The sequence below is a fragment of the Bradyrhizobium australiense genome, from assembly GCF_013114825.1.
Taxonomy (GTDB): domain Bacteria; phylum Pseudomonadota; class Alphaproteobacteria; order Rhizobiales; family Xanthobacteraceae; genus Bradyrhizobium; species Bradyrhizobium australiense.
In genome coordinates this window covers 55,445-110,357 of record NZ_JAAVLX010000016.1, presented here as the reverse complement: position 1 = coordinate 110,357, position 54,913 = coordinate 55,445, and the positions used below count along the sequence as shown (strand labels likewise).

At 62.3% G+C, this 54,913-nt stretch carries 54 protein-coding genes, 1 tRNA gene and 1 pseudogene (1 of these 56 only partly in view); 28 read left to right on the top strand and 28 right to left on the bottom strand.

Going from position 1 to position 54,913, the window contains the following annotated elements; translation table 11 throughout:
* The first annotated feature begins 42 nt into the window (after positions 1-42).
* Entirely contained in the window at positions 43-480 is a 438-nt protein-coding gene (locus tag HCN58_RS33695; RefSeq protein ID WP_171583650.1) for a hypothetical protein, read from the top strand.
* Between the two features lie 560 nt (positions 481-1,040).
* Here the strand turns inward: HCN58_RS33695 and HCN58_RS33690 are convergent.
* Positions 1,041-2,072, bottom strand: a complete 1,032-nt coding sequence (locus HCN58_RS33690; RefSeq protein ID WP_171583649.1) for a YcjF family protein — start codon at positions 2,070-2,072, stop codon at positions 1,041-1,043.
* Entirely contained in the window at positions 2,069-3,532 is a 1,464-nt protein-coding gene (locus HCN58_RS33685) for a YcjX family GTP-binding protein (RefSeq protein ID WP_171583648.1), read from the bottom strand. Before HCN58_RS33685 ends, HCN58_RS33690 begins: the two co-directional genes overlap by 4 nt.
* A 272-nt stretch (positions 3,533-3,804) precedes the next feature.
* Between HCN58_RS33685 and trhA the strand changes: the two genes are divergently transcribed.
* The 3 genes from trhA to HCN58_RS33670 all read left to right on the top strand — a co-directional run bounded on the left by trhA (position 3,805) and on the right by HCN58_RS33670 (position 6,055).
* Positions 3,805-4,503 (top strand): PAQR family membrane homeostasis protein TrhA, encoded by a 699-nt coding sequence (gene trhA / locus HCN58_RS33680; protein WP_171583647.1) that lies wholly within the window; start codon positions 3,805-3,807, stop codon positions 4,501-4,503.
* 26 nt (positions 4,504-4,529) lie between these two features.
* Positions 4,530-5,324: an SDR family oxidoreductase gene (locus HCN58_RS33675; RefSeq protein WP_171583646.1), complete on the top strand. Its 795-nt coding sequence runs from the start codon at positions 4,530-4,532 to the stop codon at positions 5,322-5,324.
* 125 nt (positions 5,325-5,449) lie between these two features.
* Positions 5,450-6,055 (top strand): hypothetical protein, encoded by a 606-nt coding sequence (locus tag HCN58_RS33670; RefSeq protein WP_171583645.1) that lies wholly within the window; start codon positions 5,450-5,452, stop codon positions 6,053-6,055.
* A 150-nt stretch (positions 6,056-6,205) separates the two neighbouring features.
* Here the strand turns inward: HCN58_RS33670 and mdlC are convergent, their stop codons facing one another.
* The 4 genes from mdlC to HCN58_RS33650 form a co-directional block, all read right to left on the bottom strand.
* On the bottom strand, positions 6,206-7,834 hold the full coding sequence (gene mdlC / locus HCN58_RS33665; RefSeq protein ID WP_171583644.1) for a benzoylformate decarboxylase: 1,629 nt from the start codon (positions 7,832-7,834) through the stop codon (positions 6,206-6,208).
* 114 nt (positions 7,835-7,948) lie between these two features.
* Positions 7,949-8,803, bottom strand: a complete 855-nt coding sequence (locus HCN58_RS33660; RefSeq protein WP_171583643.1) for an HTD2 family dehydratase — start codon at positions 8,801-8,803, stop codon at positions 7,949-7,951.
* Positions 8,800-9,930, bottom strand: coding sequence for a CaiB/BaiF CoA transferase family protein (locus HCN58_RS33655; protein ID WP_171583642.1), 1,131 nt, complete (start codon positions 9,928-9,930; stop codon positions 8,800-8,802). Before HCN58_RS33655 ends, HCN58_RS33660 begins: the two co-directional genes overlap by 4 nt.
* 10 nt (positions 9,931-9,940) lie before the next feature.
* Positions 9,941-11,107: an acyl-CoA dehydrogenase family protein gene (locus tag HCN58_RS33650; RefSeq protein ID WP_171583641.1), complete on the bottom strand. Its 1,167-nt coding sequence runs from the start codon at positions 11,105-11,107 to the stop codon at positions 9,941-9,943.
* Positions 11,108-11,232: 125 nt separating this feature from the next.
* Here HCN58_RS33650 and HCN58_RS33645 point away from each other — a divergent pair, with 125 nt between their 5' ends.
* The gene (locus HCN58_RS33645; RefSeq protein ID WP_171583640.1) at positions 11,233-12,156 is read left to right on the top strand and encodes a LysR family transcriptional regulator; all 924 of its coding nucleotides are present in this window, start codon (positions 11,233-11,235) and stop codon (positions 12,154-12,156) included.
* A 482-nt stretch (positions 12,157-12,638) separates the two neighbouring features.
* A complete protein-coding gene (locus tag HCN58_RS33640; RefSeq protein WP_171583639.1) occupies positions 12,639-13,730 on the top strand; it encodes a TRAP transporter substrate-binding protein in 1,092 nt (363 codons plus the stop codon).
* A 68-nt stretch (positions 13,731-13,798) separates the two neighbouring features.
* On the opposite strand, the gene HCN58_RS33635 is transcribed toward HCN58_RS33640, so the two are convergent.
* From HCN58_RS33635 to HCN58_RS33610, 6 genes are all read right to left on the bottom strand, one after another.
* Positions 13,799-14,587 (bottom strand): SRPBCC family protein, encoded by a 789-nt coding sequence (locus tag HCN58_RS33635; RefSeq protein ID WP_210266281.1) that lies wholly within the window; start codon positions 14,585-14,587, stop codon positions 13,799-13,801.
* Positions 14,588-14,611: 24 nt separating this feature from the next.
* Entirely contained in the window at positions 14,612-15,187 is a 576-nt protein-coding gene (locus tag HCN58_RS33630) for a winged helix-turn-helix domain-containing protein (RefSeq protein ID WP_171583638.1), read from the bottom strand.
* Between the two features lie 286 nt (positions 15,188-15,473).
* Positions 15,474-15,992 carry a septal ring lytic transglycosylase RlpA family protein gene (locus HCN58_RS37595; RefSeq protein ID WP_171583637.1) on the bottom strand — a complete coding sequence of 173 codons (519 nt, stop codon included), beginning with the start codon at positions 15,990-15,992 and terminating at the stop codon, positions 15,474-15,476.
* Between the two features lie 545 nt (positions 15,993-16,537).
* Positions 16,538-18,007 carry an FAD-dependent monooxygenase gene (locus tag HCN58_RS33620; protein WP_171583661.1) on the bottom strand — a complete coding sequence of 490 codons (1,470 nt, stop codon included), beginning with the start codon at positions 18,005-18,007 and terminating at the stop codon, positions 16,538-16,540.
* A gap of 310 nt (positions 18,008-18,317) precedes the next feature.
* A complete protein-coding gene (locus tag HCN58_RS33615) occupies positions 18,318-19,592 on the bottom strand; it encodes a cytochrome P450 (RefSeq protein WP_171583636.1) in 1,275 nt (424 codons plus the stop codon).
* Between the two features lie 31 nt (positions 19,593-19,623).
* Positions 19,624-20,895, bottom strand: coding sequence for a cytochrome P450 (locus tag HCN58_RS33610; protein WP_171583635.1), 1,272 nt, complete (start codon positions 20,893-20,895; stop codon positions 19,624-19,626).
* A 222-nt stretch (positions 20,896-21,117) separates the two neighbouring features.
* Between HCN58_RS33610 and HCN58_RS33605 the strand changes: the two genes are divergently transcribed.
* The 3 genes from HCN58_RS33605 to HCN58_RS33595 all read left to right on the top strand — a co-directional run bounded on the left by HCN58_RS33605 (position 21,118) and on the right by HCN58_RS33595 (position 24,762).
* The gene (locus HCN58_RS33605; RefSeq protein ID WP_171583634.1) at positions 21,118-22,290 is read left to right on the top strand and encodes an isovaleryl-CoA dehydrogenase; all 1,173 of its coding nucleotides are present in this window, start codon (positions 21,118-21,120) and stop codon (positions 22,288-22,290) included.
* Between the two features lie 196 nt (positions 22,291-22,486).
* Complete coding sequence (locus HCN58_RS33600) at positions 22,487-23,638, top strand: DUF898 family protein (protein WP_171583633.1); 1,152 nt, start codon at positions 22,487-22,489, stop codon at positions 23,636-23,638.
* 20 nt (positions 23,639-23,658) lie between these two features.
* Positions 23,659-24,762, top strand: coding sequence for a M48 family metallopeptidase (locus HCN58_RS33595; protein ID WP_171583632.1), 1,104 nt, complete (start codon positions 23,659-23,661; stop codon positions 24,760-24,762).
* A gap of 12 nt (positions 24,763-24,774) precedes the next feature.
* Here HCN58_RS33595 and HCN58_RS33590 read toward each other — a convergent pair whose 3' ends face one another.
* The 4 genes from HCN58_RS33590 to HCN58_RS33575 all read right to left on the bottom strand — a co-directional run bounded on the left by HCN58_RS33590 (position 24,775) and on the right by HCN58_RS33575 (position 28,215).
* Positions 24,775-25,773 (bottom strand): LysR family transcriptional regulator, encoded by a 999-nt coding sequence (locus tag HCN58_RS33590; RefSeq protein ID WP_171583631.1) that lies wholly within the window; start codon positions 25,771-25,773, stop codon positions 24,775-24,777.
* A gap of 237 nt (positions 25,774-26,010) precedes the next feature.
* On the bottom strand, positions 26,011-26,748 hold the full coding sequence (locus tag HCN58_RS33585; protein WP_235984122.1) for a DUF2927 domain-containing protein: 738 nt from the start codon (positions 26,746-26,748) through the stop codon (positions 26,011-26,013).
* Positions 26,749-26,942: 194 nt separating this feature from the next.
* Positions 26,943-27,560, bottom strand: coding sequence for an HD domain-containing protein (locus HCN58_RS33580; protein ID WP_171583629.1), 618 nt, complete (start codon positions 27,558-27,560; stop codon positions 26,943-26,945).
* Positions 27,561-27,612: 52 nt separating this feature from the next.
* The gene (locus HCN58_RS33575; RefSeq protein ID WP_171583628.1) at positions 27,613-28,215 is read right to left on the bottom strand and encodes a L,D-transpeptidase; all 603 of its coding nucleotides are present in this window, start codon (positions 28,213-28,215) and stop codon (positions 27,613-27,615) included.
* Positions 28,216-28,441: 226 nt separating this feature from the next.
* On the opposite strand from HCN58_RS33575, the gene HCN58_RS33570 reads away from it, so the two are divergent.
* The 5 genes from HCN58_RS33570 (at position 28,442) to HCN58_RS33550 (ending at position 32,543) form a co-directional block, all read left to right on the top strand.
* Positions 28,442-29,989: an acetolactate synthase large subunit gene (locus HCN58_RS33570; RefSeq protein ID WP_171583627.1), complete on the top strand. Its 1,548-nt coding sequence runs from the start codon at positions 28,442-28,444 to the stop codon at positions 29,987-29,989.
* Between the two features lie 151 nt (positions 29,990-30,140).
* Entirely contained in the window at positions 30,141-30,656 is a 516-nt protein-coding gene (locus tag HCN58_RS33565; RefSeq protein ID WP_171583626.1) for a hypothetical protein, read from the top strand.
* 22 nt (positions 30,657-30,678) lie between these two features.
* Positions 30,679-31,998 (top strand): M20/M25/M40 family metallo-hydrolase, encoded by a 1,320-nt coding sequence (locus HCN58_RS33560; RefSeq protein ID WP_171583625.1) that lies wholly within the window; start codon positions 30,679-30,681, stop codon positions 31,996-31,998.
* A gap of 123 nt (positions 31,999-32,121) precedes the next feature.
* On the top strand, positions 32,122-32,301 hold the full coding sequence (locus HCN58_RS33555) for a hypothetical protein (protein WP_171583624.1): 180 nt from the start codon (positions 32,122-32,124) through the stop codon (positions 32,299-32,301).
* A gap of 101 nt (positions 32,302-32,402) precedes the next feature.
* Complete coding sequence (locus tag HCN58_RS33550) at positions 32,403-32,543, top strand: hypothetical protein (RefSeq protein WP_171583623.1); 141 nt, start codon at positions 32,403-32,405, stop codon at positions 32,541-32,543.
* A gap of 8 nt (positions 32,544-32,551) precedes the next feature.
* Here the strand turns inward: HCN58_RS33550 and HCN58_RS33545 are convergent, their stop codons facing one another.
* Positions 32,552-32,698 carry a hypothetical protein gene (locus tag HCN58_RS33545; protein ID WP_171583622.1) on the bottom strand — a complete coding sequence of 49 codons (147 nt, stop codon included), beginning with the start codon at positions 32,696-32,698 and terminating at the stop codon, positions 32,552-32,554.
* A gap of 786 nt (positions 32,699-33,484) precedes the next feature.
* Here HCN58_RS33545 and HCN58_RS33540 point away from each other — a divergent pair.
* Positions 33,485-34,266: pseudogene (locus HCN58_RS33540) on the top strand (SDR family NAD(P)-dependent oxidoreductase).
* Between the two features lie 992 nt (positions 34,267-35,258).
* Here the strand turns inward: HCN58_RS33540 and HCN58_RS36885 are convergent.
* Positions 35,259-35,390 (bottom strand): hypothetical protein, encoded by a 132-nt coding sequence (locus HCN58_RS36885; RefSeq protein ID WP_283814677.1) that lies wholly within the window; start codon positions 35,388-35,390, stop codon positions 35,259-35,261.
* Between the two features lie 181 nt (positions 35,391-35,571).
* Here HCN58_RS36885 and HCN58_RS33535 point away from each other — a divergent pair, with 181 nt between their 5' ends.
* A complete protein-coding gene (locus tag HCN58_RS33535; RefSeq protein ID WP_028351264.1) occupies positions 35,572-35,772 on the top strand; it encodes a hypothetical protein in 201 nt (66 codons plus the stop codon).
* A gap of 102 nt (positions 35,773-35,874) precedes the next feature.
* On the top strand, positions 35,875-36,024 hold the full coding sequence (locus HCN58_RS33530) for a hypothetical protein (RefSeq protein WP_171583621.1): 150 nt from the start codon (positions 35,875-35,877) through the stop codon (positions 36,022-36,024).
* A gap of 97 nt (positions 36,025-36,121) precedes the next feature.
* Here the strand turns inward: HCN58_RS33530 and HCN58_RS33525 are convergent.
* From HCN58_RS33525 to HCN58_RS33515, 3 genes are all read right to left on the bottom strand, one after another.
* A tRNA-Val gene (locus HCN58_RS33525) sits at positions 36,122-36,196 on the bottom strand.
* A 118-nt stretch (positions 36,197-36,314) separates the two neighbouring features.
* Positions 36,315-37,601 carry a coiled-coil domain-containing protein gene (locus tag HCN58_RS33520; RefSeq protein WP_171583620.1) on the bottom strand — a complete coding sequence of 429 codons (1,287 nt, stop codon included), beginning with the start codon at positions 37,599-37,601 and terminating at the stop codon, positions 36,315-36,317.
* 131 nt (positions 37,602-37,732) lie between these two features.
* Positions 37,733-38,335: a DUF1134 domain-containing protein gene (locus HCN58_RS33515; RefSeq protein WP_171583619.1), complete on the bottom strand. Its 603-nt coding sequence runs from the start codon at positions 38,333-38,335 to the stop codon at positions 37,733-37,735.
* A 110-nt stretch (positions 38,336-38,445) separates the two neighbouring features.
* On the opposite strand from HCN58_RS33515, the gene HCN58_RS33510 reads away from it, so the two are divergent.
* A complete protein-coding gene (locus HCN58_RS33510) occupies positions 38,446-38,952 on the top strand; it encodes a YHS domain-containing (seleno)protein (RefSeq protein WP_235984112.1) in 507 nt (168 codons plus the stop codon).
* A 135-nt stretch (positions 38,953-39,087) separates the two neighbouring features.
* Here HCN58_RS33510 and cysQ read toward each other — a convergent pair whose 3' ends face one another.
* On the bottom strand, positions 39,088-39,912 hold the full coding sequence (cysQ, locus tag HCN58_RS33505; RefSeq protein ID WP_171583617.1) for a 3'(2'),5'-bisphosphate nucleotidase CysQ: 825 nt from the start codon (positions 39,910-39,912) through the stop codon (positions 39,088-39,090).
* A 150-nt stretch (positions 39,913-40,062) separates the two neighbouring features.
* On the opposite strand from cysQ, the gene chpT reads away from it, so the two are divergent.
* From chpT to HCN58_RS33475, 6 genes are all read left to right on the top strand, one after another.
* Positions 40,063-40,710: a histidine phosphotransferase ChpT gene (chpT, locus tag HCN58_RS33500; RefSeq protein ID WP_171583616.1), complete on the top strand. Its 648-nt coding sequence runs from the start codon at positions 40,063-40,065 to the stop codon at positions 40,708-40,710.
* A gap of 191 nt (positions 40,711-40,901) precedes the next feature.
* Positions 40,902-43,631, top strand: a complete 2,730-nt coding sequence (locus tag HCN58_RS33495) for a hybrid sensor histidine kinase/response regulator (RefSeq protein WP_171583615.1) — start codon at positions 40,902-40,904, stop codon at positions 43,629-43,631.
* A gap of 13 nt (positions 43,632-43,644) precedes the next feature.
* Positions 43,645-44,115 carry a chemotaxis protein CheW gene (locus tag HCN58_RS33490; RefSeq protein WP_171583614.1) on the top strand — a complete coding sequence of 157 codons (471 nt, stop codon included), beginning with the start codon at positions 43,645-43,647 and terminating at the stop codon, positions 44,113-44,115.
* A gap of 51 nt (positions 44,116-44,166) precedes the next feature.
* A complete protein-coding gene (locus HCN58_RS33485) occupies positions 44,167-44,532 on the top strand; it encodes a response regulator (protein WP_028347253.1) in 366 nt (121 codons plus the stop codon).
* Between the two features lie 80 nt (positions 44,533-44,612).
* Positions 44,613-45,782, top strand: a complete 1,170-nt coding sequence (locus tag HCN58_RS33480) for a protein-glutamate methylesterase/protein-glutamine glutaminase (RefSeq protein WP_171583613.1) — start codon at positions 44,613-44,615, stop codon at positions 45,780-45,782.
* Positions 45,779-46,657 (top strand): CheR family methyltransferase, encoded by an 879-nt coding sequence (locus HCN58_RS33475; protein ID WP_171583612.1) that lies wholly within the window; start codon positions 45,779-45,781, stop codon positions 46,655-46,657. The genes HCN58_RS33480 and HCN58_RS33475 overlap by 4 nt, the downstream gene beginning before the upstream one ends.
* A gap of 37 nt (positions 46,658-46,694) precedes the next feature.
* On the opposite strand, the gene HCN58_RS33470 is transcribed toward HCN58_RS33475, so the two are convergent.
* The 4 genes from HCN58_RS33470 to ctrA form a co-directional block, all read right to left on the bottom strand.
* Positions 46,695-47,852, bottom strand: coding sequence for a glutathionylspermidine synthase family protein (locus HCN58_RS33470; protein WP_171583611.1), 1,158 nt, complete (start codon positions 47,850-47,852; stop codon positions 46,695-46,697).
* Between the two features lie 5 nt (positions 47,853-47,857).
* Positions 47,858-48,241: a hypothetical protein gene (locus tag HCN58_RS33465; RefSeq protein WP_171583610.1), complete on the bottom strand. Its 384-nt coding sequence runs from the start codon at positions 48,239-48,241 to the stop codon at positions 47,858-47,860.
* Between the two features lie 2 nt (positions 48,242-48,243).
* Positions 48,244-48,648, bottom strand: coding sequence for a DUF350 domain-containing protein (locus tag HCN58_RS33460; RefSeq protein WP_171583609.1), 405 nt, complete (start codon positions 48,646-48,648; stop codon positions 48,244-48,246).
* Positions 48,649-48,942: 294 nt separating this feature from the next.
* Positions 48,943-49,644 carry a response regulator transcription factor CtrA gene (ctrA, locus tag HCN58_RS33455; protein WP_016848562.1) on the bottom strand — a complete coding sequence of 234 codons (702 nt, stop codon included), beginning with the start codon at positions 49,642-49,644 and terminating at the stop codon, positions 48,943-48,945.
* A 366-nt stretch (positions 49,645-50,010) separates the two neighbouring features.
* Here ctrA and fliI point away from each other — a divergent pair, with 366 nt between their 5' ends.
* From fliI to HCN58_RS33435, 4 genes are all read left to right on the top strand, one after another.
* Positions 50,011-51,336 (top strand): flagellar protein export ATPase FliI, encoded by a 1,326-nt coding sequence (gene fliI / locus HCN58_RS33450; protein ID WP_171583608.1) that lies wholly within the window; start codon positions 50,011-50,013, stop codon positions 51,334-51,336.
* Positions 51,337-51,445: 109 nt separating this feature from the next.
* Positions 51,446-51,862 (top strand): flagellar export protein FliJ, encoded by a 417-nt coding sequence (gene fliJ / locus HCN58_RS33445; RefSeq protein WP_057842912.1) that lies wholly within the window; start codon positions 51,446-51,448, stop codon positions 51,860-51,862.
* Between the two features lie 178 nt (positions 51,863-52,040).
* The gene (locus HCN58_RS33440) at positions 52,041-52,598 is read left to right on the top strand and encodes a sigma-70 family RNA polymerase sigma factor (protein ID WP_171583607.1); all 558 of its coding nucleotides are present in this window, start codon (positions 52,041-52,043) and stop codon (positions 52,596-52,598) included.
* A gap of 3 nt (positions 52,599-52,601) precedes the next feature.
* Complete coding sequence (locus tag HCN58_RS33435; protein ID WP_171583606.1) at positions 52,602-53,498, top strand: anti-sigma factor; 897 nt, start codon at positions 52,602-52,604, stop codon at positions 53,496-53,498.
* A gap of 317 nt (positions 53,499-53,815) precedes the next feature.
* On the opposite strand, the gene HCN58_RS33430 is transcribed toward HCN58_RS33435, so the two are convergent.
* Together HCN58_RS33430 and flhA are read right to left on the bottom strand one after the other, a co-directional pair.
* Complete coding sequence (locus tag HCN58_RS33430) at positions 53,816-54,022, bottom strand: hypothetical protein (RefSeq protein ID WP_171583605.1); 207 nt, start codon at positions 54,020-54,022, stop codon at positions 53,816-53,818.
* A gap of 326 nt (positions 54,023-54,348) precedes the next feature.
* Positions 54,349-54,913, bottom strand: the end of a protein-coding gene (gene flhA, locus HCN58_RS33425) for a flagellar biosynthesis protein FlhA (protein ID WP_171583604.1). It continues 1,571 nt past the right edge of the window; the window shows 565 of its 2,136 coding nt (coding positions 1,572-2,136); its start codon lies off the right edge, out of view — the gene reads right to left on this strand; it ends in the stop codon at positions 54,349-54,351.

The following is a 54,913-nucleotide window of genomic DNA, read 5'->3' as shown; positions in this document are numbered from 1 at the left end:
CGCCTCTTGTGGACGGTCAGTGAACCAAGTCGGGAGGAAACGATGGGTGAAATCGACCGGCGATCTGCTCTGATGCTCGGTGTCGCGACAGCGAGCACGGCTCTTGTTGCAGTCAATCCAAGCGCGGCTCAGCCTTACCGGCCCGATGAGGGCAAGGAGCTCGCCCCAGGCGTCAGGCTAGTGGAGGTAAGCGAGCGCGAAGCGATGCATGGGCGTGACTCCGTACTGCCAGCCTATAAGCGAATTAAGGTCGTTGACATAGTCTTCCAGCCGAAAGTAACGCACAAAGATGACGCCATGCGAAACGATATGGTTTGCCAGTGCGTCGACGGCGAAATGCGGCTCGATCATCGCGATGGCCACCCGTTCACGGTCAAGAAAAACGACGTATGGACCTGTGTCAAAGGTGAACCAGAGGACACTGAGAACATAGGCAATAGTGCCGCAATCATGCGAGTCATTAATCTGATACCCGCTTGAGTTCGGACTGCCTACGCTCCGAAACGCCCAGCTAGGCTCGATTTCAATTGCAGGGGGAGACCGAACTGCAACGGAGCGAGGTCCGCCTTGGGTCAAAAGCCGATGTCGGCCAAAGCTGGTGCCACGTCCGTTGAGCCGCAGAAGCGGAGTTGCGCCGAAACCCTCCCACTATCGCTATGGGCAATAGCGACATACCGGCAGAAAACGTCTTGAGCGGATGTAAACTGGTTCACATACCGCAAGCGGCACCGCAGTGTTGTTTGATCCGATATCCGTAGCCGCTTTGAAAGCAGCGCGGTGTTCTCAACATGGTCGTTCGAGAACTCAGATTGCAGTGAGATCCAAACGCTTGGCTTTTGAATAACAAAACTTGCCCTGCTGCGAACCACTTCGCGCGGACGATACTGAAGGAGTTGTAGATTGCATTGCCGCGCGTATTAGCATGCGCGCCACCATCAGGTTCCTGAAACCGAACGCGTCCAGGCGAATAGTTTCAGCTCGAGGAGTCAAATATCAAAATATACAACCGAGCGCCAGCCGACAGACCAACTAGCACGAAGTCACTCTTCCCCGTCGCCCTTGCGGAGCAAGTCTTTCGCAAGATCGCCGAGCGCCGGGCGCGGCAGCGCCCTGAAGGGCAGCGGCCGAGTCACGTCGATCGCGGCTAGCCCTAGCCTTGCCGTGAGCAGGCCGTTGAGCACGCCCTCGCCGAGTCGCTGCGAGAGTTTTGCCGCGATGCCATGACCGAGCATCTGCTGCACCAGGCTATCGCCTATTGCCATGCCGCCGGTGATGGCGAGATGGCCGATGACGTGGCGCAAGAGGCTGAGCATGCCGAGCGTGCCGGGACGGCCGCCATAGAGCCGTGCCAATTGCCGGATCAAGCGCATCGCGGCGACAAACACGAACAGCACGTCGATCAGCGCGCGTGGGCTTACCGCGGTGACGACAGAAACGCGCTGCGCTGCCGTTGAAACCAACCGGCGTGCCTCTTCATCGAGCGGCGCCATCAATTCGCGTTCGGCGAGCTTGATCATGTCGGCGCCGTCTATGATGTCATCCGCATGGCCTTTCAGCGTGGCGCGGGCGCGCGCCAGTTGCGGGTTTTGATGCGCGAGCTTGAGCAGGTCGTTGACGACGGCGCGGCTCTCGGCGCGATCGTCGCTGCGCAACACTTCGGTGGCGCGCTGGTGCAGCTTTTCGATCGCCGCCAGCCGCGCCAGCCCGAACGCTTCGCGCGCGATGACGACGGTCAGCGCCAGACCGGCCGCCACCGCAAATGCCAGCGCGACGTAGCCCAAGGTCTGGCTGCGCGCGAACAGGTCCTCGATCAGATTGACGACGCCGAGCCCGAGACCGAGCAGCACCAGCCCGCCGACGGCCGACCAGAACAGCGCGCCCCAGCGAAAACCGCGGCGCACCGGTATCAGCGGCGCATCGAGCGGAACGGGCAGAGCTGCGGGATCCGCCTCCGGCGTGATCTGCACCGTGCCGCGGGCAGGGCGGCCGGTCTCGTCCGGGTCCATCACGACGACGCCGGGATCGCCGAGCTTGAACGTCGCTGGCCGCCGATGCGGCGTTTTCTCGCTCATTGCAGTCGATCTCCGATCAGGAACTGAAGGGCGCGGTCGAGGCGGATGTGAGGCAGCACGGGCTCGTCCTTGCCGGCGTGCTCCAGGAGCGGCGGCCGGAAGCGGAGGAAGCGGAAATCGGCCTGTTCGGAAGCTGTGCTGGAAAGGCCGCGGAAGCCGCCCTTGAACAGATCTTCGGGATCGGCGGGCAGGTCGCCCGGAAAGGTGGCAACTTCCGTCTCGCCATCGAAGGCTTCGCCATTGGCGGTCTCTCCGGGCGCAGGCGTGCCGAGGATCGACGGCAGCTTCTCCCGGCCGCGCGCGACCATCGCCTCGCGCGTGGCGCGTACCGCGGCAAGCGCAACCACGTCGATGGCGGCGCCGGCATATTCGGCGCGGTCGGCCGCCTTGGCGGCAGCCCGCCGCAGTACGGCTTCCAGCCGGTCGTGGCTGGAATGGTGCAGATGGTCGGCTTTGGTGGCAGCAAACAGAATCCGATCGATCCGCGGACGAAACAGGCTGCTGAGTATCGTGCTGCGACCGACACGGAAACAATCGAGAATGCCGGCCAGCGCGGCTTCCAGGTCGTGCAGCGCCTCGGGGCCGGCATTGAAAGCCGCCAGCGCATCGACCAGCACGATCTGCCGGTCGAGCCGCGCGAAATGATCGCGGAAGAACGGCCGCACCACGACGTCCTTGTAGGCCTCATAGCGCCGCTGCATCATCGCCCACAGCGAACCGTCGGGCGCGGCGCCATCAATGGGCACGTCGAGCGGGGCGAAGGTCAGCGCCGGCGATCCTGCGAGGTTGCCCGGCATCAGGAAACGCCCGGGCGGCAGCAGGCTCATCGCAAAACGTTCGTCCCGGCAGGCGCGTAAGTAATCGGTAAACAGTTTTGCCGCGGCGAGCGTCGCCTGTTCATTCTCGCGGCCCTCGGGCCGAAGCGTCTTCAGATGCTCGTGCCAGGGCGCGGCGAGTTTTGCGCGCGGGCCCTCGCGCGAAAGCGCAAGGCTCTCGGCCGACCATTGCTCAAAACTCCTGTTGAGCAGCGGCAGGTCGAGCAGCCATTCGCCGGGGTAATCGACGATATCGATGGTGAGCGTACGGTCCGCGCCGTTCTGCCGCTGGTAATCGATGACGAGGCGCAGTTCAGAGATGTCGACGGTCGAGTTCGGCCAGCGCCGTTCCTCGATCAGGGTACGAACGTGGTTTTCATAATCGAAGCGCGGCACGGCATCGTCCGGCTGCGGCGCGAGCCGGGCGCCCGCGACCCGCCCCGTGGCATACGGCTCGAACACCGGAAACCTGCCGCCGCGGGTCAGGCCGTGGATCAGCGCGGTGATGAATACAGTCTTGCCGGCGCGCGACAGGCCGGTGACGCCGAGCCGCACGGTCGGATTGAAAAAGCTGTCGCCGTAGTCCAGGAGCGCCCGCGCCGACAGGCGCGCTTCCTCGACGATATCTGAAAAACTGGGAGGCATGCCGGGCGGAAAGCTCGCGAGAGGCGTTGGTGTGAAATTACCGGAGAAGTGGCGATTGGCGGACCGAAATCAAGCGCTTGTGATCGCCTGACGAGGGGATCCCCTCGGGATATCCGGCGGTTACCGGCAGCACGAAAATGCCACGGCGATGGGATACCGGCATCATTGGCGAAAGCGCATGACAACGGCCTTCAGGCCGGCAGCGTGAACGGTTCGTTGACGTCGGAACACTCATGTCCTAATCGCTCCCTCACCACTTTCTGCGGGCTTGCATGACCATCTTCAGACTGAAGCAATTCGCCTCGACATCCATCCATGCGGCGGCTGACGCCATGCACTGGAATTACGATCGCGCCGAGCTGATTGCCGATGGCATCGTGCATATCGTCGGCGTCTGTTTCGGGCTCGTCGCCGCCACCGCCCTGATCGTGCTGACGGCTGTCTATGCCGGTGCGTTCGAAATTACCGTGGCATCGGTCTACGTCACAGGCTTGCTCGCGATGCTGACATTGTCGGCGGTCTATAACCTCTGGCCGGTGTCGCGCGCCAAATGGGTGCTGCGCCGCTTCGATCATTCGGCGATCTATCTCTTGATCGCCGCCACCTATACTCCGTTCATCGTGGAGCTGAGGGACAGCTATCTCGCGATCGCGCTGCTGACGGGGGTGTGGTGCGTCGCGATTGCCGGCGTGGTGCTGAAGCTGGCGCGGCCGGGACGATACGATCGTTTGGCGGTCGGCCTCTATCTCGCGTTGGGCTGGAGTGGCGTTACGCTTTACGACGCCGTGGTGAAGGCGGTGCCGCCGCTGGCGCTGGGCTTTTTGCTGGCGGGCGGCGTGCTCTATAGCCTTGGGGTGATCTTCCATGCCTGGCAGCGGCTGCGCTTCCAGAACGCGATCTGGCACGGCTTCGTCTTGCTCGGCGCCGCCTGCCATTATACGGCTATTCTCGATATGATGATCCTGACGTAAGCATAGTTGAGGGGGAGAGCGCCACCATGCAGGTGACAGACAAAGTCGTGGTTGTCACCGGTGGCGCCAATGGGATCGGGAAGGCGATGTGCGAGGCCTTTCACCGCGAACGCGCCGCCAAGGTGGTGGTCGTCGATCTCGATCATGCCGCGGCAGAGAAGCTTGCCACCTCGATCAACGGCGCCGCCTTCAAGTGCGACGTCGGGCAGGAAAAGAACATCATACATGTGATTGAGGAGACCGAGCGTCAGTTCGGGCCGATCGCGCTGTTTTGCTCCAACGCCGGCATCGGCGGCGGCTTCGATCCGATGTCGGTCAACGCCGGCGGCAGTTCGGACGAGCCGTGGCAGCGAAGCTGGGCGATCCATGTGATGGCGCACGTCTATGCGGCGCGCCATTTGATCCCGCGGATGAAGGCGCGCGGCGGCGGCTATTTCCTCAACACGATTTCGGCGGCCGGATTGCTGTCGCAGGTCGGCAGTCCGGCCTATTCGACCACCAAGCATGCCGCGGTCGGCTTTGCCGAGAATCTCGCGATCTCGCACAGGGCCGACAACATCAAGGTTTCGATCCTCTGCCCGCAGGGCGTCGACACCAACATGCTGCGCTCAATTCCGAAGGGTCCGCAATCCGGCGACGGCGATCTCTCGCCCGAGCAGGTGGCGCAGGACGTGCTCAGGGGATTGGAAGCGGAAACCTTCGTGATCCTGCCGCATCCGCAGGTGCTCGGCTACATGCGCAAGAAGACCGAGAATTACGACCGCTGGATCGCGGGCATGGCAAAGATCCAGGCGAAGATGCGGGAGAGTTACGGGAAGTAGTTTGACCCTCATGGTGAGGAGCGCGTAGCGCGTCTCGAACCATGAGGCCAGCGCGCGGGCTTCATCCTTCGAGACAGCGCTTCGCGCCTCCTCAGGATGAGGGGCGGTCCCCGAAACGAGGTTTCATGAAGTTTGCTTGGCCATTCAAAACGGGTCCGGCGACGCGGGATGCCCCTCACGCGCTGATCGCTGACATCGAGAAGCGAGGCAGGCAATATCTCGACGATGCCGACAACGGCAAATGGGTCTATCCGGCCTGCAAGCGGAAATCGTCGGATGCCGGCGCCGACAAGCAGACGGTCTGCGATCACACGCGGCTCGAAGCCGTCCGCTATCTCTTGATGGTGCCGAGGGGCGAATTCAGGCTGCTCGCCGAGCCGGATTCACAAGCGGCGATACTGGAAGCCTATCTTCGCTGCCGGCCGCACGCGGAAACGGTGATCGAATTCACCGGCGACACCATGAACGACCTCGCGACCGCCGTTACCGCGGGATTCAACTGGCTCAACCATTGCGCCGGTCTTGCCGGTGCCGACCGCCGACAATTTTCGGGAACGCTCAACCACTTCCGCAGGATTGTCGTATCGGCACAGCGATGGTGGGAGATGGAGGGCGCCAAGGCGCGCTGCGCGCAGATGCTACAGACGGGGCAGGAGCCGCCGCTGTCTCTAAATCTGGTCTGGGCCGATTATGGCCGGCTCGCGGGGGAAATCGCCGCGGTTCGTGGGTGATGCCCGGGCTTGGCTTTGCTGCGTATTGATACAGCCGCATGCCTCTCCACGTCATTGCGAGCCAGGCGAAGCAATCCATCGTACGGCAAGCGGAGGCATGGATTGCTTCGTCGCTGTCGCTCCTCGCAATGACGTGGAGAGATTTTTGCCTTACCCCTTCTGCGCGTAGAGCAGCGGCACGGCGGAATCGACCATCACTTCGATCAGGCTGGTGCCGCCATGCCCGAGTCCCTGTTGGAGCGCGCCGGCGAGCTCGGACGATTTCGTCACCCGCACGGCGTGGCAGCCCATGCCTTCGGCGAGTTTCACGAAATCGATGCCGGGCAGTTCCAGGCCCGGCACATTGCGCACCTGCATGACCTGGCTGAACGAGCGCATCGCGCCGTAGCCGGCGTTGTTGATGACCACGACCGTGAGGGGCAGCCTGCGCTGGACCGCGGTCCACAGCGCCTGGATCGAATACATTGCCGAGCCGTCGCCGATCAGGCAGACGGTGCGGACGCCGGGGCGACCTAGCGCCATGCCGACGGCAGCGGGCAGGCTGTAGCCGAGGCCGCCGCTCGCCATGGTGTAAAAACTGTCCTGACCACGCATCGGCATGAATTTTTGCATCGCCGGGCGGTGAGAGGGGGCTTCCTCCACCAGCACGGTATTGTCGGGCATGGCTTGAGAGAGCTGATACAGCAGGAATTCGACCGGAAGCGGGTCGGCGGCCGCTGGCGCCGGCGGCAGCACACGTCCGATCGGCATCGCGCGCGCGGTTTCCGGCAAGAGGTCGAGCAGCATCGACAATGCCGGTTTCATAGTGGCGATGATGCTGGCGCCCGCCGGCGTGACCGCGGCGGCATCGGGATCGTCGGTGACCTGGAAGATCGTGGTGGCGCCGTCGAAGATCGCGGCGTGGCCCTCGACATGGAAGGTAAACACCGGCGCGCCAATCACGACCACGAGGTCATGGTCGCGCAGCGCGTCCGATAGCTGTCCCGGCGAGGCGTGCAGGAAACCGGCGAACTGCGGATGGCGTTCTGGGAACGAGCAGCGCGCCGAGAACGGGCTGACCCAAACGGCAGCCTTTGCCTTCTCCGCCACCTTCACCATGAGATCGACGGCCGCGGCGCGGTCGACGGCGGGGCCGACGACGAGGGCCGGGCGCTCGCTGGCTGCGAGCGCGGCGGCCATCGCCTTCATCGCTTGCGGATCGGGCCCGAGTTCGCGGCTGACCTGGCGAGCGACAACGGGCTGCGTGGGGCGGGACCAGTCGTCGACCGGCACCGATACGAAAGTCGGCCCGCAGGGCGGCTGCATCGCGACATAATAGGCACGCGCGATCGCGGCCGGCACGTCCTCGGGCCGTGCCGGCTCGACGCTGAATTTCACGTAAGGCTGCGGGAATTCCGTCGCGCGCTCGGCATAGAGAAAGGGCTGCAGCGGCATGATCGAGCGCGCCTGCTGGCCCGCGATGATCACCATCGGCGCCTGGTTGCGATAGGCATTGAAGACATTGCCGAGCGCATGGCCGACGCCGGCCGCGGAATGAAGGTTGACGAAGCCGGCGTTGCGGGTCGCCTGCGCATAACCATCGGCCATGCCGACGACGGAGGCCTCCTGCAGGCCGAGCACGTAGTCGATGTCGTCGGGCCAGTCGCTGAGGAAGGGCAGTTCGGTGGAGCCGGGGTTGCCGAACACGCGCTTGATGCCGAAGGCGCGCAGCAGGCTGAAGGTGGCGTCCTTGACGGTGAGCGAGGCGGCGGCGTGGTTGGCTGGTTTGCGGGACGACATTGTTTGATTCCCTGAGGTGGCCCCGTCATTCCGGGATGGACCGAAGGATCAGACCCGGAATCTCCAGATTCCGGGTTCGATGCTTCGCATCGCCCCGGAATGACCGCTGTTATATCACCACGTCGCCATACCCTTCATCGTCGGCTGCCCTTCCGCGTTCGCGATCCACAGTTCCATGCCGGCGTGGGTCTCGTTGGCGTTGATCGAGAACTCGCCCCCTTCGAACAGCGGCTGCACGCCGCGATAGCTGAACTTCTTCGGCGCGCTGTCGCCGTGGAGCTTGGCGGCGAATTCGACGATCAAGGCTGCCTGCAGCGGGCCGTGGAAGATCAAGCCGGGATAGCCCTCGACCTTGGTGACGTAGTCGCGATCGTAATGAATGCGGTGGCCGTTGAAGGTCAGTGCCGAATAGCGGAACAGCAGCACGGGATCGCTGACATGGGTTTCGCGATGCCTTGCGACGGGCGGCGGCGGAGGGGCTTTCGGAGGTGAAGCGGGGGCAGCGCTCCCCATGTCGCGATAGACGATGTCCTGCCGTTCGCGGATGGCAACCCCGCGCCGCGTCGTGATCGTGTGTTCGACGGAGACGAAGCACAGCACGCCCGTCGACCCCGTCTTCATCGTCACGTCTGAAATGCGCGAGGTCCGCGTCGCTTCATCGCCGACGCGCAAGGGCTGGAGGAATTCGATTTCGCCGCCGGCCCACATCCGGCGCGGCAGCGGCACCGGCGGCAGGAACCCGCCGCGGGTCGGATGGCCGTCAGGGCCCAGTTGCGACATCGGGAATACCGGCTGCGCCAGGCACCAATGCGTGGTCCAGGGCGCGCCATCGCCGGGCTTCGGGTCGCCGATGTCCTGGAACAGCGTTGCGCGCAGGCCTTTTACCAGTTGCGCGGTGACGATGTCGGACGCTTCCGCGCTGCGGCCGATCCATTGGCGTAGATGGTCGAGGTTGAGCGCTTCTGTCATGACTGGCGGCTCCTGATGCGGGGAGCTTTGGGACGTTCAACGTGGTCGCCGATCCCTGGCACGGCGCCATAGTGCCGTTCCTCGCCGATGAAGATCGCGGCCGGCGCGGCATAGCTCACCTTCCCGTTCGGCGTGTCGACCTCGATGCGGCGCAGATGCGGATGCACGGAAAGATCGGCCATGGTGTTGACCTCGGCGAAGGCGATGTCGGCGTCCGCAAGGCGCTTGAGCAGATCGACCCGCATCATGGTCGCAAAACTGTCGGCGACCACCTTGTCGGTGAGCTGGCGGTTGCGCACGCGCTCGACCATGTTGACGAAGCGCGGGTCATTGGGCAGGTCGGGCAGATCCAGGACTTCCGCGCAGAGTTTCTTCCACTCGCGCTCGCTTTGGATCGAGATCAAAATGCCCTTGCCGTCTTTGGAATTGAACACGCCGTAGGGCGCGATCGAGGGATGGGCCAGCGCCATCCGCTTCGGCGGATTGCCGGCTTCCGAATTGATCAGCGGCACCGCCATCCAGTCGGCCATCACGTCGAACATCGAGATGCGGATATCGGCGCCCTTGCCGGTGCGTCCCCGCGCGATCAGGGCTTCGAGGATCGCCGCATGCGCGGTGGCGCCGGTCGCGATATCGACGACGGAGATGCCGACGCGCGATGGGCCCTCGGGGCCGCCGGTGATCGAGGCAAGCCCGCTCTCGGCCTGGATCAGGAGATCATAGGCCTTGCGGTCGGCGTAGGGGCCCTCATCGCCGTAGCCCGAGATGGTGCAGCAGATTAGCGCGGGATAATCCTTCTTGAGGCGCTCCAGCGAGAAGCCGAGCTTGTCCATCGAGCCGGGCTTGAGGTTTTGCAGGAGCACGTCGGCGCTCGCGATCAGCTCCTCCAACGCCGCGCGGCCTTCCCTGGTAGCGAGATCGATCACGACGGAACTCTTGCCGCGGTTGAGCCAGACGAAATAGCTGCTCTGGCCTTTCGCTGCGGCGTCATAGCCGCGGGCGAAATCGCCCTCGGGACGCTCGACCTTGACGACATGCGCGCCGGCATCCGCGAGCCGCGAGCTGCAGAACGGAGCTGCGACCGCCTGTTCGACGGAGACAACGATCAATCCTTCCAATGGCAGCATCTGATATCACTCAGTAGGAGCGGGGCATGCCGAGCACGTGCTCGGCGACGTAGGACAGGATCAGATTGGTCGAGATCGGCGCCACCTGATAGAGCCGCGTTTCGCGGAACTTGCGCTCGACGTCGTATTCTTCCGCGAACCCAAAACCGCCATGGGTCTGCACGCAGGCATTGGCCGCCTCCCACGACGCATCCGCCGCCAGCATCTTGGCCATGTTGGCTTCCGCACCGCAATCGAGCCCGGCCTCATATTTGCGGGTGGCCTCCTTCACCATCAGTTCGGCCGCGCGCATCGAGGCGTAGGCTTTTGCAATTGGAAACTGAATGCCTTGGTTCTGGCCGATCGGGCGGCCGAACACCACGCGCTCTCTCGCGTAATCCGTTGCTTTCGCGATGAACCATTTGGCGTCGCCGATGCATTCGGCCGCGATCAAAATGCGCTCGGCGTTCATGCCGGAGAGGATGTAGCGGAAACCCTTGCCTTCGTCGCCGATCAGGTTTTCGGCCGGCACCCGCATGTCCGTGAAGAACACTTCTGTCGTGGCGTGGTTCATCATGGTGCGGATCGGGCGGATTTCGAGACCCTTGCCCTTGACCTCGCGCATGTCGACGATGAACACGGACAGCCCGTCGGTGCGCTTCTTCGCTTGTTCCTTCGGCGTGGTGCGCGCGAGCAGGATCATCAGGTCGGAATGTTCGGCGCGGCTGGTCCAGATCTTCTGGCCGTTGACGATGTAGTGGTCGCCGTCGCGCCTGGCGACGGTCTTCAGCGAGGAGGTGTCGGTGCCGCTGGTCGGCTCGGTGACGCCGAACGCCTGCAGCCGCAACTTGCCGCTGGCGATTCCGGGCAGGTATTTCGCCTTCTGGGCATTGTTGCCGTGCCGCAGCACCGTGCCCATCGTGTACATCTGGGCATGGCAGCCGCCGCCGTTGCACCCGGCACGCTGGATCTCTTCCAGGATCGCGGCCGCCGCGGAAAGCTTCAGCCCCGAGCCGCCATATTCCTCGGGTATCAGCACCGAGAGGTAGCCGGCCTCGGTGAGCGCATCGACGAACTCCTTCGGATACGCCATCTGGCGATCCAGCTTGCGCCAGTATTCGCCCGGGAACTGGGCGCAGAGCTTTGCCACGGCGTCACGGATGTCGTGGAATTCGTCTTGTTGTTCTTGTGCGGTCATTGGATTTTTTGGGCGTGGATACGGGTTGATGTCAATTGCCTGATGGCGCGACTTTGTGAAACGGTGGCCATCCCCTATGCTGAATTGTTATAGCGTAGAAACCTGCCTTCGAAGAATGGCAAGCTATGGATATCAAGCAGCTCAGGACCTTCAATTGCGTGGCGGAGCTCGGCAGCCTCAGCAAGGCGTCCGATACGCTGCGGATCGCGCAGCCGGCGCTGAGCCGCCAGATCAAGCTGCTCGAATATGAATTGCGGGCCGAGCTGTTCACCCGCAACGGTCGCGGCATGGTGCTGACCGATGCCGGCCGCCTCTTGCTGGCGCGCATCGCCGGCATCGTCCGGCAGATCGACCAGGTGCGCGACGAGATCCAGTCCGCCGCCGGGCCACCGTCGGGCCGCGTGGTGCTCGGGCTGGTGCCGACCGTAAGTTGCGTGATTTCGGCGCGGCTGGCGCGACGCACCGTCGACAAATATCCGGGCATCTCGCTCTGCATCGTCGAGAGCTACAGCGGCCATTTGATGGAATGGCTGCACCGCGGCGAGATGGACCTGGCGCTGATCTACGGGCCGTCTAGCGACCTGCATCTTTCCGTGCAAAGCCTCGGCCGCGACCCCATCGTCGCCGTCGGACCGCGCGGCAGCGGATTGTCGCAGAAGAAGCAGGTCGATATCGGCTGGCTGCTGCGGCAGCGCCTCGTGCTGCCCAGTCATTCGCACGGGCTCCGGGCGTTGATCGAGCAGGCAGCGGCAAAGAAGAAACTGAAACTCGACGTCAAGCTGGAAGCCGATTCCTTTCGCGTGCTGACCAGCCTCGTCGAGGAAGGATTGGGGTACACGCTGTTGCCGCCGTCCTCGGTGCGCCACGAAGTCGCTAGCGGACGCTTGGAAACGGCCGCGATATCAAAACCGTCGCCCATGCGCGAACTGACCCTTGCGTCTCCCATCAATCATCCCGGCTCGACTGCGATTGCGCTCGTGAGCGAGCTGCTCCGCGACGAACTGACCGCCTGCCGGGAAGAGGGCCTCTGGGACATCAAGCTCGCCTGAGCCGATGCGAGGGCCTTAAGGACTGGCTTAGAGCAAAAGTGGTTGGCCCGGCATTCTCATCTGGCTACTTCTGTCATGCCGCAATTGTATAGGGCGGCGCAGGCTTGCCGGAACGATCGTGCCGTCGCTACCGGGCTGAACCGGACATCGGCTGCAAGGTTCAATTTGGTCGCGAATGACACCGTAGCGGAAATGACCTTTCGCTCGTTGCGCCGCTCGCGCCGTCAGTGGCAGTTCCTGTTCGATGCAAATTGCCGCAAAGCAACATGGCGGCTTCCCAACCGATCGAGGTCCATTTACCTCGCAGGCGGTAGCGTCCCGCGCCTACTGCGCATTCCCAATGCCTGATATAATTGACGCCTTCCGGGTTCATATAAGAAATGCCGGATAACATGAAGAATTGATCCCCGGAGGAGCAGTGCCGCCCGAATTGGCCCCGGGCGGGTGATTTCAAATGCTCAAAAATCCATAGGGGAAACGCCATGAAACGTCGTCAATTTCTAAGAAGTGCAGGCGTTGGCCTCGCCGCGTCTGCCGCCGCTGCTGCGCCAGCCATCGCGCAGTCGATGCCTGAACTGAAGTGGCGCTGCACCACAAGTTGGCCGAAGTCGCTCGATGTCCCCTTCAGTGCATCGGAGACCATCTCGAAATACGTCGCGGAAGCCACCGACAACAAGTTTCAGATTCAGCCCTTCGCGGGCGGCGAGATCGTTCCTGCACTGCAGGCGGTCGATGCAGTGAGCAATGCGACGGTCGAGATGTGTCACACCGCCGCCTATTACTTCATCGGCAAGGATCCAACCTTCGCGCTCTATTGCTCCGTTCCGTTCGGCCTGAACTCGCGCCAGCAGAATGCGTGGTTTCAGGATCACGGCGGTCAGGACATGCTCAACGAGTTCGGCAAGAAGTACAATGTATACGGCATTGCGGGCGGCAATACCGGCACTCAGATGGGCGGTTGGTTTCGCAAGGAGATCAACAGCGTCGAAGATCTCAATGGACTTAAAATGCGGATCGGCGGTTGGGCTGGCAAGACGCTCTCAAAGCTTGGCACGGTCCCGCAGCAGATCGCAGGCGGTGACATCTATCCGGCATTGGAAAAAGGCACGATCGACGCCACCGAATGGGTCGGTCCCTACGACGACGAGAAGCTCGGCTTCTACAAGGTCGCCAGGTACTACTATTATCCCGGCTGGTGGGAAGGCGGCACGGCGCTGCATTTCTTTATCAATTTGGACAAGTGGAACGCCCTGCCGAAGGCTTACAAGTCGCTCCTCGCTGTGGCCTGCGGCTATGCCAACATGGACGTTCAGGCGCGCTACGATGCGCGCAATCCGCTGGCCCTCAAGCGCCTCGTCGCCAACGGGACACTTCTGCGTCCGTTCAGCCAGGCGGTAATGGAAGCGTGTTTAAAGGCTTCCAACGAGGTCAATGCCGAAACCTCCGCTTCCAACCCTGACTTCAAGAAGATCTATGATTCGCAAATGGACTTCCGAAATGACGAGAATCTCTGGTGGCAGGTTGCGGAGTACTCATATGAAACCTTCATGATCCGGACGCGCCCCAAGGGCTGAACGACACCGCGACTTCGACCCGGTGCCGTACCGCAAATAAGCGCCGGAATGACCGTCACCATCAGCCGCTACGTCTGTGGTGGAAATTGACGATCAAGCCAACGCCGCCAATCGGCTTCGACGTGATTGGCGACGGCGCGCCCTGCGTCTCCGTAGAGGTAGAGACGGACCGTCAGCAGAATCGGCCCTCCCATCGGCATGGCAAAGAGATGTGCGATGGCGGGTGCTGGGTGTTCGAGCCGCAATTGCAGCCCAGGCCATTGCGGAGGGTTGACGGTTGCTACGATGCCGCGCAGTTCTGGCACCCCGGCTAGTGTCGCGAAGCGTGCACCGGCGCTTGCGTCAGCCAATCCGAGTGGACCGACCAGGCGGCCCCAGGCGTCGCTCTCGTTCGACATCGCGGAAAGCGCCACGGTCGTCGACGGCTGCCCACGGAATTGCTCCAGATAGAGCCGCAGGTTCTGGAAGAACATCATCCAGCCGTAGCTGTGCCCCTCGAACTGGCCATCCCAGTCGTCCGTATTCGCGAACCAGCTATGAACGACGCGGACCACACATGTGCCGCCGTCCTTGGCTTCGACGGTCCACTCGGTGGCCACCGTGCCAGGTCCTCCCTGGGATTCGGCGACGAAACGCTTGGCTGGCTCCCAAGCGGTGATCTTGGCCTCTGAATCCATTCCCGGGCCAAAGCTCGATTTGGTGCTGCCGCCGACTTTCTCGTCCAACGTCGTCGGCACAAACCACGACGAGATGCCGGGACCTGTCGCGATCGCCTGCCACACTTCTTCGGGTGCGCCGGGGACCTCAACCTTGGCCTCGACACTGCGACGGCCGGACGGTTCCTTCTTCACGGGCATGGTCTGTCCTTTCGGTGAGACGCTTTAAGGCAAAGGATGAGACACGATCACCAATCGATGGTCACGGCCGCCCGAAGAACTCGCATCGTGGTAGCGGCTGACCAGCTCTGTGATGGCCTCCGTCAGCTCACGCGTGAACGCGGCGCGGGCAGCGGGGGAGGCGAAACGCACCTCTGCATCGATCGACAGGGTCGCAAGCTGCTTGTCGGCTTTCCGTGCACGTTTCCAGAGATCGCCGACTTCGCGAACGATCCGGGCACCGAGTGCAATCAGATAACTGGCCGCGAGCTGATCTTTGCTGCGCTTCGGATCGGCTGCGACCGCGCCCAAGGCCTCCGGCGAAACAACGAACGACTTGGCCGATAACACCAGCAACCGCTCGGTCAACCCGCCCCACTGCCGTTCGTCTGCGACCTCCACCAACCTGCAGGCTTCGAGCGCGCGCAAATGATAGTTCACCTTCTGACGAGGGAGTCCCAGGCGCGGTGCCAGGATCGCCGCAGACGCGGGCTGTGCGAGTTCGGCCAGCAACGCGCTTCGGATAGGGTCAAGGGCCGCAATTGCAACCGCCGGATCGCTGATCACTTCGATATCGATCATGGCGGTAGGGTATATTGACAAATTTTTTTGTCAATCGGGGAACGCGGCAATTGCGTTCGGCCGCAGTCCTACCCGAAGCGACTATGCACTCTCATCCGAATGGAGTTTTCGAACCTGCGCAAGCGAGATGGCGATGCTCTTGCTGGCACAAAGGGAGTCGAACGCTGTCGGCGGCGATGTCCGCATTGAGGGTCGCGCGGACTCAGGATAGGGCAGTGCCAAGGTCCGCTTGTGACCCCTCAAGAGACATCTTCGGCCGTGTGGCGCTTCCTCGAGCAGGCACAAGCTAAAGCACCTCCGCGCGAACCTGGGCTACGCCACGGTCCGCCATCCCCAAACTGCGCGCAGCGCCGAGCGAAAGGTCGAGGACGCGACCGCGAGCCCAGGGTCCCCGGTCCGTGATACGAACTACTACAGACTTGTAGCTCGCAAGATCAGTTACACGAACTCTTGTGCCGAACGGCAGGCTGCGGTGGGCCGCGGTCAGTGAATACCGATTGAACGATGAACCACTCGCTGTTTTTCCTGTCGGATAAGAATAGTAAGAGGCTTGTCCGGAGAACACCCTGTTGGAAGATCGAGAGGCTGAGCGATCTTCCGGACGACGTGTCGGCTCTCCTTTAGTCGGAGGCTGCTCTAGCGGAATTTCCTTGGTCTCGTCGAGCGCCTCGGGAGCCGGTTCTGCGTGCGCCTTTGGGATGATAGACCATCTATCGTCGAAAGTTTGTGCTGCAGCAGAATTTACCTGTACGCCCAACCAAGCCGGGATTGTCGCAATTGCGACTATTCCAAAAATAAGACGCATGATCGGCCTCACAAACAAATGGAAAACAAATCAACAATGCAAATTCATGAGGTCGCGTTCCTGCACACGCGGAAATTCTCGTGGCGATAAGAGGTGAATTGATACCGATGCCTCTCAACGATCACATAGCTCGATGCATAGGCGCACCGCAGCAAAAAATGCCTATTTCGTCAGTATTGCTTGGTTGAGGGTTTGTTATTTCTGATCCGACAAGGGACAGCCGTCTTGCAGCGCATCGCACTCACAAAGGGAAGCGCAGCTATAGACCAACCACGACAAGGCGCAGCGTGATACCAAATGGAACCCAATCTAGCTCAGTTGGTGTCAGGCGTGTTTCGCTGAGATAGGTTTATTCGGGGTGCGGTACGTGAGCAGCGCACGCCGGATTGATAATGAGCAATCCATGTTTTCTTACATCGCGATGTCACCTAGTGACCACTAAGCCGAGGTTGCGGGTGAGCCAGACGATGACAGCTTTCGATTCAGGGGCGGACATGCGGGCCAGCCCTGCGGATCGGCGAGAGGCCGCGGCAAAACACATGTAGCTACGCCGCGGAAGGCGGACCGAACCAGGTCGTTAGCACGTCAGCGAGTCCCAGCCGGGTTTGGTCTCCAACCCAGGCCACATGTCCGTCGGGCCGGATCAGCACGGCGCCTGGGACAGTGACCCTGCCAACCACCGGGAGCTCCCACGTACCAATATATCGGGCGTCGATCTGCCGTACCCGATCCACCCACGGCGTGATGTCGAAGTCGCCGGGCTCACCGAAGTTGAGCAACACTGGCCGGGCGTCGTGCAGCAGCGTGAATACCCGCAGCGGACCGTCGGCGGTCACCAAGTCGAGGTCAGGCATGCGGCGTCCGAGCAGCGGATGTCCCTCGCCGAGGTCGTAGTAGACGTCCAGACCGGACATCATCGCGGCAAACTGTTTGCGCGGCTCGTCCATGCCGAGAAGTTCGGACATAGTGTTCTTCAAGGCCTTGACGCGGTCATCCGGGCGACGCATCAGCGCGACCTGCGCCATCGTATTGCGCAGCACGCGGGCAGCAACCGGATGGCGCTCGGCATGATAAGTATCCAGCAGGCTTTCCGGCGACGTCTGCTTGACCACCTGGGCCAGCTTCCATCCCAGATTCACGGCGTCCTGCATGCCGATATTGAGGCCCTGTCCTCCCGCGGGGTAATGCACGTGTGCGGCGTCGCCGGCCAGCAACACCCGTCCCTTGCGGTACGACGCCGCCTGCCGGGTCATGTCTGTGAATCTGGAGATCGAGGTCGGACTGTGGATCCCATAGTCGGTCCCGAAGACGGCGATGAGGGCCTCGCTGAGATCGCGCAAAGTGGGTTCGCTGGTGGATCCCACGTGCTGCTCGGTCACCATGACCCGCACCGGCCCGCCAACCTCCAGCCTGCTCAGGCCATGAATGCCGTGGATGTCGTGGCGGATACCCCATTCAGGCTCCTCGGCAATCTCGACCTCGGCGATCAGGTGGCTGGTCGTCGGATCCCAGCCGGGGAAATCAATGCCGGCTGCTTTCCGGATCAGACTGCGTCCGCCGTCGCACCCGACGAGATATTTTCCCCGCAGCGATTGCCCGTCGGACAACTCGACGTCAACGCCGGTGTCGTCCTGCGCAAAACCTGTCACCTCACGCCCGCGATAGATCGGCACCGCCAGCTCGTCGACCCAGCCGGCGAGGACGCGCTCGATATGGTTCTGCCATAGCGCGAGCCCGTAATTGTGCCGGGTGGGAAAGTCGCTGATGTCCAGACGGATCATGGCGAACCCGGCGACCTGGGCCACCTGTCCCTGCGAGAGGAACCGGTCGGCTAATCCGCGCTGATCGAGCACCTCGATGGTGCGTGCGTGCAGACCGCCCGCGCGCGACCCGGCGAGTTCCTGGTCAGGGCGCCGCTCGACGATCGCAACATCGATGCCTGCCAATGCCAATTCGCCGGCCAGCATCAGCCCTGTCGGACCGCCTCCAACGATCACCACCGCATGCTCGGTCATCGCCGCACTCCGGCGGCTGCGATCAACTCGGCCTCGCGCGACCGGCACGTCGATGGCAAATGCACTCATTTGGTCACCCCGTAGTTTGTGGCTTCGGTCGGCGGTTCTACGGGATGACCGGGGTCTTGAAGCAAGCCCCTTGCGCGCTACATATTGAAGTGGGGAGATTGGTATTCCTCTTCCGGATATTTCCGGAAGGCACCCCAGCAGTGATCGCTGCCCGATCCACGATCATCAGGTTTTGGAAGCCGTCTTTGGGCGGCTTTTTCTTTTGCGCCCTGTAGTGATCAGGCAGGGTTGAGCTCGCCGCTCATCCGGGAATGCGAACCGGGAGCTGCTCGATGCCGCGCACGAAGCTCGAATAGACCCGCTTCGGCTCGCCGACCACTTCGATGCGATCGAAACGCCTCAGCATTTCCTCCCAGACGATCCGGAGCTGCAGCTCGGCGAGGCGCATGCCGACGCAGCGGTGGATGCCGAAGCCGAACGACAGATGGGTGCGCGGGCGCGCGCGGTCGATGATGAATTCATCGGGCCTCTCGATGCCTTCCTCGTCGCGATTGCCGGAGACGTACCACATCACGACGCGGTCCCCTTTCCTGATCCTCTTGCCGCCGATTTCGGTATCGACCAACGCCGTGCGGCGCATATGGGCGAGCGGCGTCTGCCAGCGGATCACTTCCGGCACCATCGAATCGATCAGGGCAGGGTTCTCGCGCAGCTTCTGATACTGGTCGGGGTGCTCGTTCAGCGCCAGCACCGAGCCGCTCATGGTGTTGCGGGTAGTATCGTTGCCGCCGACGATCAGGAGGATGATGTTGCCCATCAAATTGTCGGGGTCCATGTGCCGCGTCGCATCGCTGTGCGCCATCATCGACAGCAAATCGTTTTTAGGCGGCGCATTGACGCGCTCGTTCCAGAGTTTTGAGAAATAGGCGTAGCATTCGTCCATCTCCCGGCGTCGCTGCTCGGGCGATTCGACGACCCCGCTCTTGGGCAGCGCGGTCGAGACGTCGGACCAGCGCGTCAGCTTGCGCCGTTCCTCCCAGGGGAAATCGAACAACGTCGCCAACATTTGCGTGGTCAGTTCGATCGAGACGCGCTCGACGAAGTTGAAGGTCTCGTTGCGCGGCAAATTGTCCAGCACCTTTTGCGAACGCTCGCGGATCAGTTTTGCCAACTCGTCCAGATGCGTCGGCGTGAACATTGGCGACACCGTCTTGCGCTGCGCCGAGTGCCGTGGCTGGTCCATCGCGATGAAGCTCGGGTAGTCGTAGCCCGGAGGCACATCGCGGATCGAGATGCCGCCGAGCGTGGAGTCGGAGGAGAAGATGCCGTGATTGGTATCGACATGCATGATGTCGTTGTACTTGGTCACCGACCAATAGGGCTCGATCGGCGAATTCTCGCAATAGTGCACCGGCTCTTCCTTGCGCAGCCGCTCGAACCACGGCCACAGGGTGTCGTTCTGGAACCGCTTTGGCGCACCGGGATGAAAATCCTTCAGCGGCGTCGAATATGCCTCCTCGCGCGCGGCGCGCAGCAGCTCTTTCTTGTCGGCTCTGACGGCAGTCTGGACGTTCATTGTTCGATTATCCGGGTGACAGTGAGCGCGGCTAGGCGGCGATGCGGACCGGCAGCGTCTCGTAGCCTTTGACGAAACTCGAATATACCCGCTTCGGTTCGCCGATCACCTCAATATTGTCGTACCGCTTGAGGATTTCTTCCCAGATAATCTTCAGTTGCAATTCCGCCAGCCTGATTCCGACGCAGCGGTGGATACCGAATCCGAAGGAAAGGTGGGTGCGGGGGCGGGCGCGGTCGATGATGAACTCATAGGGGCGGTCGATCACGTCCTCGTCGCGGTTGCCCGAGACGTACCACATCACGACTTTGTCGCCCTTCTTGATTTGATGCCCGCGGAATTCGATGTCTTCGAGCGCGGTGCGGCGCATATGCGCCAGCGGCGTCTGCCAGCGGATCACTTCGGGGACGAAACTGTCGATCAGCTCGGGGGTATCGCGCAGCTTGCGATACTGATCCGGATTCCTGTTCAGCGCATAGACGCTGCCAGAGAGCGTGTTGCGCGTCGTATCGTTGCCGCCGACGATCAACAGGATCAGATTGCCGAGGAAATTCTTCGGGTCCATGTCGCGGGTGGCGTCGCTATGCGCCATCATCGACAACAGATCGCTCTTCGGCGGCTGGTTGATGCGCTCCTTCCAGAGTCTTGCGAAATAGGCCGCGCATTCCAACAGCTCCGCCTGCCGCTGGTCCTCGGTCTCGACCAGGCCGCCCGGATGCGGGATCGTGGTCGCGATGTCGGACCAGCGTGTCAGCTTGCGACGGTCTTCCCAGGGGAAGTCGAACAATACGGCGAGCATCTGCGTGGTGAGCTCGATCGAGACCTGATCGACCCAGTCGAACACCTCGTTCTTCGGAAGATTGTCGAGGCATTCGGCGGAGCGCTTGCGGATGTTGATCGCGAGCTGGTCCAGATGCGTCGGCGTGAACATCGGCGCCACGGTCTTGCGCTGCGCGCTATGGCGGGGCTGGTCCATTGCGATGAAGCTTTCGCGGCGCAGGTCCGGCGCGACATCGCGAATGGTAATGCCGCCGAGCGAAGCCGCCGACGAGAACACCGCGTGGTTGGTCTCGATGTCCATGATGTCGTTGTATTTGGTTACCGACCAGTACGGGCCGAACATGCTGTCCTTGCAATAATGCACCGGGTCTTCGCGGCGCAGCCGGTCGAAGTACGGCCAGAATGAATCGTTCTGAAACAGTTCGGGATTGCCGACATCGAAATCCGCCAGCGGCATGGATTGAGCCGCATCGCGCGCGGCGCGCAGATGAGAATCTCCGGCGAGATCGATAGTTCCGTGCATGAGCCGCTCTCCCTGATTCCCCGCACGAAGCATGCCGAACGGGTGATGTTTTACCCTATTACATCCCGAGCCGTGCCCCGGCGCAAGGGCGAGTTCGGCGCATTTGGCCGCATCGCAGTGCCGGCCGATCTCGGGCGGCCCCGGCGTATTTCGCCTCGTGACAAGCTTAGTCTCGAAGATTAAGTCTGTTTGAAACAACGTTTAATTCGCCGGGAGGCGATCATGATTCCCAACGCCCATCGAATGTTGAACTTCGATCTTGGCGAAACCGCGGACGCAATTCGCGAGACGGTGCACTCATTCTCGCAAAACGAGATCGCGCCGCGCGCGGCCGAAATCGACCGCAGCAATCAGTTTCCGCGCGACCTCTGGCCGAAGATCGGCGCGCTCGGCCTGCACGGCATCACGGTGGAAGAGGAATATGGCGGCGCCGGGCTCGGCTATCTCGAGCACTGTATCGCACTGGAAGAAATCTCGCGGGCGTCAGCCTCCGTCGGCCTGTCCTATGGCGCGCATTCCAACCTCTGCGTCAACCAGATCCGCCGTAACGGCAATGAGGCGCAGAAACGGAAGTATTTGCCCAAGCTGATCTCGGGCGAGCATGTCGGCTCGCTGGCGATGTCGGAGCCGGGTGCCGGCAGCGATGTGGTCTCAATGAAAACCCGCGCTGACAAAAAGGGCGACCGCTTTGTGCTGAACGGCAACAAGATGTGGATCACCAACGGCCCCGTGGCGGACACGCTGGTGGTCTACGCCAGGACCGACGCCAATGCTGGCCCGCGCGGCATCACCGCCTTCCTCGTCGAAAAGGGCATGAAGGGATTTTCCACCGCGCAGAAACTCGACAAGCTCGGCATGCGCGGCTCCGATACCTGCGAACTGCTGTTCGAGGATTGCGAAGTTCCCGAAGAGAATGTGCTGAGCGAGGTCGGCCGCGGCGTCAACGTGCTCATGAGCGGCCTCGACTATGAGCGCGCGGTGCTGGCGGCCGGCCCGATCGGCATCATGCAGGCCTGCATGGACGTGGTGCTGCCTTACGTGCACGAGCGCAAGCAGTTCGGCGAGCCGATCGGCACGTTCCAGCTCGTGCAGGGCAAGATCGCCGACATGTACACCACGATGAACGCGTCACGGGCCTATGTCTACGCGGTTGCAAAAGCCTGCGATCGCGGCGAGACCACGCGGGAGGATGCGGCCGGTGCGATTCTCTATGCCGCCGAGAAGGCGACGCAGTGCGCGCTCGACGCGATCCAGTTGCTCGGCGGCAACGGCTACATCAACGACTACCCGACCGGGCGTCTCTTGCGCGACGCCAAACTCTATGAAATCGGCGCCGGCACCAGCGAAATCCGCCGGATGCTGATCGGGCGGGAGCTGTTTGAGAAGACGGTTTAGCCTCTGCTCCTTCTCCCCGCTCTTGCGGGGAGAAGGTTGGGATGAGGGGCTCTCGCAACGCAGGTCGTACCAATGTGGCGCGACGGCTACGCCTGGTTCCAAACCCGCAGACTTCAACACACCTGTGGGACCTGGATCACACAACGACCGGCAAATCTGTGGTTTGATCCGCTACCGTTCGCGCTGGAGTTGAACCATGAACCAGATGAGCTGGCCCCCGCAGGTGCCGCCGCCTTCGCCCATGCCGCCGCCGATGCCGGTGGCGTTTTCCGGCAGCCGTGGCGAATTCTTTGATCTGGTCAAGCGCGGCGCCGGCCTCGAATTCGTCACCCTCGGCTTCTACCGATTCTGGCTGCTCACCGACATCCGCCGCCATCTCTGGGCCAACACCCATGTCGATGGCGATGCCGCCGAATACACCGGCCGCGGCAAAGAATTGCTGATCGGATTTTTGGTCGCGCTGGCGATCCTGGTGCCGGTCTATCTCGGCTATTTTTTAATCGGCCTCGAAGCCGAGCATATCCAGGCGTTTGCCAGCATCCCGCTCATCGCATTCTTCTATCTGTTCGGGCAGTTCGCGATTTATCGCGCGCGGCGCTATCGTCTGACCCGCACAGTATGGCACGGCGTGCGGTTCTGGATGAGCGGCTCGGGCTGGATCTATGCCTTGCAGGCATCCCTGTGGGGCCTGCTGTCGGCGGTGACGCTGGGGCTGGCGCTGCCGTGGCGCACGGCGGCGCTCGAACGCTACAAGATGCGCCACACCTTCTACGGCGACCTGCAGGGCAGTTTTGAGGGGCGCGGCTGGGAGTTCTTCAAGCGCGGCTGGTGGCTTTGGCTACTCACGCCGATCGCGTTTTACGTGTTCCCGCTCGCGCCCTTTATTTACGGAGCCTTCAAGGCAATCGAATGGCGCTGGTGGCTCTCGGGCATCCGGTTCGGCGGCGTGCGTCTGGAATCGTCATTGCCCAAGAGCGCATTGATCGGCCTGTATTGGAAAGTCATCGGCTGGATCGTCGTGCTCGGATTGGTCTTCTCGGCCTACCTGGCGCTGGCGGCGGTATTGGTCGCCGGCATGAGCGGCGATGCATTCAGCGAATTTTTCAAGTCGCAGGAATTCGCAAAAAGCATCCCGCTTCTGGTGCTCGCAGGCATCGGCTATCTCGCGTTCGCGCTGGCGATGAATATCGTTATCCGGGTCTATCTGTTGCGTGATCTCTGGGTCAGGGTGCTCGGATCGGTCAACATCAGTGGTATCGACGCGGCCGCCAACGTTTCGGCGCGCGGCGAGATGGCCAACGCGCTCGGCGAAGGATTTGCTGACGGCCTCGATGTCGGCGGCTTCTAGCCTTAAGGGCTCTTATGGCCATGGCTAGCGATATATCAGTGCCTCCAAATCCACCGCTGGGCGGCTCGGTGGCCTATTTCGACGGAACGTCGAGCCGGCGGCGCATGGTGACGCTCCGCTTTGCCGACCGGCTCGAGATCAACGACGGCGAACAAGCGCTGGCGGCATGGGCCTACGCCGATATCCGCCGCGCCGACAGCCCGGCCGGTATGCTGCGCCTGAACTGCCTGACCGCGCCTGCGCTGGCGCGGCTGGAGGTTCGCGACACCGGACTTGCCAACGAACTCGTCTCGCGCTGCACCAATATCGATGATCACATGATCGGCCGCCGCGGCGTTGCCGCCATCGTCGGCTGGTCGCTCGCGGCCGCGGCTTCAATCGTCGCCGTGGTGCTGTTCGGACTTCCGCTCGCGGCCGATCGCCTCACGCCGCTGGTGCCGGAAGCGTTCGAACGGCGGCTCGGCGATGTCGCAGACAGCCAGGTCAAGACGATGTTCGATGCCAAGGTTTGCGACAATGCGGCCGGGCAGAAGGCCTTTGTCAAACTCGTAACGGCGCTTCGCGAATCCGCGGGCCTCGACACGTCGGTGCAGTCGGGCGTGCTGTCGAGTTCGGTTCCGAATGCCTTCGCGCTGCCGGGCGGCAAGGTCTATCTGTTCAACGGATTATTGGCGAAGGCCGAGAACGCCGATGAGATCGCGGGCGTGCTGGCCCATGAACTCGGCCATCTCAAGCATCGCGACAGCATGCGTGGACTGATCCACAACGGCGGCACCTCGTTCCTGATCGGGTTGTTGTTCGGCGATATCACGGGTTCCAGCGCGCTGATCTTCGGCTCGCGCACGTTGGTGACTTCGTCCCATTCGCGTGAGGCCGAGACCGACGCCGACCATTTTGCGATCGACGTCATGCACCGGCTCGGCCGGCCGGCGAAGCCAACCGGTGAATTGCTGCTTCGGGTCACTGGAAAGGAAGGCAAGGGCCTCTCCATCATCTCCAGCCATCCCCTGAGCGAGGACCGGTTGGCCCGGATGAGCCGGCAGGACCCGCCAGCCAGCGGGCCGCCGCTGTTGACTTCAGAGGAATGGCGATCACTGAAAGCGATCTGCGGCGGCAAATCCTGAGCCGGCGCGGGGCTACGTTCTGGCGCTTTTGCGCGATCGTGGCGCTTCGATCGGCGCAGGCGCCGCGCCGGCCGGCTTTAAATCCCATACCGCCTGCATGGCCGCGAAGGCCTGCGAGATCATCGGCTCGTGGCGCCGCGCCGTCAGGCAGGCAAAACCGAGATCGCAGGTCAGCGCCACGTTGTCGGCAATCACGAAATTCCGTTTGCTCGTGATGCGGTCGAGCACGCTGTCGCGGGCGAGGCTGAGGCCATTGCCGCTTTCGACAAGATCGATCACGGCTTCTTCCTGATCGGCGAAGGCGATGCGCTTCGGCGATGAGCCCATCGGACGGAACACGTCGTCGACCAGCCTGCGATGCGCCGAGTCATGCGGCGTCCCGATCCAGGGCAGGTCGGCGAGGTCGGCCCAGTCCTTGCCCAGCACCTTGCTGCTCCATTCGCGAGGGGCGATCACGCGGTAGTCGAAGCGCGTCAGCGCCATGAGCTGGAACTTGCCATCGTCGATGGCCCGTTCAGACAGCATTCCTGACGCGAGGCATTCGGCGGGAACGGCATCGATATAATATCCGACATCGAGCTCGCCTCTGCCGATCTGCGCCAGGACGTCGTCCGGCATGCCGTAGCGGAGGAAGACTTCGGTCTTCTTCGAGGAGGTCGCGAGGCTGCGCACGAACGGGCCGAGGCGGATCGACTCTGGGTCCAGGATTGTGCCGACGCGCAGCGTGCCCCGCAGCGATTCGCGCAGGGAATCCGCTGCCGTCCTGAAATCCGCCGAGGCTGACACCGTCCGGTGCGCCAGCGGCAGTAGCGCAGCACCCGCCTCTGTCAGGGTAAAGCCGCCCGGCGTCCGGTTGAAAAGCTGCAGCCCGGTGCTCTCCTCCAGGCCCTTCAGTTGCAGGCTGACGGCAGGCTGGGTCAAATGCAGCAACGTGGCCGCGCGCGACACCGTGCCTTCCCGGGCCACGGTAATGAAGCAACGCAAGGCTTGGATCCGCGGCAGGTCGTTCATTTGAAAGACTTACAGGAAGCGCCCATGAATCCCATTAGACAGGATTTGCTCTTGGAAGTCACAAACTTTCGTTGATGAAACTTGGCGTTGTCGTTGGAAAATAGGTGAATAGCGAGCACCCGGCGGGTTGTTCAACCGCTGCATGGCCCGTGGACGCGTCACGGAGCGCCCGAGGCTGCGGGCTTGAGGCATTCTCCCGATGTGCGGCCGCCCGAGGCGGAACCGGAGCGCGGCCGGTCACTGCGGCAGGTTATTGATTTTGCGCACCCATGCGCGCACGTCGGCCAGCACATCCGGCAGCAACCCCTTGACCTCCTGAACGGTCATGCCGGGCTTGATCCGGGGATCGTAGAGAAGGTTCAACAGATACTGATCGTAAATGTCGAAATAGCCCATCGACACATTGTCGTTGAACATGGTCCAGGGCACGCTCGAGGTATCGTTGATCGGTCCGAGCGACTGCAGCAATTCCTCATAGGCGCAGTCGAAAAAGACGAAGTCGCCATTGTCGACGGTGAGGATCACGTCGGAATGCTCGATTTCGAATTTCTCGTTCTTGCGAAAGCCGGACAGGCATTGCGGGTCGAGCGAAGAGCGAATCTCGCGCGCCCGCTCGCTACCGTAGAAGGTCGTGATGGTGCGCTGGAGATCGCGGTCGCGCACCAGCTTGACCTGCACATTGGCGTCTTCGCTGGCTTCGGCCATGGCGATGTCGAGGTGCTGAATATGCGCGGCGATGTCGGTGACGATTTTCGCAAGCTGCGCCTTGCGGTCGGCGCGCGTGCCGTCGGCGAACACCCGCACCGGGGCGTCATATTTGCGGATGCGGTCGACGCGGCCGGCGAGATGATATTCGGCGCCGAAGGCGACCTTCAGAAAGCCTTCAACGATCTCGTTGTCGGTGAAGATCTTTTTCTCGGTGCGCTGACGCTGCGCGACGGCAGGAATATCGGCGAAAGCCGTGCACGGCACCATGGTTTCGCCGAGCGCTAGCGCGCTAAGGGCAGCCGCTAGCGTCCGTACATACAGGAATCGGCGGGGCGTGCGCATTCAAACAACGCTGCAGCAATTGGCGCGTGCGTGCAAGGGTTGTTCAAACGATCGCTGACGGCGCGGTGCAAGTTCCCGCCGCACTGCCCGTCAGGATCTGTACTCCGGAAGCGGATTTATCAGCTGGCAATCCTTGCCTTGATTGAGGCCACGTCTATTCCAGCGCCAATCATCTTGGCCTCGGCTTGCGCCTTTACTGCATTGCAAAGCGCGACCAGGAAGGCATCGTGCGAGCATCGCGCGTCCATCTTTGTGTAGACCAGATCATATTCAATCGGCTCCCACGTTCCGAAGTCCGCAAGATTGTGTTGAATTTGCACTTCAAGGTTATCCAGCGCCGTAGCAAATTTGGCCTCAGCCGTCGTATGCGCTTCAAATTCGTGCCACAGCTCGAATATTTCCTGTCCAGTGTCGCCGGCAACCCGGGTTCGGATCTCTTCGATGGCCGCACGTTCGCGTTCTGCCTTGAGCTCTTTTCGCTCGCCAACTTCGAAATAGGGGATATCCCCGGCCAAGGCCTCCACCAGATCGTGCACCAGGATAATCTTGAGCACGCGTCCAATATCGACAGGATGCTCAAGATGACGGTATGCAAGCAGCGCGATCAGCGCCATCTGCCACGTATGCTCGGCGACACTCTCGCGTCGCCCATCCGATAGCCAGCTATGCCGCAGCTCGCGCTTGAGCCGCTCCGAGAGCCCCAGGAATTCCAGGATTCGGCTAGCTTCGTTTTCCATCCACTCACCTATTCAAGACGAGCCGGTACGGCAGCCGAGAAGTGGACGCTGCCTAATTCCTCACGATAACCGGAGTGCCGATGGAAACGCGGCTATAGAGATCGGTCACGTCCTCATTGGTCATGCGGAAGCAGCCGGAGGAGACCGCCTGTCCGATGGTCTCGGGCTCGTTGGAGCCGTGGATGCGGTACAGCGTCGATCCCAGATACATTGCCCGCGCGCCGAGCGGATTGTCGATGCCGCCGGCCATGTGGCGCGGCAGATCCGGCCGCCGCCTCAGCATCTGCGACGGCGGCGTCCAGCTCGGCCACTCCTTTTTCGCGGTGATGCGGTGGGTTCCGCTCCAGCGGAAGCCGTCGCGGCCGACGCCGATGCCGTAGCGGATTGCCCGGCCGTTGGGGAGCACGAGGTAGAGCCTGCGCTCGGCGGTATCGATGAAAATCGTGCCGGGGGCAAAGTTGCCGGCAAAGTTCACGGTCGTGCGCGGGATCGGGCTCGATCCGCTGGGCATGCCGGGTCGGAAGAAACCGGGGCCGCCGCCCATGATGTCGCGCGAGTCTTCAAAGAAACCTTGAAAGAGACCTTGGGCCTGCGCTTGGCCGGCCCCCACCAGCATCGTGATCGCCGCAAACAGCAAAGCAAAAGCCCGGGCCATCGTTCTCCCTCACGAAAAATCAGAACAGAAGGTCGAGACAGGCCACACCTGCTGCGATTTCGCAAGCAACGAGCCTGTGACCACCGCATTTTCAAACAGAGCGGTTAAAAAAGACAACATGCCGGAAACGATGGCTGCATTGTTCCGCTAAACCTTTGACGAAACGTGCGAACAATGTTTGATCGTCAACGGCTCTTAAGAACGAAACGCGAAGAGGAACGAGACCATGAACGGTGCGGAAAGTCTGGTGCGGACATTGGTCGCGGGCGGGGTGGACGTCTGCTTCACCAATCCCGGCACCTCGGAGATGCACTTCGTCGCCGCACTGGACCGGGTCGAGGGGATGCGCTGCGTGCTCGGCCTGTTCGAGGGCGTGGTGACGGGGGCCGCCGACGGCTATTACCGCATGAAGGGCACGCCGGCCTCGACGCTTTTGCACCTCGGGCCCGGCCTCGCCAATGGCTTGGCCAATCTGCACAACGCCAAGAAGGCCAATTCCGGCATCGTCAACATCGTCGGCCAGCACGCGACCTATCATATCGGCTACAACGCTCCGTTGACATCAGACATCGAAGGGCTGGCACGGCCGATGTCGTCCTGGGTGCGGACCTCGCCGGATGCCAAATCCGTCGCCGCCGACGGCGCCGCGGCAATCGCCGCCGCCAAGAGTTCGCCGCCGCAGATTGCCACGCTGATCCTGCCTGCTGATACCGCCTGGAACGAGGCCGACGGCATCGCGCTAGTGCCGGCAGAAACCCAGCGCGCCAATTATTCCGCGCAGGCGGTCGACCATGCCGCGAAGGTTTTGCGCAATGGCGGCGCGTCGACGCTGTTGCTGATGACCGGCAGCGCGCTCACCGAGCACGGGCTGGCGCTGGCTGCCCAGATCGCGGGCAAGACCGGCTGCAAGGTGATGGGCCAGACCTATAACCCGCGCATGGCGCGCGGCAAGGGCCGGTTCGCGATCGACCGCATCCCCTATGTGATCGAGCAGGCGCTGCCGATCCTGAAGGATTTCAAGAACATCGTATTGGTCGAAGCCAACGACCCCGTGGCGTTCTTCGCCTATCCGAACAAGCCGAGCATGCTCAAACCCCAGGGCTGCGAGGTGCATCGCATGACCTCGGGCGCGGAAAATTCCGTCGCCGCGCTGGAGGCGCTGGCTGGCGCGCTTCACGCGGGACCGACTGACCGACAGCCGCAAAGGCTGGTCGAGATTGCAAAACCGACCGGCGCGCTGACGCATGCCTCGATCGCGCAGGCGATCGCGATGGCGATCCCGGAAAATGCTATCGTGGTCGATGAATCCATTACCACCGGCCGCGGCTTCTTTCCGCCGACGGCCGCCGCCGCCCCGCACGACTGGCTGCAGAACATGGGCGGCTCGATCGGCTTCTCGACGCCGGTCGCGACGGGTGCTGCGGTCGCATGCCCGGACCGCAAGGTGATCTGCATGGTCGGTGATGGCAGCGCGATGTACACCCTGCAATCGCTGTGGACACAGGCGCGCGAAGGCCTCAACGTCGTCACGATCGTATTTGCCAATAAGATCTACCAGATTCTTCGCGGCGAATTCGACGGCGTCGGCGCCGGCGAGCCGGGGCAGCGCGCGCAGGACATGCTCAAGATCGACCGTCCGGACCTCGACTTCGTAGCCCTCGCCAAGGGCATGGGCGTGCCGGGCCGCGCGGTCGCCAATGCCGACGACTTCAACAAGGCGCTGGCGGAAGCCGTCGCCGAACCGGGACCGCGATTGATCGAAGTGCAGATGTAAAAAGGGACGATCGTTTGAGATAGCAGGAATGCCGCTAACAATGAGATCGTCATTGCGAGGAGCGTAGCGACGAAGCAATCCAGTCTTGCTTTCTGGCTTTATGGATTGCTTCGCTGCGCTCGCAATGACGGCGCGACTTGTGGGAGGCCAGATGCAGACCGAACTGAACAAGGTCGTCACCGCACTTCACGAGTTTTACGCACGCGAAACTTTCCTGCTCGAACGGGACGTCGGCGAGCGCGCGCTGACGCACCGGCTGGCGGTTCAGTTCGAAAAGCAGTTCCCGGGCTGGGAGATCGACTGCGAATACGACCGGCTCGGCGACCGCACGCTGCGGCTGCCGCACGGATCCATCGTCTCGACCGACGATCACCTGGCAAAATCCATCTATCCCGACATCGTGGTGCACCAGCGCGCCATTCCCAACAATCTGCTCGCGGTCGAGGTGCGCAAATCGGCCAATCATCAGCCGCTCGAACATGACCAGCACAAGCTGCGCGCGCTGACCGATCCGCATTTGTGGTTCGCCTACTGGATCGGCGTGCTGCTGACGTTGGGCAAGACGCACGTGACGGCGTCGGAGGTCTATACCAGCGGCGTTCTCGATCACGCCCTGTCCGGCTGGTTCGCGGGACGGCTGAAGGATGCAGGCCTAAGCGCAGGATGAAGCCTGCGAACGGAGATTTCTGATGACACTCACCCGATCAATCCTGGCCATCGCATTTGCCGCCGTCGCACAGCACGCGCTGGGGCAGCAGGCCGCGGCACAAGCTTCCGCGGCCGATCTGGAAGCCATTCTCGCCCATTCCAAGATCGTCAAGACGCTCGACGACATCAAGGCCGACGACGAGCGGGCCTTTGCCGAACAGAAGCGCATCACCGAAATCCCGGCGCCGCCGTTCAAGGAAAAAGTCCGCGCCGAATATTTTCAGAAGCGGATGCAGGAACTCGGCCTCAAGGATGCCTCGATCGATGCCGAAGGCAACGTGCTCGCGTTGCGCAAGGGCAGTGGCGGCGGCCGGCCCAAGCTCGTGGTATCAGCGCATCTCGACACCGTGTTTCCCGAAGGCACCGATGTCACGGTGAAGGAAAAGGATGGCGCGATCGTAGCGCCAGGCATCGGCGACGATTCGCGCGGCCTTGCAGCGCTGCTGTCGCTGATCAAGGTGATGAACGAAAACGGGATCGCGACCGTCGGCGACATCCTGTTCGTCGGAACGGTCGGCGAGGAAGAGCTCGGCAATCTCCGCGGCGTGAAGGCGCTGTTCCGCGATCACACCGATATCGACGGCTTCATCTCGATCGACGGGCTCGGCATCACCCGCGTCGTCAACCAGGCGACCGGCAGCCATCGCTACGAGTTCATCTTCAAGGGACCCGGCGGGCACTCGTTCCAGGAGTTCGGGCTGCCGAGCGCGATCCACGCCATGGGCCGCGCGATCGCGAAAATTTCCGAGCTGCAGCCGCCGTCCGATCCGAAGACCACGTTTACCGTCGGCACCGTGACCGGCGGCACCTCGGTCAACGCCATCGCCGCGGAAGCGCGGATGGCCGTCGATATGCGCTCGAATTCGACCGAGGAACTACTCAAGCTCGAGGCGCGACTGCTCGAGCTCGTCAAGGAGGCGGTGGCGGATGAGAACGCGCGCTGGAAATCCGACAAGATGACGGTCGAGGCAAAACTGATCGGCGACCGCCCAGCCGGCATTGTTGCGATGGATTCGCCGATCGTGCAGGCGACCCAGGGCGCCGTCTCCGCCGTCACAAAGGGAGCGCGGCCGACCTTTGCCGGCTCCTCCACCGATTCCAACATCGCGATGTCGCTCGGCGTCCCGGCCGTGACCATCGGCGGCGGCGGCGAGGGCGGCAACTGGCACTCGCGCAACGAATGGTACAAACCAACCAAAGCCTGGTACGGCCCGCAAAACGCGCTGCTGACGGTATTGATGCTGACCGGCCTCGACGGCGTGACCAAACCGACGCTTGCGGTGCGAAACACCGTGAAATAGGCACCCAAATTGTCCCCAGCGCCGTTAACCATGCCCCCGATTGGACAAATTGTCGGCCAATTGCCGCCAAAGCGGTAACCGAACGTCGTTCCCCAGTAGTTCTACGTGCGTAGGGGATGTGGCATGGCGTACAGGATCGTGGCGGAACGTAAGGACGAGACCGTCAGGATGGACCGAAGCAGCATGCTGGTGGCTGTCGCCAAAGCGCGGGTCTGGGCCAGCGAGGGGTGGAAAGTCACCATCATCGTCGGCGACGAAAGCGAAACCGCACCGGTCGACGCGCGCCGGCTTTCCTTCGTCTGATCGAAGACTCGTGCGCCGTCTCTCGGACGGCCTCCAAATAAAGTGGAACCGGGAAACCGGACCGACGTTACACTTGCGGGCAGGCTTTTTGGAGCAATGCCATGCAGTGGCGGTCTGCAAGTACAGGCGCCGACGAAATGCGCGGCACCGGCGACGACGAGATTTCCTACGCAACCGGATGGACCATCAGCGGGCTAGCGACGCTGGGCACCATCGTTGCGATCTGGGTGCTGGGGATTTGACTTAAGCCTTATCTCTGCGCGACCCGCTTGCCGCCGGTCACGAGCCGGCCTGCCTTGCGCCCCATCAAGAGACCGGGCAACACCAGCGGGCACCACACCGGAAATAAGAACAGCGTCAGAATTCCGGCCTCTTCGGGTCGGTGCGCAGCAGCCATTTGACGAACCGATCGGCGAGCAATTGCGTCATAGCTGCTCAAACCCCTCATTCTTGAGGAGCCCGCAGAGCGAGCGTCTCGAAGGATGGAGGCCATAGACAGGGGTTCTTGGTTCGAGACGCGCGGACCCGTTGGCGCTCCTCACCATTAGGGACTTATGACGCAGTACGGTGAAGACGAGCTTCTACGCGGTAATTCTACTCTCCGGCGATCGGTTCGCGTCATCGGGCATCGGTGATCGAACTGAGAACTGAATTTGCGAAAAGCCGCCCATTCGATGTGCAGCGGTTTTGACCCTACCGACACATGAGCATAATGCCGATAGCGAGCATACCGGATGCCGCGCCGCTGCGGCTCGGTGGTTGCTTCAGCAAGGAACCAATGCAGTAACGTCTACTTACTATTGCCTCGACAACTATTTCCGGGGATCGAACATGAGAACATCTGCATTGGCTTTTTTCCTGCTGATGGCGATCTCTCTATTGCCCCGTCCAGCTACGTCCCAGGGCTTGGAAATTGGTCCTGGCGGAGTTCGTGTCTACGGGCAATGCGATCAGCTGAGACGTTCCTGTGAGCGCGGCGAAGGCGGTTGCCGCCGATATCGGGAGACCTGTGAAAGGCGGGTCCGAGGCGACGACCTGTGTCAAGAATTAAGAGCGGCTTGCCTGAACAAGGACAGGTTGGGCGAACAAGGCGAGGGGAATTGCCGACGGTATCGCGAGACCTGTCGTTGAAGTGGTTTGATCGTCAGGGCTGATCCGCTACTGTCCCGCTTGAGGGTAATGCATGGTTGAGCGCGTCACGCTGATTACCGGTGCATCGGCGGGAATGGCACCGAATTGGCGCGCGTCTTTGCATCAAATGGCCATCGATTAGCCTTGGTCGACCGACGCGGGGATCGCCTGACGACGTTGGCGAGCGAAATTGTCGCCGGTGGCGGCACGGCGCCGATTTTAATTTGTTGCGACCTCGAACACCCCGAGGCCTGCGACAACATCGTCTCGGCTCTGGCCGCGGATGGCGTGGAGGTCGAGTTCGTCGTCAACAATGCGGGGTTCGGTCTTTTCGGCTATGCGATCGAACTGGATCGGGCTGAGCAGCTCGGCATCATCGCCGTCAACATCGTCGCGTTGACCGATTTGTCGTTGCGGTTTTCCGAGAGCCTGATCCGGCATCGTGGCGGCATCCTCAATCTCGGTTCGCTTGCCGGATTTCTGCCGGGCCCAGGAATGGCGGTGTACTATGCGTCCAAGGCTTATGTCCTGTCGTTCAGCGAGGCTCTGCGCCAGGAACTCGCTCCGCAGGGCGTTCGCGTGACGACGATCTGTCCAGGCTCCGTGTCATCGGAATTTCAGACGCGAGCCCGGATTCAACCCGGATTGGAGCACGAAATCCTGAACGTCTCGGCATATGACGTCGCGCAGGCAGGTTATCGCGGGTTGATGCAGAACAAACGCGTCGTGCTGCCCGGCCTCGGCATGAAGATTGTTCCGTTTCTGCTGCGGCTGTTTCCGCGCGGGTTTATCCTGGCGGCAGTCGGTCGCATTCAGCTGCGAAAACGCAGATAAGTTTCTCCGTCCTCGTACCCGCTTCAGGCAGGAGCTTTGCTGCTCCCGCCCCACTCGTTACGGCAGGGTTCCGCATGTGGAACCACCGGCCGCTCTTAAACGCATTTTCGCCAAACTGTTATTGGCCTCTATTGCGGGGCAGGACTGTCTAATCTGGAGTCCTGCATGCTTAAACCAGTCCTTGTTGCGGCCGTCCTTGTTGTAACCGGGTCTATCGCTTCGGAGGCCCGCCCTTCCCATACCGGTCAAATATCCGAATGCAACGTGACCATGCCCTGCGACTTCTCGTTTTTGCAGCCGCGTCGTGAGCGGATTAGTTCTGACACCCACGAAGTGACCGCACAGAGTTCCCGTCGCGAATTGGCGGACGTGAGTGTTGATCGCGGTCAAACTGTCGGCGGTCGTCCGGCCGGTTGCCCCCGCTCATTTTGTGGCTGTGGTGCGTCTATACGTGTCTTCGGTCGGATCATGCCCGGCCTAAATCTCGCATCCAACTGGCTGCGCTTTCCACGGACATCGCCAGCACCCGGAATGGTCGCTGCGCGACGTGGGCACGTTTTCGTTCTAGAGCGACACGTCGAAGGCGATATGTGGATGGCATACGATGCGAACTCGGGCGGCCACGCAACGAGAATTCATGCGCGCTCATTACGCGGGTACACGGTTGTTAACCCGCATGCCGCTTGAAGTAACTTCCCCCATTTGAATCCGACAGTGCGGTTGACCGGACTTGGCCTAGCCGCGCTGGCCTAAAAGGAAAGACGCTCGGTTGAGCGACCTCTTTCTTGCCCGCGCAAGGGCGCTCAAGAAGATTGGCTCGCGACCGGGTGGAGAAGCGGATCGCGCGATAGGAACGAAAATCTGCGACCCGCATTGGATCGCATGTCGCATATCCCCGATGCGACATTCACTGAAAGGGCCTCAGCGCCGCCGCTGGGGCCCTTTCTGCTGATGGCCTGCAATAAAGGCTCCGCTGCAAATGCGGGGCGCGTCTAAAACGCCCGGCGCCGCGGCGGCGGACCGGCTTGGGGGTGGCGCGCACGGGTGAGGAGTTCGGAAACAGCGATCACCGCGGCGCCGGCGATGATGGTGATGGCCGTCATCACAAGAAGGGTTTTAAGCATGTTTCGCTCCCGGAAAGTGCCGGTACCACGACGCTCCGCGAATCGTGTTCCGGCAAGACGGGCAAACTACGGGCCGCGACTTATTGGCTGAAAGAAAGCAGCCAGCCTGATGAGTCTGGTCCCGGACAGACGGCGATCCGGCACCGGATTTCAATGGCCCTCGGGAACGAGGATCACGGGCATGCCAACACGACGGCGCATCAAACACGAGAAGACCTTCGAGGAGCGGCTGGCGGAAGAGGCCAAGCGCTTCAGAGAGGCGGCAAGGGAGGCGCAGCCCGGCATGGCCCGGGAGCTGCTGTTGCGGCGGGCGCGGCAGATGGAAGCCGCATCTCGGCTAAACGAATGGCTCCGCTCGCCGGGCATGCGGGCGCCGGAGTAAGGCCGCCTTGGCTGACCTCTCTCATCCTGTGGCGGTCTCAACGGTCTTTTTCAAAGGGAACAGGACGTTCTTGACACGGTTGCCCCGTCAGAGGAGGTGCCCATGACCGAAAAACCCACGCATGAACAGCTTGAGGAATTGAAAAGGCTCAGCCGCGAGGCGCGCGTCCCCGATGAGTCCGAAATCGTAACCTCGAAGGAAGAGGCCGAAATTCGCATCCGCGACCTGAAGGAAAAAGCCCGCATCGAATAAGATCAGCCGATTTCGATGGGCCTGCGCGCGAACGCGTGCGATATCTGCCGAATAGGCACATCCCAAATACAAAAACCCCGATTTACGGGGCTTTGGATGGTGGACGCACAAGGGATCGAACCTTGGACCTCTCCCGTGTGAAGGGAACGCTCTCCCGCTGAGCTATGCGTCCGGGAAGTGTGGGCGAACAGTGAGCCCCGTCAGAGCCCGCGATTTACGAAGGACAAACCCCTAGTGTCAAGCGATCAGTCGGGCCGCAACGTCGCGTTTTGGCGGCAGGGCAGGGGGAATTACGCCCCCTGCTGGCGGGCCCGCGAAGCGTGCGACTGCAGCGCGCGGATGCGCTCGGCCAGCGTCCCGCCGCCTTCCGACATGGCTGCGGGGACGGCGCCGGCGACGTCGTTGGCGGGCTTGGCCGGCACTTTCGACACGGCCGGTTCCGCCGCCAGCATCGCCTCGATCGCCGAATTCGGTCCCTCGAGCTGCATCGCGAGTTTTGCAACTTCGGCCGCGATGTCGTTGATGCGCTCGCGTAGCAGCGCGTTCTCCATCCGCTCGGTCGCCCAGGAGCTTTCGGCCTGCTGCTGGATCGCGTTGATGTCACGCTGGAGTTTCGCGCGCTCGTCGCGGGCGATGCGGAGCTGCTCTTCCACCGCCGCCTTCTCAGCTCGCAATTTTTCCACGATCGGCGACTTGCCGCCGTTCATGCCTGCGATCTCCTCGCGCAGTTCGCGCGCGGCGCGTTCGGCGTTTTCGTTCGCCTGCCGGAGCTGATTGTTCTCGTACTCGCGTTCGGCCAGAATCTTGCCTTGCATCGCCAGCCGCGCTTCGAGGTCGTTGACGCGGTTGCCGAGCATCTCCGCTTCCTTGATCTGGACAATCAATTGCCGGTCGAGATCGGTGACGCGCTGGCTCAAGTTTTCGACGCGGCTGCGCGCTTCCGCCAGTTCACGCGTCGCGTGCTCGGACTCAGCGCGCTCCTGCGCGAGGCGGGCCTGGGTTGCCGAGAATTCCTTCTCGGCGTCGCCGACGCGGCCCTTCAGTTCCTCGATCTGCGTGCGCACCGCGACCAGCTCGACCTGGCGGCTGTCCGCCATCATCGAACGGTTGTTCAGTTCGTGATTGATCCTGGCGAGTTCGGCCTGCTTGTCGGTCAGCGCCTGTTCGGCGTTGCGCAATAGTTCGGTTTTGGCCGCGAATTCTTCCTCGGTGGCGCGCAACTGCTCCTTCATCGCCTTCTCGCGCGCTTCGAGCGAAAAGATCGTGGCGTTCTTTTCGCCGAGCTCGATCTTCATGCGGTTGATCGCATCGCTCTTCTTGCCGAGTTCGGCGAGCTGGCTCGTGGTCTTGTTCTTGAGCTGCTCCACGCTCATTTCGAGCCGCCGCGCCGACATCGCGAATTCCGCGCGCAACTGGTCCTTGTCGGCCTGGATTTCGGCCATCGACAGTGGCGTCGCCGCCTCCAGCCGCCGGGTCGTCAGCCGCACCGCACGGTTATGCACCAGCGGCACGATCATCAGGCCGAACAACATCGAGACCAGAAAACCGATCGCCAGATACATGATCGGCTCGATCATGGATGGGTTACTCCACACGAGATTAGGAATTGTTAATCACATTGCCACGCCAGGCCGGCCCTGCGCCAGCCCAATGCCGCGTTAACCTGAATCCGTCCGGGGAGACCTGGCGTCTATGCTTGAAGATAGCCTTAGAACGGGTTCCAGGTCGCGCGCGGGGTATATTTGAGATAGCCGACATTGGCGCCGAGCCGCAGTCCGATGCCGGAACGGATCGGCACCAGCACGATGTTGTTGGCGGTCAGGGCGGTCATGCCGAAGCCGCCGACGATATAGGCGGAGCCGTCGATGCCGACGAAGCGCTGATAGATCGCGTTGGTGGCGGGCAGGTTGTAGACCAGCGTCATGGTGCGCGCGCCGTCGCCGCCCCAGTCGAAGCCGACCGACGGCCCCTGCCAGTAGACCCGCAAGTCGCCGGCGTTCTTGGTGTAGAGCGTGCCCTCACCGTACCGCAGGCCCGCCACAAAGGCGCCTGAGCCCTCTTCGCCCAGCACGTAACCATTGGGCAGGCCCCATTGGCTGACCGCGCGCTCGATGATCGACGCCAGGCCCCGCGAGACGTTGCCGAAGAATTTGTGCCCGGCTGAGACCAGTTCATCGGGTCCAAAGGTCTCGGGCCCCGGCTGGCGCTGCGGCGGCGGGTATTGCCCCGGCGGCTGCTGCGCAGAAGCTGGCACGGTCCAGCACATCAGCGCGGCGAACGTCACCGCGGCAAGGCGTGAAGCAAACGTCATGAAAGAACCCCTGGCATCGAATTCTGGCCGCCGCCTTAACCTGACGCCAACAAGCATGGCTCTAGGTTGCGCCCAGTGTCCCCTCGACTCGCATGTTATCGGCACCAACTATGACGGCACAACGGCAGGAAAGATACGGTTCGCGCCGCCAAATAGCCCTTTTTGCCTTATTGGCAGGGTTTTTTTGCACGCACAGCCTTGATTTTGCCGCGCGCGCCGCGACCACCGAGCGGGTGGTGGTGAACCGCTATTCCGGACTCGCGATCGAAGGCTTCGATCCCGTCGCCTATTTTACGGAATCCATGGCCGTCGAAGGTTTACCCGATATCGAGGCTCGCGAAGCCGGCGCCGTTTGGCGCTTCCGCAACGAGGGCAATCGCGCCTCTTTCGTTGCGCATCCGGAGATCTACGGGCCCCAGTTCGGCGGCTATGACCCGGTCGATCTGGGGCGAGGGGTAACGTATGCGGGTAACCCGCGCTTTTGGGTGGTTGCGGGCCAGCGGCTCTATTTGTTCGGCCGCGAGGACAACCGCGATGCTTTTGCGGCCAATCCCTTGCCTTTCCTGAAAGAGGCTACCGTACGCTGGCCCGTGCTGGAGCAAGGGCTGGCGCAGTAGCTTGCGCCGTAGCGCGGGCGAGCGAAGCGACCCCCGGGGACAGTGCCGGCCAGATGGAATACACGTTGTTTTCGTGATCACCGTTCCCGGGGGTCGCTCGCCCGGGCTACGGATATTGCCGGCTACGGGCCGCGCTCAGGGCACCACCTTCGGGTCGCCCCAGGCGATGAATTCCGGAACGATGAAGCCCATCCGTCCCGTGCCAAATTGCAGGGCGGCGCCGTTTGAATCCGTGATCCTGCCGCCGGCAGCCGCGACGACTGCATGGCCCGCCGCTACGTCCCATTCCGAAGTGGGCGACAGCCGGGGATAGATATCGACTGAGCCTTCGGCCACCCGGCCCAATTTGACCGCCGAGCCAAGCTCGCACCGTACTGCCCCCGGTCTTTCGGCAATAAAGGCTTCGGTCCTGGCGTCGCCATGCGAGCGGCTGACCGCCACCGTCCATGGCTGGCCGCGCGGCGGGCAAGGGCGGGTACGAATCGGCTCGACGAGCGGCTTGCCCTTGCCGAGCGTCAGCCGTTGCGCGCCGCGTCCGACAATGCCGCGCCAGATCAGCCCGAGCGCAGGTGCGCTGATAATGCCAAGCAGCGGCGTCCCGTGCGTCACCAGCGCCACGTTGACGGTGAATTCGTTGCGGCCGGCGACGAATTCCTTGGTGCCGTCGAGCGGGTCGATCAGGAAGAAGCTTTCCTTATCGGGCAGCGCGGACGTTTGGGCGCGCTCTTCCGACAGCGCAGGTATTTCGGGTGCCACTTGGGCCAAGCCCTCGGCGATGATTTGATCGGCCGCCAGATCGGCCTCCGTTACCGGCGAGCCGTCGATCTTGCCGTCAACCTTCATGGCGGAACGGTTGACGGCGAGGATGGCGGCGCCGGCCCGGATCACGATCTCGGTCAGCGGTTCGATCAGCGCTGCTGCGGCCTCATGACCGAGCGCCGGTGGACGTGCCTCAGTCATGAGCTCGGCCCATTTGCTGTTCGTCCTGCCTTACCATTGCCGCCCCCTGCTGGCAGCACAGGGCTGCGCAGTGTATCAAACCGATAAGCACGCGTGATTCGTAACGGCCCGCCAGCAATTTGCGACGCGGCGGCTTTCCAGGAACCCATGATGTCTGGCACTTCGTCTCCCGGTCCGGCTCCCGATACCCTCGAACTCGCGGCGCTGTTGTGTTCGCGAGTTTGTCACGATCTCATCAGCCCGGTTGGCGCGATCGTCAATGGGCTTGAGGTGCTTGACGACAACCCGAAGCCCGAAGACCGCGATTTCGCGCTCGATCTAATCCGCAAGAGCGCCAAGACCGCCTCCGCACGGCTGCAGTTCTGCCGTCTCGCGTTTGGCGCTGCGGGATCGTCCGGTGCGCAGATCGATCTCGGCGACGCCCAGACCATGGCGCGCGGCCACATCGAGGACGGCAAGATCACCATCACCTGGAATCTGCCGCGGCTGTTGTTGCCGAAGAACCGCGTCAAGCTGCTGTTGAACATGCTGATCATCGCGCAGCAAACCATCCCGCGCGGCGGCACGCTGACGATCGATCCGATCGGCGATGGCGAGACGATGGGTTTTCGCGTCACGTCTTCCGGCCTCAACGCCCGCGTGCCGCAGAATATCGCCGATCTCGTGAGCGCGAGTTCGACGGCGACCGTCGATGCGCATGCGGTGCAGCCTTACTATACGCGACTGTTGGCACAGGCCTGCGGGCTGAGCGTGACGCTGGCGCTCGACGGGGAAAAGGTGCTTGTTACTGCTTCCTGAGCGCGCCGTTGCGCCGACATGGTTAACCAACGGTTGAAAACAGACGGCAGAATTCGTTTCTGTCGTCTTATCTCTTTGTTGATCCCGTTCTTTTCCATTTGCTCAACCAATATTAAACGCTTTGCATAGAAGCTGGCCCTGTTCCGTAGGCGCGTCGATGTCGCGTGCCGGTGCGTACGAAGGCCAGTTTCATGGATGATTTGTTGCGGGAGTTTTTGACCGAAACCAGCGAGAGCCTGGATACGGTCGACAATCAGTTGGTGCGGTTCGAGCAGGACCCAAGCGACGCGAAGATCCTCGATAACATTTTCCGCCTGGTCCACACCATCAAGGGCACCTGCGGCTTCCTGGGACTGCCGCGGCTCGAGGCGCTCGCCCATGCCGGCGAGACCCTGATGGGCAAGTTCCGCGACGGCATGCCGGTCAAGGCCGAAGCCGTGACGCTGATCTTGAGCAGCATCGATCGCATCAAGGAAATCCTTGCTGGCCTTGAAGCCACCGAGACCGAGCCCGAAGGCACCGACGAAGACTTAATCGAGAAGCTGCATGCGATGGCCGAAGGTGGCAGCCATGCGGCGGAAGCGCACCCTGAACCCGCGCCTGCGCCGGTCGTAGCCGCACCGCCGGTAAAGCCCCAGGTCACTTCGGGCACGCTGGTCGAGCAGGTGCTGGAACGCCCGTTGCGCCCGGGCGAAGTCTCGCTCGACGACCTCGAGCGCGCGTTCCGCGAGACCGCGACCGAAATAGCCCCGGCGCCGAAGCCCGCTGCTAAACAGGCTGCCGCTGAACCCGAGGCTGCGCCGGCGGCAAAGGAAGTAAAGGCCAAACCCGCCCGGAAGCCGGTTGCCATGGATGCTGACGGCGAGGTCGCCGACAAGATCGCCAACCAGTCGATCCGCGTCAACGTCGACACCCTCGAGCACCTGATGACCATGGTCTCCGAGCTGGTGTTGACCCGCAACCAGCTTTTGGAAATCTCCCGCCGCAACGAGGACACCGAGTTCAAGGTGCCGCTGCAGCGGCTCTCCAACGTCACCGCCGAGCTGCAGGAAGGCGTGATGAAGACGCGGATGCAGCCGATCGGCAATGCCTGGCAGAAGCTGCCGCGCATCGTGCGCGACCTAAGCGGCGAACTCGGCAAGCAGATCGAACTGGAGATGCACGGCGCCGATACCGAGCTCGACCGCCAGGTGCTCGATTTGATCAAGGATCCCTTGACCCACATGGTGCGCAACTCCGCCGACCACGGCCTGGAGACCCCGGCCGAGCGGCTCGCCGCCGGCAAGGGCGAGCAGGGCACCATCAGATTGTCGGCCTATCATGAGGGCGGCCACATCATCATCTGCATTGCGGATAATGGCCGCGGCCTCAACACCGAGCGGATCAAGGCCAAAGCGCTGCAGAACGGTCTCGTCACCGAGGCCGAACTGGAGAAGATGACCGAAGCCCAAATCCACAAGTTCATCTTCGCGCCGGGCTTCTCCACCGCTGCCACCGTCACCTCGGTCTCCGGCCGCGGCGTCGGCATGGACGTGGTGCGCACCAATATCGACCAGATCGGCGGCACCATCGACATCAAGAGCGTGGCCGGCGAGGGTTCAAGCGTCACCATCAAGATCCCGCTGACCTTGGCGATCGTCTCGGCCCTGATCGTGGAGGCCGCCGGCGACCGCTTTGCGATCCCGCAATTGTCGGTGGTCGAGCTGGTGCGCGCCCGCGCCAACTCCGAACACCGCATCGAGCGCATCAAGGACACCGCGGTGCTGCGGCTGCGCAACAAGCTGCTGCCGCTGATGCATTTAAAGAAGCTGTTGAAGATCGACGACGGCTCCTCCAGCGACCCCGAGAACGGCTTTATCGTGGTCACGCAGGTCGGCAGCCAGACCTTCGGCATCGTGGTCGACGGCGTGTTCCACACCGAAGAAATCGTGGTCAAGCCGATGTCGACCAAACTGCGGCACATCGACATGTTCTCCGGCAACACCATTTTGGGCGATGGCGCCGTCATCATGATCATCGACCCCAACGGCATTGCGAAAGCGCTCGGCGCCTCCGGCGCCTCGGCCCATGAGATGGCCGACGAGGCCTCCGCCGCGCATGCCATGTCCGGCGAACAGCTCACCTCGCTGTTGGTGTTCCGCGCCGGCTCCTCGCAGCCCAAGGCGGTGCCGCTCGGCCTCGTCACCCGCCTGGAAGAAATTGCCACCGACAAGATCGAGCTCTCGAACGGCCGCTACATGGTGCAGTACCGCGACCAGCTAATGCCCTTGGTGCAGATGGCCGGGGTCAACGTCCAGACCACTGGCGCGCAGCCGATCCTGGTGTTTGCCGACGACGGCCGCTCGATGGGGCTCGTGGTCGACGAGATCATCGACATCGTCGAGGAGCGGCTGCACATCGAGGTCGCCGGCCAGCAGGACGGCATTTTGGGGTCGGCCGTAATCAAGGGCCAGGCCACCGAGGTGATCGACGTCGGTCATTTCCTGCCGATGGCGTTTGCCGACTGGTTCTCGCGCAAGGAGATGCGGGCCTCCTCGACGGCGCAATCGGTGCTGTTGGTCGACGACAGTGCCTTCTTCCGCAACATGCTGGCCCCGGTGCTGAAAGCCGCCGGCTACAAGGTGCGGGTCGCCGTCAACGCGCAGGAGGGGCTGTCGGCGCTACGCTCGGGCCACAGCTTCGACGTGGTGCTGACCGACATCGAGATGCCCGACATGAACGGCTTCGAGTTCGCCGAGACGATCCGGGCCGACAACAATCTGAGCACGATGCCGATCATCGCTTTGTCCTCGCTGGTGTCACCGGCGGCGATCGAGCGCGGGCGGCAGGCCGGCTTCCACGACTACGTCGCCAAGTTCGACCGTCCCGGCCTGATCGCGGCGCTGAAGGAACAGACCGCCGAGACCCGACGCGCGGCATAAGGGAAATTAGCTCATGACAACCAAGACCGAGACCATCGAGGGCACTGTGGCCGAATACGTCACCGCCGTGATCGGCGGCCAATTGTTCGGCCTGCCGATCTCGCGGGTGCAGGACGTGTTCATGCCGGAACGGCTGACGCGGGTGCCGCTGTCCTCCGCTGAGATCGCCGGCGTGCTCAATCTGCGCGGCCGCATCGTCACCGTGGTCAACATGCGCGCCCGGCTGGGCTTGCCGAAGAACGACGACGGCAAGCCGCCGATGGCGGTCGGTGTCGACCTGCGCGGCGAGTCCTACGGCCTTCTGATCGATCAGATCGGCGAGGTGCTCCGGCTGCCCGACAATGGCCGCGAGGAAAACCCCGTTAACCTCGATGCCCGCTTCGCCAAGCTCGCCGGCGGCGTGCACCGCCTTGACGGCCAGCTCATGGTCGTCCTCGACGTCGATCGCGTTCTCGAAATCATGCCCGACCTGATGGCGGCATGACAATCCAACCTGGAATGGAACATCCCTCTTGGGAATTAAGTGGAGCCTAAAATGAAAACATGTCTGGTCGTCGATGACTCGAGCGTCATCCGAAAGGTCGCACGACGCATCCTTGAAGGTCTCGACTTTCAGATCGTCGAGGCCGAGGACGGCGAGAAGGCGCTTGAGGTCTGCAAGCGCGCGATGCCTGAGGCAGTTCTGCTCGACTGGAACATGCCGGTCATGGACGGCTACGAATTCCTCGGCAATCTGCGCCGCATGCCCGGCGGCGACGCGCCCAAGGTGGTGTTCTGCACCACCGAAAACGACGTCGCGCACATAGCGCGGGCGCTGCATGCCGGTGCCAACGAATACATCATGAAGCCGTTCGACAAGGACATCGTCACCGCGAAATTCCAGGAAGTCGGCCTGATCTGATCTCTTGGTGATCCCGGCGGCTCAACGGCCTTCGGCGTTGTTTTTGTAAGTGTGCCGTTTGAGTTGGGTCGGGTGAAGTAATGAGTGTTGCGTTAACGAAGTCTCCGCCGCCAATCTCGACAAGGCAAGACAAGCTGCGCGTGATGGTGGTCGACGACTCCGTCGTGATCCGCGGGATGATTTCGCGCTGGATCGGCGCCGAGCCGGACATGGAGGTCTCCGCCTCCCTGCGTACCGGCCTCGACGCGGTCAACCAGATCGAGCGCGTCAAGCCCGATGTTGCCGTGCTCGATATCGAAATGCCGGAGCTCGATGGCATTTCGGCGCTGCCGCAGTTGCTTGCGAAAAAGCGCGACCTCGTCATCATCATGGCGTCGACGCTGACCCGCCGCAATGCCGAGATCAGCTTCAAGGCGCTCTCGCTCGGCGCCGCGGACTATATTCCAAAGCCTGAGAGCACGCGCGAAGCGACCGCTGCCGAGACCTTCCACCACGATCTGATCCAGAAGATTCGCCATCTCGGCGCCAGGGCCCGCCGCCGTGCGTCGCATCTCGCGAGCCCGGCTCTGGCACCAACCTCCGAGCGGGTGCGTGAAGTATCCGTTCATCCGGTTGCGGCACCGGTTGCGCAACTGCCACCGGCGCGCCGGCCCTTCAGCATGCTGGCGCCGCGAGTGCTTCTGATCGGCTCGTCGACCGGCGGCCCGCAGGCGCTGATGGCGCTGGTCGCCGACATCGGCCCGGTGATCGATCGCTTTCCTGTGCTGATCACCCAGCACATGCCGCCAACCTTCACCACGATTCTCGCCGAGCATCTGGCACGTGCGAGCCGCCGGCCGGCGCATGAGGCCGTTGACGGCGAAGTCGTCAAGCCTGGCCGGATCTATCTCGCGCCGGGCGGCCGCCACATGCGCGTCGTGCGTCATGGCGCCGAGTCCGTGATCGCGCTCGATGACGGGCCGCCGGTGAATTTCTGCAAACCTGCGGTAGACCCGCTGTTCAACTCCGCCATCGACGTCTGGCAGGGCGGCATCATGTCGGTGATTCTGACCGGCATGGGCTCCGACGGCATGCGCGGCGGCAAAGATATCGTCGCCGCCGGCGGCAGCGTGATTGCCCAGGACGAAGCGACCAGCGTGGTGTGGGGCATGCCAGGCGCGGCCGCCAACGCAGGTATTTGCGCGGCGGTTCTGCCGCTCAATCAGATCGCGCCAAAACTGGTTCGGTTGTTTTCGGGAGATCGTTCGTGACGCCTTCAGATTATGAGTATCTGCGTAAGCTTCTGAAAGAGCGCTCCGGGCTCGATCTTTCGGCCGACAAGCAATATCTGGTCGAAAGCCGGCTGTTGCCGCTGGCGCGCAAGTCCAGCCTGCCGGGCATCTCCGAGCTCGTCGCAAAGATGAAGAGCGGAGCCGAGACGCTGACGGCGGAGGTGGTCGAGGCGATGACCACCAACGAAACGTTTTTCTTCCGCGACAAGATTCCCTTTGATCATCTGCGGGAAACGGTCATTCCGGCGCTGGTACAGGCGCGCGCGGCACGCCGCGCTTTACGCATCTGGTGCGCGGCTTCCTCCACCGGACAGGAACCGTATTCGATCGCGATGTGCCTGAAGGAGGCGGGATCCCTGCTGTCCGGCTGGCGCACCGAGATCGTCGCGACCGACCTGTCGCAGGCGGTGCTCGAAAAGTCGAAGGCCGGGATCTTCAGCCAGTTCGAGGTGCAGCGCGGATTGCCGATCCAGTTGCTGGTGAAGTATTTCACCCAGAACGCTGAGCTCTGGCAGATCAACGCCGAGATCCGCAGCATGGTGCAGCATCGTCAGCTCAACCTGCTGCAGGACTTCTCCCACCTCGGCGTGTTCGACGTCATCTTCTGCCGCAACGTGCTGATCTATTTCGATCAGAACACCAAGGCCAGCATCTTCGAGCGGCTCTCCCGAATGCTGGAGCCCGATGGCGTGCTGGCGCTGGGCGCTGCCGAATCCGTGGTCGGCATCACCAGCACCTTCAAGCCCTATCCGGAGCGGCGCGGACTTTATCGTCCGAACATCGCGCCGGTGATACGGGTGGGGGCGTCGACCCTGGTGCCGCAAACCCTGCGGGCGGTTGCCGCGGCGCGGTAATCTTGTTCGTCGGCCCCTGCCTCGGCATGCTGCCGCACTATAAAATCGCGTGCGGCAGGAAACGCGACGTGTTGCCGGTTATCGGGTTCTCGTCCTCGCGGATCGACAGGCCGCACGGCGTGTGATCGATCAGCCAGCTTCCGAGCACCGGGTATTGGTCGGCGAAGCTCGGCAGGGACGCGAAGGCCTGCCGAATGAATCCTTCCGCGCCATAGGGGCCTTGCTGCTCCATCAGCGTGGTGCCAGCGCTGACGAGCGCGACGTTGGCGCCTTCGCGCGAATAGAGCGGCTTGCGCACGAACGACGTACCGAGCATGGCCGCGTTCGGATCGTCGTCGAAATACGCCGGCAGTAGATTCGGATGGTAGGGATGCATCTCCCACAGCAAGGGTAGAATGCCCTTATTGGACAGGATCGCCTTCCAGGGCGGCTCGATCCAGCGCGTCGGTGCGCTCAACAGCTTCGCGCCGAACGTATCGCGAAACATCCATTCCCAGGGATAGAGCTTGAAGGCGAGTTCGATCGGATTGTCGTCCAGGTCGATGAAGTTGCCATCGTCACGCAACCCGATGCCTTCGACATCGAGCAGGGTAGTCTTCAAGCCGGCCTGGGTCGCGGTGTCCTGCAGGTAGGCGAGCGTGCCGGCGTCCTCGGCATTCGCTGTCATGCCGGCGAAGTGCAGATGCTTCGCGCTGCCGTGTTTCTTCCAGGCGTTTATCAGGCGTTCATGGATTGAGTTGAACTGATCGGCACGCTTCGGGATGATATTCCGCTCCACCGCCTCTTCGAGCCAGGTCCACTGGAACACGGCCGCCTCAAAAATCGAGGTCGGCGTATCCGCGTTGTACTCGAGCAATTTCGCAGGACCGCGGCCGTCGAAGCTGAGGTCGAACCGGCCATAGAGGCTTGGATCACCGCGGCGCCAGCTCTCGGCGAGCAACGGCCAGAAGGCCTCCGGTATCTTCAGCCGGCGCAGATATTTTTCATCCTTGACCGTGCGGCCGACCAGTTCGAGGCACATCGCGTGGAGTTCAGCGGTGGGACCCTCGATCCGGCGCTCGATCTCGTCCAGCGTAAATCCATAATACGCCCGTTCGTCCCAATAGCGTTCGCCATTGACGGTGTGAAAGACGAAGCCTGTACGCTCGGCCGTTAAGCGCCAATCATCGCGTTCGGAACAGGCGATCCGCTGCATGAAGCTCAACCGCCGGAAAAACCAACGGCATGCCCAAACGAGCCGAAGCCGCCGCGCTGCACGTTGTGTGAGCTGGAATTCGAGGAGTAATCGCTGCCGTAATAGCTGCTGCGCGAGGACGATCCGCCACTGGAACCGCCATGGCTGGATGATGACGAGCGCGACGAGCAATTGGTGTTGCTCTGCTGGATAGACGAGGCGGAAACATTCGGCGATTGCTCGCAATTCTGGCTAGGCATCAGCGTGTAGGCGGCGCTGCCGACCGCAAACGTGCCCATCAGCAGCAGCGCAACGTGACTGGAGCGCTTCGCCGGCGGACCGGGACGCGGCGGTGCCGGCACCGAGACCGGTTTGCGCTTGCCGAATTCGTTGTCCGGTTTGTTGGCCATGGTCAGTAAATCATCGAGGCAGCGTTGAGCGCCCCGGCGGCGAGCGAGGACAGTCCGAGCCAGATCGCGGCGGCGAGTTCGCCGGCCGCAATCCGCGTCGACAGCTTCGGCACCGGAACCCTGACCAGGAAATAGACGATGATCTGTACGATCAGCGCGATCGCGGCCCAGATTAGGCAGTCCCAGACATTGGCAGAATGGGCGATGGCGCTGACCAGCGGCAGCACGAAGCCGAGTAGGCTCAATCCCAGCGCGATCGCGGCTGCCGGCTCATTGGCGCGGATCAGATCGAACTCGTTGTGCGCCGTGACGCGGGTGTAGACAAAGAGGTACGCGACCACGGCAACGATCGCCGTGCAGAAGTAGACCAGGAACGCCGGCAGCCCGGCGAGGGATTGCAGGATCATTTTGAATTCGCCCCCGACTCGTACGTTCCGGAAGGTTCGCACGATCTGTCAGTCGGCGCATCCGAATGGCGGGTTCAATCCCAACAAAATCTCTGCCTAGAACCCGCTTCTGATTGAATCAGAACCGGGCTCTAGATTTTTGTTTTGACGCGTTTTCTTGACGCGAACCGGCGTCCACCCATGGATCACGTCCGACGGCATGCTTCGCTCGAAAACGCTACAAACAAAAACCCCGCCATTTCGGGCGGGGTCCAGTCGGGAGGAGTGAGCCTTTTGGCTCCCTGTAAACCCTGATCAGGCGGGGATGCGCTCGTCCGCCTCGTGCGGCTCGCGCAGCACATAGCCGCGGCCCCACACGGTTTCGATAAAGTTGCGGCCTTCGGAGGCGTTCGCCAGCTTCTTGCGCAGCTTGCAGATGAAGACATCGATGATCTTCAGCTCGGGCTCGTCCATGCCGCCATAGAGGTGGTTGAGGAACATTTCCTTGGTCAGCGTGGTTCCCTTGCGGAGCGAGAGCAGCTCCAGCATCTGGTATTCCTTGCCGGTCAGGTGGACGCGTTGACCGCCGACCTCGACTGTCTTGGTATCGAGATTGACCACGAGATCGCCGGTCTGGATGACCGACTGGGCATGACCCTTGGAACGGCGCACGATCGCGTGGATGCGGGCAACCAGTTCGTCCTTGTGGAAGGGCTTGGTCATATAGTCGTCGGCGCCGACGCCGAGACCCTTGACCTTGTCCTCGATGCCGGCGAGGCCGGAAAGGATCAGAATGGGGGTCTTGATCTTCGACACCCGGAGCTGCTTCAGCACGTCGTAGCCGGACATGTCGGGCAGATTAAGGTCGAGAAGGATAATGTCGTAATCGTAAAGCTTACCGAGATCGACGCCTTCTTCTCCGAGGTCCGTCGTGTAGACGTTGAAACTCTCGGATTTAAGCATCAACTCGATCGACTGCGCGACAGCGCTGTCATCTTCAATCAGCAAAACGCGCATGCCAGTCCCCTTTAGTCCGCCGCTCCGGGCGTCAGGTCGGCCGCACTTGCGGCACTCAAAACGCCTTTGAACAACTGATTCGGATCCTGACAGACATATGGTTAACAAAAACTGATTCCGGTTCGCAAGGTCTTTAAGTGCAATTTTTATCGAATCGCCCTAAGATGTTGCGTGAAAGCAGCTTTTCCTTACCGTGCCTACTCATGCTCCAGATTAAGAGACGGGCCTAACCGACTCCCGCGATTCGCCCTCTTCTGACGGGCGAGCGCTCTCAGTCACCAAAGACAGTGACGTAATGATTAACGATGCGGGTAAACACGAGGTTAAGCGTCGCCAGCTAAAGCGCGGAAACTTAAGGTTTTCGCAATGAAGGCGCTCGCAGAACAGATCGGCGATATCGACGGCGTCAATATATATGGCCGTGTCGTGGGCGTGCGCGGCCTGATGGTCGAGATCGCCGGCCCCATTCACGCCATGTCGGTTGGCGCCCGCATCGTGATCGAGACCGGCGGGAATCGCTTCATCCCTGCCGAAGTCATCGGCTTCTCCGGCAGCAACGCCGTCGTGATGCCGTTCGGCGGCCTGGACGGTGTGAGGCGCGGTTGCCGCGCGGTCATCGCCACCGCGGCCAGCCAGGTGCGGCCGTCAGCGGCCTGGCTCGGCCGCGTCATCAACGCCATGGGGGAACCGATCGACGGCAAGGGGCCGCTGGTGCAGGGGCCGTCGCCGATGCCCTACCGCAATTCGCCGCCGCCGGCACATTCGCGCAAGCGCGTAGGCCTCCCGCTCGATCTAGGCGTCCGTGCGCTCAACACGTTCCTGACCTGCTGCCGCGGGCAGCGGCTCGGCATCTTCGCCGGTTCCGGTGTCGGCAAATCGGTGCTGCTGTCGATGCTGGCGCGCAATGTCGATGCCGATATTACTGTTATCGGCCTGATCGGCGAACGTGGCCGCGAGGTGCAGGAATTTCTGCAGGAGGATCTCGGCGACGAGGGTCTTGCGCGCTCGGTCGTGGTGGTGGCGACATCGGATGAACCCGCTTTGATGCGGCGGCAGGCGGCCTATCTGACGCTGGCGATTGCGGAGTATTTCCGCGACGAGGACAAGGACGTTCTGTGTCTGATGGACTCGGTCACGCGCTTTGCGATGGCGCAACGCGAGATCGGGTTGTCGGCCGGCGAGCCGCCGACGGCCAAGGGCTATACGCCGACCGTGTTCACCGAATTGCCGAAACTCCTGGAGCGGGCAGGGCCGGGCACCGGCGCTGGCACCATCACCGGCATTTTCACGGTGCTGGTCGACGGTGACGACCACAACGAGCCGATCGCGGATGCGGTGCGCGGCATTCTGGACGGCCACGTCGTGATGCAACGCTCGATTGCGGAGCGTGGACGATTTCCCGCGATCAATATTCTTAAGTCGGTCTCGCGCACCATGCCGAGATCGGCCAATCCCGACTATCTTTCCGTAATCATGCGAGGCCGGCAGGTGATGGCGACCTATGCCGACATGGAAGAACTGATCCGGCTCGGCGCCTACCGGGCGGGTTCCAGCCCCGAGGTCGACGAGGCGATCCGGTTGCACGAGCCACTTGAAGCCTTCCTGCGCCAAGCCAAGGACGAAAAATCGAGCCTCGATGACGGCTACCGCCAATTGGCGCATATCCTCGGCAATTTGGAAACGGAACGCTAACTTTGTCAGGCCATCATCCCCGGCACATGATTAACGACGCCGGTGGGGCCCTCCGAGGGAGCCGGCTCCGTCCCGCGTTCAGATTGGGACTTCTGGGGAGTATGAGTCGATGAAGTCACGAGAAACGCTGATCCGCCTGAAGAAATTTCAGGTCGACGAGAAGCGCCGAAGGGTTACCCAGATCGAAGGCATGATCGCCGACTTCCAGCGCATGTCGGTCGATCTCGAGCGCGAAATCCAGACTGAACAGGAGCGGGCCGGGATCAACGACCCCTCCCATTTTGCCTATCCGACCTACGCCAAGGCCGCGATCCAGCGCCGGGAAAACCTGACCCGCTCCGCCGATGAACTGCGCATCCAACTCGAGGATGCCAAGAGCCTGTTGAGCGAAGCCTTCGAAGAATTGAAAAAGGTCGAACTGCTCGACGAGCGCGACCAGGCGCGCGAGCGCGCCGAGGAGAGCGCTCGCGAACAGGCCGACATGGATAGTATCGGCTTGATGCGTGCCAGGCTTGGCGTTGCCTGACGCTTCTCACACCCATCGGTTAAAGATCAAAACCCGGGCCGCACCGCCCGGGTTTTTTCTTGGCCAATCTTCCGGAATCGGCGACTTGGTGACCCCTGTGGCGCGAGGTATGCTACGAAACTTGCTTGTCGGCTCCGGCGTAGGACGCGGGGGAGGAGCGGGATTTGGGGGACGCTGAATGCTGACGCCAGCGGAGCTGGTCTGGCTGATTGCCGCGGTGGCGAAGGCGGATGAGGCCGCTTTTGAGCGCCTTTACGCCGCCACGCGGGCGAAACTCTTCGGCGTCGTGCTCCGTATCTTGCGGCGTCAGGACCTTGCAGAGGAGGTCATTCAGGAGACTTACGTCAAGATCTGGAACAGCGCCGGACAGTTCAATCCGGCCTTGTCTTCGCCGATCACATGGATGGCCTCGATCGCGCGCAACCGGGCGATCGACGTGGTGCGCAAGCGGAGCGAAAGCTCGATCGAGGAGGAGCCCGCCGCGATGGAAGTGGCGGCCGATTCACCCGATCCGCTGGCGCGGCGCGAGATGACCGAAGAGTTGAAGCGGTTGCTGGAATGCGTCGGCCGTCTGGAGCCCGATCGGCAGAAGCTCGTGCTGCTCGCCTATTACAACGGCTGGAGCCGCGAACAGCTCGCCGCCAAGTTCGAGACGCCGGTGAATACGGTGAAGACGTGGCTGCGCCGCAGCATGATGGAAATAAGGGAGTGTCTCGGACTAGGGTCCGGATCTTGAACGATGGCCTATAGCGAAGACCATATCGCGCTCGCCGCGGAATATGCGCTCGGCACCCTCGATGCCGACGAGCGCGCGCAGGTCGAGACCATGATGGCCGTCGATACCGAATACAGCGCACTTGTTCATGCCTGGGAATATCGGCTTGGCGTGCTGAACCAGATGGTCGGCTCAGTCGAGCCGCGCCCGGTGGTGTGGGAGAACATCAAGGCCGCGATCGGGCATTCCACGGAAACGCAGGCGCCGCTGGCGCTGCCCACGCAACCTGCACCGTCCCCTGAGCCTCCGGCCGCCGAGGCGGTGGTTGCTCCCGCGGTGGCCGAGGCACCGCCGGTCACCGCGGACAATTCGAACGTCATCCAGTTGTCCAGCCGTGCGAAGCGCTGGCGCAATGTGGCTTCCTTCGCCACCGCGATTGCCGCAGCGCTGGTCGCGATGCTGGCGGTGCAGGTCTATCGGCCGGAGCTATTACCCGAGGCGCTGCGGCCGAAGCCGCGCATCCAGACGGTTGAGGTGAAGACGCCGGCGTCACAGCCTGCATCATCGGCGCAATATGTCGCGCTGCTGCAGCGCGACGGCGGCGCGCCGGCCTTCATCCTGACGGTCGATGCCGCGACGAAAAACTTCACCGTCCGCAAGGTTGGGGCCGACGCCGAGCCAGGCAAGAGTTTTGAGCTCTGGCTGATCTCCGACCGCCTGCCGCAGCCGCGCTCGCTCGGCGTGATCGGCGGCAGCGATTTCACCGCGCGCCCGGTGCTCGCCGATTACGATGCCAGCACAATCAACACTGCGCTCTATGCGGTCACCGTCGAACAAGCCGGCGGCTCGCCGAGCGGCAAGCCGACCTCGGCGCCGATCTTTACCGGCAAGCTGATCGAGACAGTGCCGGCGGCTCGCTAGCGCTCTTGCACTGAAGCTTCCCCTCATGGTGAGGAGGCGCCAACGGGTCCGCGCGCAGCGCGGCCCGATGACAGGCTCCGCGCCGTCTCGAACCATGTGGGCCCCGCCGGTCCCAGCTCAATATCGCTCGTGGCCTCCTTCGAGACGCAGGCTTCGCCTGCTCCTCAGGGATGAGGTGTGTGGGTGTGTCATAAAAAGAAAACGCCCGTGGGGAGCGGGCGTTTTCGCAGTCAACTTGGGGGTAGTTGGGGTCTTAATTATCCACGTGGCGACTTTGGGGGGCTGTAAAGAGCCGCGTGAATTCCGTGAATTCTCCTTTAGCGTACGACTGAGTTGCCTGAGCTGGTGATCACGACCGGCTTGCCGGCCTTCATCACGCGCGTGCTCGCGGTCTGGGTGAGACCTTCATCCGAAGTGTCGCGCGCGGAGATGCTGAACCCGGCGACCACGATACCTGCCACGAGTGCCACAACCACGATCTTGAGATGGGTCGTGCGATCTGCGCTGTAGATCGAGTGGTTCATGGAAGTCTCCTGCCGCCTTCCCGCTTGCGGATTTGTCGGATGCGTCCGCAGGCTGGTTCAACGTCTCGCGTGAGGAAACGTAGGAATCCGGGATCTGGTTCCAAAGAGGCAATCACAAGGCAGTGAAAAGACTTGAACGGCCGCGATCGGAACGTCCGCGGCGATCGCCAGAAATGAACAAATTTTCAGGTTTTACAATTGCTTGCTGGGATGCCAGCGCCGCTGATGTCAAAATGGTGCCGATTCAGCCGCTTTCGACAAACCATTTGCCTGTGGCGAAAATGCTTCGGCATTAAACTGCTGATTTGCCCCTGTTTTCGGCCCGCCTAGACGCTGCCCACCGTCTTCAACCGTGCGCGCGGATGGATTTCGGCCTGCGAGAGCACGGTCGTCTGCGAGCGGAAGCGCTCGACCAGCGAGCGCACGAACGGCCGGATCGCCGCCGACGTGACCAGTACCGGCGCTTCACCCTCGCGCGCGGCCTGCTCGAAGGCATTGCGAACGCTGGTCATGAACTCCGATAGCTTTGAGGGCTGCATGGCGAGGCTGCGCTCTTCGCCCTGACCAACGATCGATTCCGCAAACGCCTGCTCCCACCGCGCAGACAGCGCGATCAGCGGCAAATAGCCGTTGAAGGAAGTGTTCTGGGCGCAGATCTGGCGCGCCAGGCGAGCGCGGACGTGCTCGACCATGGTGGCGGGGTTGCGCGAGAAGGCGAGCGCGTCGGCGATGCCTTCGAGGATGGTGGAGAGGTCGCGGATCGAGATGCGCTCGGCAAGAAGGAGCTGCAGCACGCGCTGGATGCCCGACACCGTGACCTGGCTCGGCACGATGTCCTTGACCAGCTCGCCCTGCTCCTTCGGCAGGTCTTTTAAAAGCTTCTGCACCTCG

What these genes read in the sequence shown, in the direction of transcription:
- HCN58_RS33695 (WP_171583650.1), top strand. Translation starts at nt 43, where the DNA reads ATGGGTGAAATCGACCGGCGATCTGCTCTGATGCTCGGTGTCGCGACA.
- HCN58_RS33690 (WP_171583649.1), bottom strand. Translation starts at nt 2,072, where the DNA reads ATGAGCGAGAAAACGCCGCATCGGCGGCCAGCGACGTTCAAGCTCGGC.
- HCN58_RS33685 (WP_171583648.1), bottom strand. Translation starts at nt 3,532, where the DNA reads ATGCCTCCCAGTTTTTCAGATATCGTCGAGGAAGCGCGCCTGTCGGCG.
- trhA (WP_171583647.1), top strand. Translation starts at nt 3,805, where the DNA reads ATGACCATCTTCAGACTGAAGCAATTCGCCTCGACATCCATCCATGCG.
- HCN58_RS33675 (WP_171583646.1), top strand. Translation starts at nt 4,530, where the DNA reads ATGCAGGTGACAGACAAAGTCGTGGTTGTCACCGGTGGCGCCAATGGG.
- HCN58_RS33670 (WP_171583645.1), top strand. Translation starts at nt 5,450, where the DNA reads ATGAAGTTTGCTTGGCCATTCAAAACGGGTCCGGCGACGCGGGATGCC.
- mdlC (WP_171583644.1), bottom strand. Translation starts at nt 7,834, where the DNA reads ATGTCGTCCCGCAAACCAGCCAACCACGCCGCCGCCTCGCTCACCGTC.
- HCN58_RS33660 (WP_171583643.1), bottom strand. Translation starts at nt 8,803, where the DNA reads ATGACAGAAGCGCTCAACCTCGACCATCTACGCCAATGGATCGGCCGC.
- HCN58_RS33655 (WP_171583642.1), bottom strand. Translation starts at nt 9,930, where the DNA reads ATGCTGCCATTGGAAGGATTGATCGTTGTCTCCGTCGAACAGGCGGTC.
- HCN58_RS33650 (WP_171583641.1), bottom strand. Translation starts at nt 11,107, where the DNA reads ATGACCGCACAAGAACAACAAGACGAATTCCACGACATCCGTGACGCC.
- HCN58_RS33645 (WP_171583640.1), top strand. Translation starts at nt 11,233, where the DNA reads ATGGATATCAAGCAGCTCAGGACCTTCAATTGCGTGGCGGAGCTCGGC.
- HCN58_RS33640 (WP_171583639.1), top strand. Translation starts at nt 12,639, where the DNA reads ATGAAACGTCGTCAATTTCTAAGAAGTGCAGGCGTTGGCCTCGCCGCG.
- HCN58_RS33635 (WP_210266281.1), bottom strand. Translation starts at nt 14,587, where the DNA reads ATGCCCGTGAAGAAGGAACCGTCCGGCCGTCGCAGTGTCGAGGCCAAG.
- HCN58_RS33630 (WP_171583638.1), bottom strand. Translation starts at nt 15,187, where the DNA reads ATGATCGATATCGAAGTGATCAGCGATCCGGCGGTTGCAATTGCGGCC.
- HCN58_RS37595 (WP_171583637.1), bottom strand. Translation starts at nt 15,992, where the DNA reads ATGCGTCTTATTTTTGGAATAGTCGCAATTGCGACAATCCCGGCTTGG.
- HCN58_RS33620 (WP_171583661.1), bottom strand. Translation starts at nt 18,007, where the DNA reads ATGACCGAGCATGCGGTGGTGATCGTTGGAGGCGGTCCGACAGGGCTG.
- HCN58_RS33615 (WP_171583636.1), bottom strand. Translation starts at nt 19,592, where the DNA reads ATGAACGTCCAGACTGCCGTCAGAGCCGACAAGAAAGAGCTGCTGCGC.
- HCN58_RS33610 (WP_171583635.1), bottom strand. Translation starts at nt 20,895, where the DNA reads ATGCACGGAACTATCGATCTCGCCGGAGATTCTCATCTGCGCGCCGCG.
- HCN58_RS33605 (WP_171583634.1), top strand. Translation starts at nt 21,118, where the DNA reads ATGATTCCCAACGCCCATCGAATGTTGAACTTCGATCTTGGCGAAACC.
- HCN58_RS33600 (WP_171583633.1), top strand. Translation starts at nt 22,487, where the DNA reads ATGAACCAGATGAGCTGGCCCCCGCAGGTGCCGCCGCCTTCGCCCATG.
- HCN58_RS33595 (WP_171583632.1), top strand. Translation starts at nt 23,659, where the DNA reads ATGGCTAGCGATATATCAGTGCCTCCAAATCCACCGCTGGGCGGCTCG.
- HCN58_RS33590 (WP_171583631.1), bottom strand. Translation starts at nt 25,773, where the DNA reads ATGAACGACCTGCCGCGGATCCAAGCCTTGCGTTGCTTCATTACCGTG.
- HCN58_RS33585 (WP_235984122.1), bottom strand. Translation starts at nt 26,748, where the DNA reads ATGGTGCCGTGCACGGCTTTCGCCGATATTCCTGCCGTCGCGCAGCGT.
- HCN58_RS33580 (WP_171583629.1), bottom strand. Translation starts at nt 27,560, where the DNA reads ATGGAAAACGAAGCTAGCCGAATCCTGGAATTCCTGGGGCTCTCGGAG.
- HCN58_RS33575 (WP_171583628.1), bottom strand. Translation starts at nt 28,215, where the DNA reads ATGGCCCGGGCTTTTGCTTTGCTGTTTGCGGCGATCACGATGCTGGTG.
- HCN58_RS33570 (WP_171583627.1), top strand. Translation starts at nt 28,442, where the DNA reads ATGAACGGTGCGGAAAGTCTGGTGCGGACATTGGTCGCGGGCGGGGTG.
- HCN58_RS33565 (WP_171583626.1), top strand. Translation starts at nt 30,141, where the DNA reads ATGCAGACCGAACTGAACAAGGTCGTCACCGCACTTCACGAGTTTTAC.
- HCN58_RS33560 (WP_171583625.1), top strand. Translation starts at nt 30,679, where the DNA reads ATGACACTCACCCGATCAATCCTGGCCATCGCATTTGCCGCCGTCGCA.
- HCN58_RS33555 (WP_171583624.1), top strand. Translation starts at nt 32,122, where the DNA reads ATGGCGTACAGGATCGTGGCGGAACGTAAGGACGAGACCGTCAGGATG.
- HCN58_RS33550 (WP_171583623.1), top strand. Translation starts at nt 32,403, where the DNA reads ATGCAGTGGCGGTCTGCAAGTACAGGCGCCGACGAAATGCGCGGCACC.
- HCN58_RS33545 (WP_171583622.1), bottom strand. Translation starts at nt 32,698, where the DNA reads ATGGCTGCTGCGCACCGACCCGAAGAGGCCGGAATTCTGACGCTGTTC.
- HCN58_RS36885 (WP_283814677.1), bottom strand. Translation starts at nt 35,390, where the DNA reads ATGCTTAAAACCCTTCTTGTGATGACGGCCATCACCATCATCGCCGGC.
- HCN58_RS33535 (WP_028351264.1), top strand. Translation starts at nt 35,572, where the DNA reads ATGCCAACACGACGGCGCATCAAACACGAGAAGACCTTCGAGGAGCGG.
- HCN58_RS33530 (WP_171583621.1), top strand. Translation starts at nt 35,875, where the DNA reads ATGACCGAAAAACCCACGCATGAACAGCTTGAGGAATTGAAAAGGCTC.
- HCN58_RS33520 (WP_171583620.1), bottom strand. Translation starts at nt 37,601, where the DNA reads ATGATCGAGCCGATCATGTATCTGGCGATCGGTTTTCTGGTCTCGATG.
- HCN58_RS33515 (WP_171583619.1), bottom strand. Translation starts at nt 38,335, where the DNA reads ATGACGTTTGCTTCACGCCTTGCCGCGGTGACGTTCGCCGCGCTGATG.
- HCN58_RS33510 (WP_235984112.1), top strand. Translation starts at nt 38,446, where the DNA reads ATGACGGCACAACGGCAGGAAAGATACGGTTCGCGCCGCCAAATAGCC.
- cysQ (WP_171583617.1), bottom strand. Translation starts at nt 39,912, where the DNA reads ATGACTGAGGCACGTCCACCGGCGCTCGGTCATGAGGCCGCAGCAGCG.
- chpT (WP_171583616.1), top strand. Translation starts at nt 40,063, where the DNA reads ATGTCTGGCACTTCGTCTCCCGGTCCGGCTCCCGATACCCTCGAACTC.
- HCN58_RS33495 (WP_171583615.1), top strand. Translation starts at nt 40,902, where the DNA reads ATGGATGATTTGTTGCGGGAGTTTTTGACCGAAACCAGCGAGAGCCTG.
- HCN58_RS33490 (WP_171583614.1), top strand. Translation starts at nt 43,645, where the DNA reads ATGACAACCAAGACCGAGACCATCGAGGGCACTGTGGCCGAATACGTC.
- HCN58_RS33485 (WP_028347253.1), top strand. Translation starts at nt 44,167, where the DNA reads ATGAAAACATGTCTGGTCGTCGATGACTCGAGCGTCATCCGAAAGGTC.
- HCN58_RS33480 (WP_171583613.1), top strand. Translation starts at nt 44,613, where the DNA reads ATGAGTGTTGCGTTAACGAAGTCTCCGCCGCCAATCTCGACAAGGCAA.
- HCN58_RS33470 (WP_171583611.1), bottom strand. Translation starts at nt 47,852, where the DNA reads ATGCAGCGGATCGCCTGTTCCGAACGCGATGATTGGCGCTTAACGGCC.
- HCN58_RS33465 (WP_171583610.1), bottom strand. Translation starts at nt 48,241, where the DNA reads ATGGCCAACAAACCGGACAACGAATTCGGCAAGCGCAAACCGGTCTCG.
- HCN58_RS33460 (WP_171583609.1), bottom strand. Translation starts at nt 48,648, where the DNA reads ATGATCCTGCAATCCCTCGCCGGGCTGCCGGCGTTCCTGGTCTACTTC.
- ctrA (WP_016848562.1), bottom strand. Translation starts at nt 49,644, where the DNA reads ATGCGCGTTTTGCTGATTGAAGATGACAGCGCTGTCGCGCAGTCGATC.
- fliI (WP_171583608.1), top strand. Translation starts at nt 50,011, where the DNA reads ATGAAGGCGCTCGCAGAACAGATCGGCGATATCGACGGCGTCAATATA.
- fliJ (WP_057842912.1), top strand. Translation starts at nt 51,446, where the DNA reads ATGAAGTCACGAGAAACGCTGATCCGCCTGAAGAAATTTCAGGTCGAC.
- HCN58_RS33440 (WP_171583607.1), top strand. Translation starts at nt 52,041, where the DNA reads ATGCTGACGCCAGCGGAGCTGGTCTGGCTGATTGCCGCGGTGGCGAAG.
- HCN58_RS33435 (WP_171583606.1), top strand. Translation starts at nt 52,602, where the DNA reads ATGGCCTATAGCGAAGACCATATCGCGCTCGCCGCGGAATATGCGCTC.
- HCN58_RS33430 (WP_171583605.1), bottom strand. Translation starts at nt 54,022, where the DNA reads ATGAACCACTCGATCTACAGCGCAGATCGCACGACCCATCTCAAGATC.